Below are 47620 nucleotides of genomic sequence, written 5' to 3'. Positions count from 1 at the left end.
GACCTCCCAGTCGGAGCAGCAGCGCTACATCCTCTCCGAGGAGGACGTGCGCGGCTTGGACGACAGGAAGCAGTTCCTGTTCGTGAACAACACCAAGCCGATCCTCGCCGACAAGATTCGCTACTACGAGGAGCCGTTCTTCACGGCGCGGACGGGGGACTACTTCAACGGCGTGCCCGCGGCCTATGAGCAGCGCCCAGAGGCCGCCGACCTGCCCGGGCGGGCCTCGATCGACTGGAAGGGTGTGCGAGCCGTGGTGGCGGCTCCTGAGAGCTTTGCGGGCGTCTCGCCGCCCCGACCTCGCTCCGACGCCGGCAAGGGCGCTGCGGACGCGCCTGAGGGGCGCCTGACCGAGGACTACCTGGCGCCGCAGCCGATCGCGGCCCTGCGGCCCGGCGATGACGACGGGAGCCTGTAGTGGACCCTTCGCCCCAATCCAACCCAAGTCTGTGGAGAGCGCCATGTCGCAGCACCATCCTGTCGTAACCGACCGCAAGGTCGCGGCGCTGCGCCAGGCGATGGGCCCGGTCATCGCCGGCGCCCTTGCCGAGCGACTGGTCGTCGAGGTGATGGTCAATCCCGATGGCAAGATCTGGGTCGACCGGATCGGGGAGGGGCGGTCCTGGACCGGAGAGCACCTTGCCGCGGCCGACGCCGACCGCATCCTGCGCCTGCTGGCCGATCACGCCGGCGAGGTGGTCACCCGTGATCACCCGAGGGTCAGCGCGACCTTGCCGCTGACCGGGGAGCGCTTTCAGGGGGCCTTTATGCCCGTGGTCTCCAGTCCCGCCTTCGCGATCCGCAAACGGCCGGAGGTCATCTTCACGCTGGAAGACTATGTGGCCGGCGGGATGATGCGGCCTGACCAAGCCGAGGTGATCCGCGCCGCGGCCATCGCGCGCGAAAACCTGCTGATCGTCGGGGGCACGGGATCGGGCAAGACCACGCTGGCCAACGCCATCCTGGCGGAGCCGGCCTTCGCCGCCGACCGCGTAGTGCTGATCGAGGACACCGCCGAACTGCAATGCTCGGCCGAAGACCAGATTCAGATGCTGACCAAGCGCACGGAGCCACCGGTGACCATGACCGACCTGGTGCGCGACACGCTGCGGCTGCGGCCGGACCGCATCGTGATCGGCGAGGTCCGTGATGGTTCGGCGCTGGATTTGCTGAAGGCTTGGAATACTGGCCATCCCGGCGGCCTGGCCACCTTGCACGCCAATAGCGCCGCCGAAGGCCTCAGCCGCCTGGAGGATCTGATTGGGGAGGTGACGCAGACTATTCCGCATCGCGCCATCGGTCAGGCGATCGATCTGGTGATCCACATCAGCCGAACGCCGACGGGACGGCAGGTCTCAGAAATCCTACGGGTGAGTGGCTGGGGGGAGGGAGGCTATGACGTTCGCGCGGCCTAGGTGTCGTTTCCGAGCATGTTGCTCGCACGCGGCCAGTCCAGGCCGCTGGTGTGGTCGACAGCGAGGAACTGGCTGGCGCTCATGGCAAGCTGTCGGTGTTTCTGGCCGGTCTATTCGCCTGCGCTGGCGACGGTTAAGTCCGAATCGCTTCCCGCGCCTCCCGCCGTTGGGCCTTAGTGTTTCGTGGGCGAGGCGGCGACCACGGCATGGCGCCGACGGCCGGTCGCGCCCACCGCGATCAGCCGCAGGACCGCTGCCTCCACGCGGTCGCGAAGACGGCGCTGGAGATCGAGCTTGGGGTCCGCGAGAGGGGCTTCGGCGCGGCCTGCGTCCAGCGCCCACTCCACGCGCCGCAACGGACGGAACCCGGACGGAATCGCCAAGCCCGGTTCCACGAGCACCAAGGTGTCGATCGCGCCAGGCTCGAAGCCCGCCACGGATTTCGAGACATGGCGGGTGATTTCGATCCCGATTTCGGCCATGACCTGAACCGCCCAGGGGCACACCCCGGTCGGCGTCAGTCCACCGCTCTCGACCTGTATGCCGAGCGGGCCAAGCAGCAGCACGGCGAAGGCCTCGGCCATCTGGCTGAGCGCGTCGTTGCACTGACCGAGAAACAAGATCTGTCTTCGACGGGAGATCGGGGACGGCATGAATGATGCTTGCGAAGCGAACGACTGGCGGCGAATCGTCATGGCTTCAGGCGGCCAAGCCGCCCACGCGCTGGATATTGCATCGGGTCCAGAGCGTTTCGAGTGCGCAGGCCAAATCTTCGATCATGCTGTCGGTATGATTTGGCGACGGCGTGAACCGCAGCCGTTCGGTCCCGCGCGGCACGGTCGGATAGTTGACCGGCTGGACGTAGATCCCGTGCTCGCAGAGCAGGATGTCGGAGATCAGTTTGCAGTGGCCAGCGTCGCCCACGAGCACGGGCACGATATGGCTGGCGGACGGCATGACCGGCAAACCAACGCGCAGCAGCCTGTCTCGAAGGGTCGCGGCGCGCGCCTGGTGGGCGCGGCGGATGTCGGGACGATCTTTCAGAAACCGGATCGAGGCCGTGGCGCCCGCGGCGAGAGCAGGCGGCGTCGAAGTGGTGAAGATGAACCCGTCGGCGTAGCTGCGGATTGCGTCCACGATCAACGCGTCGGCGGCGATGTAGCCACCCATGACGCCGAAGGCCTTCCCGAGGGTGCCTTCGATGATGTCGATGTCCGCCATGACGCCGTCGCGCTCAGCGATCCCGCCACCCCGAGCGCCATACATGCCGACAGCGTGAACCTCATCGAGATAGGTCATTGCGCCGTAGCGTTTGGCGAGCGCCACCGTCCCCGGCAGGTCGGCGATATCGCCGTCCATTGAGTAGACGCTCTCAAGGGCAATCAGCTTGGGAAGCCCGGAGGCCGACCTGGCCAGCAATGCCTCCAGATGGCTGAGGTCGTTGTGCCGGAACACGTGTCGCTCACCGGCACCGGCGCGGATGCCGGCGATCATCGAGTTGTGGTTCAGGGCGTCGGAGAACACGACGAGGCCAGGCAGGATCTTGTAGAGAGCCGACAGGGACGCCTGGTTGGAAACATAGCCAGAGGTGAACAAGAGCGCCGCCTCCTTCTGGTGAAGGTCGGCCAGCTCGGTCTCGAGTTGCACATGGTAGCGGGTCGTCCCGGAGATGTTGCGGGTGCCGCCCGAGCCCGCGCCGGCGGCGTCCAAGGCCGCCTTCATTGCCGCGATGACCAGGGGGTTCTCCCCCTGGCCGAGATAATCGTTGGAGCACCAGACCACGACGTCGCGGCTCGCGCCGTCTGGTCGACGCCAGGTCGCCATGGGAAACGCCCCTCGATGGCGCTTTAGGTCGGCGAAAACCCGATAGCGGCCTTCGACGACCAATTGATCGAGGGCTGCGCGGACTTGGGATTTATAGGGCATATGACATAGATCCGTACGAAGGTTAGGACGTCCGCATCACCCGCCGAATATCTCTGGCATGATGTGTTAAGCATCACTAAGCACAATTGACATATCTTGCGCAATGTCTAGTGTGTGATCCAAGGGAGAGCGGGCGAAGATCCGGGCTTCGGGGAGGAAGCGCTCCCGGCTGCGACCCGTCGCGGGCAACCGCGACGGGTCGCAGCTTGTCTGGGCCGCTGATCAGATTGGGCTCCAAATCGTCCAGCATGGCCTACTCAGACTTCTGCGGCGGGGCGACCTCGGCCCATGGCATTTCGCTGGAGGTCCGCTGCGATGCGCTCTGTTTAGCTACGGATCTCGACTTCAATCTGCGAAGATCAACTTCAGTGGCGAGCTGTCGGCCTTTGCCAACCTCGGGGTAGGCAGGCCCCCCCGGATCCAAGCATCGTTTGCAGCGCGAACCGAAACGGCCCGGCGCCTACAAGGGGCGGGCGACTTTCTGTGTCGATGGCGGCTGGGCGCTGCGATGTGCGGCGAAGACCCTTAGCGCTGCACGGTTCTCCAAGAGCGCGAAGGCCGTCACTGCGATGCTGACTGCCCCGAGGAACAGCCACAAGAGTAACCATCCCTTGTTGCTCAGGAGGCGGTTGAGCCCCCGCCGCCGCCCGCGCCCGCGCTGAAATCGACGCTCGGCCATGGCCTATAGCGCCGCCGCGCGCACAGCGCCGAAGGCGGCGAGGGTCGCCATGGTGATGATGCGCGTGGGCGAATCTCCCAGGCCGCAGACCTGGACGGACCGCGACAGGCCGACCAGGATCGGCCCAACAACTGCCACCTCGCCCAAGGCTTGCACCAACTTCGTGGAGATGGCGGCGGAGTGGATGGCGGGCATGATCAGCACATTGGCCGGTTCGCGGAGCCTCTGGAACGGGTAGTTCTCCCAGAGCGACGGGTCGAGCGCCACGTCCGGGGGCATCTCACCCTCATACTCGAAATCGACGCCGCGCCCGTCCATCAGTTCGACCGCGTCGCGCACACGGCGGGGCTGGTCGGCGAGCGGATGGCCGAAGGTCGAGTAGGACAGGAAGGCGACGCGCGGTGTGTGCCCCAGGCGGCGCACGGCGTCTGCGGCCGCGCAGGCGATCTCCACTAAGTCCTGAGAGGTTGGCAACTCGCAGACCGAGGTGTCCGCAACGAAGATGGTGCGCCCGCGGGCAAGCAGGGCGGAAAGCCCAATAACCCGGTCGCCTGGCTCGGGATCGATCACCCTCGAAACCTCTTCAACACACTGGTCGAAGGCGCGGGTGACGCCGGTGACCATGGCGTCGGCGTCGCCCAGGGCTAGCATCGAGCCCGCGAAGGTATTGCGATCTTGGTTGATCAGGCGCTGCACATCACGCTTCAAGTAGCCGTCACGCTGCAGGCGGCCATAGAGGTGGTCGACGTAGGCTCGGTTGCGATGCGACAGGCGGGCGTTGACGATCTCGACGCTGAACTCATCAGGGTCGAGGCCGATTTCGAGCACGTTTGCGCGAATCTGCTCTTCGCGCCCGACCAGCACCGGGATTCCGAGACCTTGGTTCCCGAAGGCGTAGGCGGCGCGGATGACCGCGGGCTCCTCCCCCTCGGTGAACACGACGCGCTGTTGCGGCCCCGAGCGCACGGCGTCGGTGATAGTCTGAAGGAAGCCGGCGGAGGGTTCGAGGCGGCGGCGCAACTGGGCGCGATAGGCGTCCATGTCGGCGATGGGCTTGCGCGCAACGCCGGTCCGCATGGCCGCCTCGGCGATGAACGGCGGCACATACCAGATCAGCCGGGGGTCGAACGGGGAGGGGATGATGTAGTCACGGCCGAACTTCAGCTTGCGGCCCTGATAGGCGATCGCGACCTCGTCGGGGACGTCCTCGCGGGCCAGCATGGCCAGGGCCCGCGCCGCGGCCACCTTCATCTCGTGATTGATCGAGCGGGCCTGCACGTCGAGGGCGCCGCGGAAGATGTACGGGAAGCCGAGGATGTTGTTGACCTGGTTTGGGTAGTCCGAGCGGCCGGTGGCGACGATCGCGTCCTGGCGGACCTCCAGCACTTCCTCTGGAGTTATCTCGGGGTCGGGGTTGGCCATCGCGAAGATCACCGGGTTGGGGGCCATGCTCGCCACCATGGCCTGGGTGAGGACGCCTTTGGCCGAAACCCCGATGAAGACATCGGCCCCGACCAGAGCCTCCGCGAGGGTCCGGTGCGCGGTTTCGGTGGCGTGAACCGACTTCCACTGATCCATGCCGACGGTGCGCCCGCGATAGACCACTCCGTCAATGTCCACGAGGGTGGTATTCTCTGGCCGTACCCCGAGCGCCTTCATCAGCGTGATCGAGCCCAGCCCGGCGGCGCCCGCGCCGCAGAGCACCAGGCGCACGTCCTCGATCCGGCGGCCGGTGACTTCGCAGGCGTTGATCAGGCCGGCCGAGCAGATGATCGCCGTGCCATGCTGGTCATCATGGAAGACCGGCACGTCGAGCAGGTCCTGCAGCTCGGCTTCAATCCGGAAGCAGTCGGGGCTGGAGATGTCTTCAAGATTGACGCCGCCGAAGGTCGCGCCGATGTGGCGGACGACCTCGATGAAGGCGTCGGCGTCGGCGGTGGCCACCTCGATGTCGAACGAATCCAGATCCGCGAACCGCTTGAACAGAACCGACTTGCCTTCCATCACCGGCTTGGAGGCGAGCGATCCAAGGTTGCCAAGGCCCAGGATGGCGGTGCCGTTGGAGATGACCCCAACGAGGTTACCCTTCGAGGTGTAGTCATAGGCCGCGTCCGGATTCTCGGCGATCTTGCGGACGGGCGCGGCGACCCCCGGCGAGTAGGCGAGGCTGAGGTCGCGCTGGGTCGCCATTGGCTTGGTGGCGGCGATCGCGATCTTGCCAGGCTGCGGGTAACGATGAAAATCGAGCGCTTCCTTGTCTGCGCGCGCGCGGCGTTCCTGAATTGTCATGGCGCGGTCCTCTCGGTGCGGTGTGGCTTGGCAAGCGCCCACAGCACGCCGACAACCGCGCCCTTGACGACGGGCAGCAGGGTCAAGGCAAGCACGGTGAGAGCCGGCATCAGGATCGCGAGCACAAGCCCGACCGGCCAGGTCCAGATAAAGCGAAAGATCAGCAGAGGGCCGATCACAAAGTGGCCCAGGATCAAGATCGTGAAATAGGGCGGTGCGTCGTCGGCGGGGTATTGGCCGTTGTCATGGCTGCAGACCGGACAGACCGGCTGGACCTTGAGGTAGGCGCGAAAGAGCTTTCCGCGACCGCAGTTAGGACAGCGACCCGCCGCCCCGCGCCTGAGGCCGACAAGCACCGGGCGAGCGCCATCAGCTCCGTCCGCGATGGGTTGGGTCGCGCTCACGGGTGGTGCAGGGAAAAAAGAAGTCGGTCGCCGCCAGGAAAGGGTTCGCGCAGGGCCACAGAGTCGAGCCCGACGCTCGCGCGGACACGACGAAAGACGTCCCAGTCGGGTCCCAGGCACAGGGCGCTGGCGACGTGAACGACCGTAATGGCGGGGGGACGCAAGAGGGTGACGATGTCTTTCCAGAACGGCGCCGCGAGGTAGGCCGCCGGCGTGGCCGCAGAGTCCTGGAAATCGATCAGCACAGCGTCGAAAGACAGGGGGGTGGCCGTGGCCACATAGTCCGCCGCATCAGCGATGATCACGGGCAGATTGGGCGGCGCCCGGAAAAACAGGCGTCCCAGGCCCTCGGCGCAGGCATCGCTGTCGACGGACACGACGTCGATGCCGTTCTTGTAAAGCAGGCTTGAGGCGGCGCCCCCGCCGTGACCAAGCACCAGGACCCGTCGAACGCCCTCCTGCTTCAAAAGCTTCACGGCCTTGGCGACGAACGGCGACAGGTTGTGGCCTTTGCCGTCGACTTCGGTCTGGACGATCCCGGCTTTGCGGTAGCAGACGACGCTGGTGGCCTGATCCAGCGTGACGCTCACCTCGCCGCGGGGCGTCTGGGTGCGATGCAGGCAGATCATGCCGGCGCCTGGATCGCGGCGCGGGCGTCCTCAAAGTTGGCGACGAAGGCGATCTTTGCCAGGACGCCCGCCGCGATGGAGCGGTTCAGATTCGTCCGGACGCCTTCGCGCACGCCACAGAGGGTCACGCTGGCCTGGTCGTCAGCCGCCCGCTTCAGGAACGACGCCAGCGCCGCAGCTCCAGTGGGGTCGATCAGCGGCACGTCCTCAAAGCGTAGGATGTAGCGCTTGCTGCGCGCCCCGATCTGATCGAGCGCATCCTTCAGAACGCTGGTGCTGCCGAAGAACAGTGGGCCTCTGAAGGTGATCACCGAGGTGTCGTGGGGCAGTCCCTCATAAGGCTGGTAGGCCAGCTCACCCTTGCGGGCAAAATCATCTTGGTCCTCATCGATCAGCGGCGCGCCGCCGTTTTGGACGCTGGAGAGCTGGCTCATGCGGTGCATGAAGACGAATGCGGCCAGCACCATGCCAACCTCTATCGCCAGCGTCAGATCGACGACCACGGTCAGGCCGAAGGTCAGCAGCAGCACGGCGCGATCGCCGTTCGCGGCCCCCAGCAGCGTTTTGAAGCGGTGCAGCTCAGCCATGTTGAGGGCGACGACGACCAGGATCGCCGCTAGAGCCGCCAGGGGTACGAACTTGGCCAGCGGCGCCAGAACCAGCATGAACAGCAGCAGGAAGGCTGCGTGCAGCATGCCCGCCAAGGGCGACCTGGCCCCTGACCGAATGCTCGTGGCCGTGCGGGCGATCGCGCCGGTTGCCGGCAGGCCGCCGACGGCGGCGGAGGCGATATTGGCGATGCCTTGGGCGACGAGCTCGATATTGGAGCGATGCCGTCGTCCCGTCATCTGGTCGGCGACAACTGCGGAAAGCAAGGATTCCACGCCGGCCAACAGGGCGATGGTGAACGCGCTCGGCAGGACGTCGCGGACCTTGGACCAAGACCAGAAGGCGAAACTGGGCAGAGGAATGCTCGATGGGACCCCGCCAAATTTCGAGCCGATAGTTTCGACCGGCATGACCAGGAAGAAAGCGGCAGCCGAGGCGGCGATTGTCACCACCAGGAAGCCGGGCGCCTTGGGGAGATAGCGCCGCAAAAGCATGATGGCGGCAAAGCAGCTAACCGCCATCGCCAGCGTAGGCAGGCTCAGGGTGGCCCGAGCGGCCCAAAGAGCCTGCAGCTTCGGGATGAAGTCGGCTGGGACGTGGTCGGCGTGGAGACCAAATATGTCCTTCAACTGGCTGGCCAGGATGATGGTGGCGATGCCCGTGGTGAAGCCGGTGGTCACGGGGTCGGGGATATACTTAATCAGAGTGCCGACGCGCAGAAGTCCGGCGGCGACCAAGATGACCCCGGCGATCGTAGTGGCGATCAGCAGACCGTCGTAGCCGTGCTTGGCGATGACCCCGTAGACGACAACGACAAAGGCACCTGTGGGTCCGCCAATCTGGAACCGGCTACCGCCAAAAAGCGAAATGGCAAAGCCCGCGACAACTGCGGTGATCAAGCCTTGGGCCGGCGTCGCCCCGCTGGCGATCGCCAGCGCCATCGCCAAGGGCATGGCGACGATCGCCACTGTGAGCCCAGCGATCACGTCGCCGCGGAAGTCGCCCAACCCATAGCCCTGCCGAAGGACCGTGACGGACTTGGGGATGAACAGTTTCCAGTCACGCCACATCGGCCGTCACCCTGCGTCCGCTGCGCTGAAGGAGCCGGACCCCGAAGCCCAAGCCGGCGCTGGGCGCGCCGTCCGCGATGAGCTCGACGCCGCCGGCGGCGAAGGCCTCAAGAACGCGCTCAAGACTATCGACGACCGCGCGCACCGAGCCTGGGGAGGTCTCCATCCGTTGGATGGTCGGCAGGGACAACCCGGCGAGCCTGGCCAGTTCGCGCTGGTCGAGCCCCAGTAGAGCGCGCGCCGCGCGCATTTGGGCGCCCACGATCACGTCAGCCCCCAGCGCCCGCGAAGCGGCGCCAAGCGAATGCCGGAGGTCCCGCGACTAGCGCGTGCGCTGGTCGTCATTTCGCGCCTCCGAAGCATGGTTGCGGAATTGAAGGGCAATGAGAACGCCCTTGAAGGGCCGCAATGCGCCCAACGTCAGAGCCGTAATCAGCGGGAGCCAGATCACCAGTTCCAGCCAGACAGGTGGATGGAAGGTCAGTTCCGTGAACAGCAGCCCGCCGCAGCCGATGGCCCCGACGATCAGCAGAATGAAGACCACGGGCCCATCGCCGGAATCGGCGGTTGAGAGATCCTGGCCGCAAGCTTCGCACCGCGGCCTCACGGTCAGGTAGCCCGCGAAAAGCGGCGCCTCGCCACAACTTGGGCAGCGACATTTCACGCCGGCCAGGAGCGCTTTAAGAATGGTCACGACGGAACCTCGGCGCCGATCCGGCACGGTTCTGGGGAGCTGCCTGCGCGCGGATGGGCGTCGCGATAGAGCGACTGCAGGGTGCTGCGAAAGGCCGGCCGGCCCCCGACCAGGCGGATGAACCGCGACAGCTTCGCGCTGTCGAGCGGGTGGACAAGCGTATGGGCGCCCGGACGCGCACGCGCCGGATCGGTCTGTCGCGGGGTGAAGATCACCGCGGCGCGGGGCGAGAGCGTCTTGGCCTGCTCGGCGAATTCGCGGTCGGTGAGCGGGCCGTCAAGCGGCGCGACGACCAGCACCGCGGGCCGTTCGCCGCGGTTCAGCGCCTCTAGCGCCGGTCCGATAGAGTCGAAGCCCGACACGGTCATGCCGTCAAGGCGCAGGCCTTCGGCAAGCGTCTTGCGCAGCTCTGCATCGGGCTGGATCAGCCAGATGGCCGGCAGGGGCAGGGGCCTGGGCATGGCTGGAGCTTCCATTAGGCCGCCGACAAACCGGCTGCCTGGTCCTATGTCACCTACATATGATGACAGATTAAACATCACAAACGATAATAATAATTGCAATGAATTGGTCTGATGATGTCATATTCGCGCGTGAAACGTGAGTATGCATTGTTTTTCTTGGATCCCGACCCACGAGGAAGCTGGCCACGAGGGTCGGTCCCGGATAAGGAATGTGAATTGTGATATTTTGGACCTCATTGATGAGGCTTTGACGTGGCTTCGCCACTCAGGAGGCCACGTGGAAGATGCTCGCGCGCTTGCTCGCCTGCGGGTGACGGTCGACCTGATTGGTGATGAGCGGACGATCGAGGGTTGGGCGGCTCTTGGCGCTCAGTCCGGCGTCCCGGTGCTGGGGTTGATCCTGGTGACCGATCTGCGGCTGATCTTCGTTGATACGGCCGGTGGCATGATGGCGTTTCCGATCCACAAGATCTCTGCGGCGGAAGTGACCGCGCCTTGCAAGATCACCTTCACCGCCTGGTACGGTCGCATGTCCTTGGATTTCGATACGCCCGCGACCCTCAGCTCGATGCTGAACCTGGTCCGGCAGGATCCAGCCTGGTGCGCGGTTGAAATTAATTTGACCCGAGCCGCCGCGGCTATTCGCCTGATCGATGGCTTCGAAGCTCCGGGTCTTGCCGTCGGCGCACCACTTTGCATTGTGGATCGGGTCGGTGCGATCACTGAACCTCTCGAGGCCGCCTAGCTTAGACTCAGGGTCCAGGCGCCTCTTGATGATGTCATAAACATCACTATGGATAGGGGAATGATCACCGGTTCGCAGATGAAAGCCGCTCGCGCCCTCCTTGGGATTGACCAGAAGGAATTGGCGCGGCTGTCGGGGGTCTCCCTTCCGACGGTCCAGCGGATGGAAGCCAGCGACGGCATCGTTCGCGCCGTGGTCGACAGCCTTGAGAAGGTGGCGAACGCCATTAACGAGGCCGGCGTGGAGTTGATCGGCAGCGGCGCCCGGAGCGAAGGCTCGGGTCGCGGTGTCAGGCTGATTGAGGGAAAGCGGCCCTAGATCGTTCCTCCTTGGGATGTCTTGGACATCAGAAGCGACATTTAGGTCATCGTTTTAGATGCCTCAGGCGTGATAAGCCTTGAGGATGCTGTTCATGCGCACCTCCACCTTTGCCTCCCTCACACTCCAATCCAGCTGTGCCTTGGCGTGTGATTGCTCCTGCGTCGGACTGAGGTCTCGCCCGTCCCGGAGCCGCTTGGAGGATCTGATCGGGGAGGTGACGCAGACCATTCCGCATCGGGCCATCGGTCAGGCCATTGATCTCGTCATTCACATCGCGCGCACGCCGACCGGGCGGCACGTTTCGTAGATCATGCGGGTGAGCGGCTGGGGGAGGGGGGATACGAGTTGCGGGCCGCCTAGCCCCGAGGGGCGGGGAAATCCCTTCCCCAGCGGCCGAGCGTTGAGGTCTCGGCCGCCCCCTTCAGCAGGGACACCCCGCAATGCCCCCGGATACGGGGAGCGGCCGGCGGGCGTGCTCCGTCCTGACGCGAGCCGCGGCTCCTACGGGTCCGCCCCTGGCGGGCGCCTTCAGGCGCCGCCGGCCGCTCGACGGCGCGTCCCGCCCGCTGGCGCGGGCTCCTTGCAGCCTTACATGGGGATTTTAGTGTCAAGCTAGGCAGCATGCCGGGAAGCGGACGTTCTCTAGGGGCTCAGTTGGGTGGGGCGGCCCGAGCCCTCCGAAAATCGGACACAAACGGGTATGTCACGCCGTGGGAACAATAAGTGGAGGTGAACGTGCTTCGACGCGAACTCATGGTCGGCGGTCTAGGGATCAGTCTGGGAACAACAGCGTCAGCGTCGAGCCGTCCGGTACCGTCAACGCGACGAACGGACGGCGCCGCCCCTGCAAGCCAAGTGATCTTTCAAGAAGCAGACGGCGAACATCTCGTCAGACGCGCGGGCCCGATGGGTGGACTGCCGTTCGTGATCAAGCTGGATGGAAAGGTTGGCGGATCACGGGATCTATTTGTCTTCACGGAGACGTTGGCTCCAGGTCAGACCATACCATGGCACCGGCACGACGGGTGTGAGGAAGTTATGTTGATCGAGGAAGGTGGCGTCACAGTCACTGTCGGGATGGAAAGAAAAGAAGTCGCCGCGCGCGCGATGGCCTTCATGCCACAAGGTGTTTGGCACTCGGCCATCAACACAAGTGCACACCCCGTCCATGTGACCTCGATCTATTCGGGGCATGATTTCGACTATTACATGCGCGCCATCAGCGTTGCACCTGGTGACCCCATTATTCCAATTGATCCAAAGGTACTTCCGAGACTGCGCGCGATGGGGCATGCGACATACTGGGATCTCAAAATGGGTCCGTATCCCCCAGGCGTCGCTCGACCCTAAACGCCCGCAACGGCGTCCGAAGGGGTCGCTGACCGCATGGCCAGAACCGTAATTTCACCCTCTGATCCAGAAAGCGCGTCCGTGCCGCAGATTCGGTTCGGCTGACCAGCTGGGTACTGTTCGGAATCCAAGGTCTGAGCCCGCTGCCCGATTCGGCCATCGAGGCCAGATCAACCTGACATTCGGTGGTCGCGTTGCGGGGGCCGAACCAACTTCCCGCATTGGATGGCGTTGCGCTCAGGCGGGCGGGCTGTGGTGGGCAGGTTTGGCGTATTGGCGGGCAAACAGGCCGATCCCGCGTTTGGCCAGTCAATCTTTCACGCCCGACATGTCTGTTGTTGGCGACCTCGCCAGTGCAAGCTCCCTCTCAGAACGGCGCAGTATGCGTCGCCTCGAAGGGGCAGCCTTGGTCATCCGTTTCGTCCATACGTCCGACTGGCAGCTCGGCAAGCCCTTTGGGAAGGCGCCGGACGACGCGCGCGCGGCGCTTCAGGAGGCGCGTCTCGACGCCATCGGCGCGCTCGCGGCGGCGGCGCGCACCCATGGCGCGGCCTTTGTCCTCGTTGCCGGCGACGTCTTCGACTCCGCCGAGCCTGGCGACAGGGTTTTTCGCCAGGCGCTGTCGCGTATGGGCGGCGCTGCGGACCTGCGCTGGATTCTACTGCCCGGCAACCACGACCCGGCGCGCGCTGATGGATTGTGGTCCAGGCTTGCGGCCGAGGCTCCGCCGAACGTCGTCGCCGCAACTGAGCCGACGCCGCTCGCGGTTCTAGAAGACGTCTATCTTCTGCCGGCGCCCCTCGCCTTCAAGCGCACCGTGCAGGATCCCACCGCCTGGTTCGACGGGGCGGAAACGCCGACTGGCGCTCGGCGGCTCGGCCTGGCGCATGGGTCTATCCAGGATTTCGGCGTCGGGGAGACTGCAACTAACCAGATCGCCCCGGATCGGGCCCGGCGCGCAGGACTGGACTATCTGGCGCTGGGAGACTGGCACAGCCGCCGTCAGATCGACGCGCGGACGGCCTACTGCGGCACGCCCGAGCCTGACGACTTTGGGCGGGAGGCTAGCGGCGAGGCGCTGGTCGTTGAGCTGGCGTCGCCGGGCGAGGCGCCGCGCATCACACCCGTGCCGATTGGCCGTTACCAGTGGGTCACCGACACCTGGACGCTGTCGGCGGCGGCAGATCTCGACGCGCCCTTGGCGGCCTTGAGCGCCGGGCAGGATCTCAAGCACCTTGTCGCCCGTATCAAACTCGCCGGGTTGCTCACGCTTGGAGAGCGGGTCGCCGTCCGCGAGCGGCTGGAAGCCGGATTGGCGCATGAGGTTCGTTGGCTCGACCTGTCCCTTGCCGACCTCTTCGCCCGGCCAACCGACAATGATCTCGCCGAGATCGACGCCCAAGGAGTTTTGCGCGAAGCGGCAGAGCGGCTTCGTGCCTTGGCGGGTGAGCCAGGCGAACAGGGCCTACGGGCCATGGCCGCCCTCGAACGCCTCTACGTCGAGCATCAGAAGGCCCAGCGGATAGGAGCCACCTGATGCTGATCCGCGAGGTAACGGTCGAGAATTTCCGAAAGTTTCGTGCGCCCGTGCGGATCGCGGGCTTCAGCCGTGGCCTCAATCTGGTCTGCGAAGCCAATGAGACCGGAAAGTCGACCGTTCTCGAGGCCGTCCGGGCGGCGTTCTTCGAGCGTCACGGCGCTAAGAGCGAGCGGATCAAGTCGTTCAGGCCACACGGCGACGAGGTGGCGCCGACGGTTACCGTTGTCTTCGAGGTCGCTGGCGAGACCTGGACGGTCATCAAGCAATTCCTCCAGCATCCCAGCGTCAGCCTCACTGGCCCCGTGTCCCGCCATCAGAGTGATGAGGCCGAAGAGAAGCTTCAGTCGCTTCTGGGCTTCACCCGCGCGGGAAATCGCGGGGCCGACGATGACAGCCGCGGCGCCCTCGGCCTGCTGTGGGTGGAGCAGGGTCAGTCTTTCGTCCTGGGGACACCGGGCCAAACGGCGCGCCGCACCTTGGAAGATGTCTTGGCGGGCGAAGTCGGGGCGGTGACGGGCGGCCGTCGCACTCTGGCGGTCGTGCAGGCGGTCGAGCGCGCCCTAACGGAATTCTTGACGCCCACTGGCAAGCCGACGCGCCGCCTTCTCGAGGCGCAACAGATAACCGTTCACGCCGAGCAGGCGTTCAACGAAGCCCAGGCGGAACTTCGTCAGTTCGAGGAGGTCCTGGGCCAGCTCGAGGCAAAGCGAGGCGAACTTCGCCGTGTTGTGCGCGATCTCGGCGACGCCGAGGTCACAGAGGCTGCGAATGTCCTGCGCGCGGATCTGGACCGCGCTCGGCTGGCCGCGGAACGCCTGCATAATGCCCAACTCCTGTTCGAGCGGGCAGCTGGCGAGCGGGCCCGGGCCCAGACCCAGGTCGAGACCAGGGTCGAGGAGCGGGCACGTCTGGAGTTGGCCGCGACCAGCTTGGCGCGAGCGCAGGCAAAGGCCAACGAACACGGCGAGGTTCTGAGCGCTGCGAAGTCCGCCGAGACGTCCCACGCAAAGGCGCTCGAACAGGCGCGGAAGGATTTGGCCAAGGCCGAATTGGCGCGGGAATTGGCAGTTCGCGCGCAGCTCGCCGCCGATCGCACCCGGGCCCTGCAGGCGGCCTTCGCTAGGCTCGATCGCTGTAAGGCTATCGCCGATGCGCTGGTCGCCCAAGAGACAATCATTAAGGCCGAGGCGATTGGTCCGGAGCAGGTTGAGCGCCTCGATCAGCTCGACCGCGCGGTGCTCGATGCGCGATCGGCCTGCGAAGCCGGGGCGGCCGTGATTGAGGTTAGTCTTGAGCCCGGCACGGTCGGTGTCCGCGTCGATGGTGCGGTGCTCCGAGGTGACCTTCGGCGCGCCGTGGCACACCCGTTGTCGCTCGTCATCGATGGCGTCGGGCGTATCGATGTCACCCCGCCGGCCACGGGAGAGGCGGCGGCCGTCCGTTTGCGCACGGCGGAGCAGGACCTCGCCGCCTTGCTTGCCCAGATCGATTATGCGGATGTTGCCGCCGCCCGGGCAGGCGCCCGTCGTCGCCGCGAGGCGGAGGCGGAGCATAAGGCCCTCGAAGCGCGTCTCAGTGGCGAGAGCCCGGCCGATTCTGCGCTCGGCCTCGCGGCGGGGCTCCCAGCCCTGCGCGCCGGTTTGGCGGATATCGCCCTGCCGTCGCCTGACGACGCCGACGACGCCGCGCTCAAGGTGGCGGCGCTGGCCGCTGACACCGATTTGCAGGCGGCGCGCGGGGCCGAGAAGACGGCGCTTGGGCGCCGCGATGGCTCGGCCGAAGCGTTGCAGGCGGCGCAACTGACTGAAGTCCGGTTGGCCGGCGTGCTGGACGCGGCCAAAGCTGACCATGATCGAACTGCGGCAGAACTCACGACGGCCGAACAGCAGGTGAGCGACGAAGCCCTAGGCGAAGCGCTCCGTCATGTCTCCGCGGCCGAGACCTTGGCCAATGACGCATTGACGGTGGCGCAGAGGGCTGCGGAGGGGCTGGACCCGACCGTATTGGCGCGGCGCCTCGAAATCACGGAGCGACGCCGTCAAAGCCTCTTCGATGCACAGCTTGAGCTTGCCCAGACGCTTGCGCGACTTGAGGAGCAGGCCAAGACTTTGGGTGCCGCTGGCCCAGCGGCGCGGGCCCAGGCAGCTGAAGAGGCTTTGGATCTGGCGCGGTCGGACGCAGCGCGTCTCGCGGGGGAAGCGGCCGTGCTCCAGTTGCTCAAGACGACCATCGACACCGCGCAGGCCGAGGCGTCACGACGGTATCTTGCGCCGATCACCGAGCGCGTTGCGCCCTACATACGACGCCTACTTCCGACCGCTTCCCTGGCCTTTGGCGAGGATCTTCGGCCAAGCCGGCTGATCCGTGGCGGGGTTGAAGAGGCGGCCGACGATCTCAGTAAGGGAACTCAGGAGCAGATTGCGGTCCTGACTCGCCTGGCCTTCGCCGATCTGCTGCTCGCCCGAGGCAAGCCCGCCTCCCTGGTGCTCGACGACGCCTTGGTGTTCGCGGACGACGACCGGTTCGAGACGATGACGGAGATCCTCACGGAGGCCGCGTCGCGCATGCAGGTCATCATTCTCAGTTGCCGCACTTCCGCTTACCGGCACGTCGTCGAGGCCACGCGCCTCACCCTGGAGCGCTGAATTCGTCATGTATCTGGCTCAACTGCGGATCGTGAACTTCCGCAAGCTTGTCGATACGACTCTGGAATTCCGGCCCGGGCTCAATGTGCTCGTTGGCCCCAACAATGTCGGCAAGACGGCGGTGGTCGATGCCATGCGGGCACTTTTGGCCGGCCACGACGAACCCTATCCTCGCCTGTCCATGGACGACGTCCACCACCCCAAGGACGGCAAGCCGGAAGGAGCTATCCGGTTCGACTACGTCTTCCGGGAGCTGGATCCCGACGACGAGGCAGACTTCATGTCCGCGCTGAAGCCAGATGAGGGCGGCAAGCTCGAAGCGCACATCACCGTGCGCTACTCCGAAGCGGACAAGGCCGGGCGGCTTCGCGTCAAACGCTGGTGCGGCGACCACGAGGAAAACGGCCTTACCAGCGACATGATCGAGAACCTGCGCGGGGTGTATCTGCCGCCTCTGCGGGACGCCTCGCAGGGACTGAAGCCGAGCCGTGGCAGCCAGCTCGCGCGCCTGTTGCAGTTGCTCGCCGATGAGGCTGGCCGGGACACCATCAACGCGGCCCTCAAGACAGTCGACGACGCGCTCAAGGCGCACAAGCCGATCATCGACACCCAAGCCGCCATCGCCGGCCGGCACAGCGACATGCTAGGAGCGCAACTGGCCCAAGCGCTTGAGGTGGGTCTGAGTGCGAGCGATTTTCAGCGGCTGTCCGCCAGGCTCTCGCTCATCGTCGATAGGTTCGAAATAGAGCAGAACGGTCTCGGGTTTAACAACCTGATCTACATGGCCGTTGTGCTGAGCGAGCTGGCGAAAAATCCGGACGCTGCCTATCGCGGCCTGATTGTCGAAGAGCCCGAGGCCCACCTCCACCCGCAACTCCAGTCCGTCTTGTTGCGGTATCTCCACGACATCCAGACCGTGGTCGACGGTGAGAAAGCGGTTCAGGTTTTCGTCACCAGCCACTCCCCCAACTTCGCCAGCATTGCCAAGCTCGACACCCTCGCTTGCCTTGTCGATGCCGGCGGGGAGATCGAGGCCTTCTTCCCTCGCACGATCGCCTTCGAGAAGGGCAAGGGCGAGAAGCTGGAGCGGTACTTGGATGTCACCCGGGCCGAGCTCTTCTTCGCGCGCCGCGTCATCTTCGTGGAGGGCGCCGCCGAACTCATGTTGGTGAGCGTTCTGGCCGAGAAGGCCGGTTTCAAGCTGCGCGATCACGGGGTGAGTTTAATCAGCGTCGAGGGTTTGAACTTCGATTCCTTCCTGCCGCTCTTCGGCGAGAAGGCTCTCAAGATTCCCGTGGCGGTGATCACCGACGCCGATCCGGAAGGGGAGGCGAGCGAGGGCGGCAAAACCGCGCCGCTCTATCCCGCGCTCGGCGATGTGGTCGCCGTCTCGGCCAACACCGCGAAAATGAAGAAGCAGGAAGACAGCTTGGTGGGCGTCTTCCACGGGGTGAAGACGTTCGAGTACGATTTGGCGCTGCGGGCAAAGAACCGCACGGCGATGATTGCGGCGCTCAAAGAGCTTCACCCTCAGATCGGGCTGACGGTCGAAGCCGACGTCGCCAAGGCCGCTGACGATGCGGGCGCCGCCCGGGCGCTTTTCAGCGGCATGTTCGAGCGCGAGCAGAACAACGTGCAGAAGGGGCGTTACGGCCAGGCTCTCGCGCAGGCTTTCCTGGCCGTGGGCGCGGAATGCGAGGTGCCCGACTACATCCGCGACGCCGTCGCGCATGTTTGTAAACCCATGACCGCCAAATGATGGAGCTGTCCGCCGAGCAGCAGGATGTCGTGGCGGCGCCGTTGGCACCGCTCTGCGTCATCGCCTGCGCCGGTAGCGGCAAGACCCGGACGGCGGTTCATCGTCTGGCTGAGCTGCGTCGCCGTCTCGACGCCGATCGCGGTCGTGTCGCACTGCTGTCGTTCTCCAACGTGGCTGTCGATACCTTCCGGGCCAGCTATGCAGCGCTCGCCAGCCGTCTGCCCACTACGACGGCGCGCAGCCGCGTCGAGATCGACACCGTCGACGGTTTCATCACCAGCCATGTGTTGCGCCCTCATGCACACCGCATCATGGGCGCCACGAAGGCCGCCTATCTGGTGTCGGGCGAAGAGCCCTTCCTGCAGGGCTTTACGATCATCAAGAAGCCCGTTCCGAAATCGATCTCGTCGCTCCGGGTGGGATTGAGGAACGGGGCCTACTATTTCTTCTACGCCTACTTCGACGCCGTGACCGAGCTCGACGGACCGGCATCCCTCAAGCTGATCCAACGGTTGGCCCAAACGGGCGCTTACACCCACGAGCTTGGCCGATACTGGTGCTTGCGGACGTTGCAGGAGCAACCCGAGCTTCTTCGGGTCCTGGCCCATCGCTATCCACACATTCTGGTGGATGAATCCCAGGACATTGGAGCGCTGCACCGTGCCATCCTCGATCTTCTTGCAGTGGCCGGCTCGCAGATCACGCTGATCGGAGACCCCAACCAGGGCATCTATGAGTTCGCGGGGGCGGACGGCGACTACCTCACGAGCCATGCGAAGCAGCCCAACGTCAAAGTCTACGGGCTCACCCGCAACTATCGTTCGATCCCGGCTATCACGGCCATTGCGAACCGGCTTTCGGTGCGCAGCGACGAAACCGAGCGTGCGTCTCGCGCCGCGCCGCACGGCGCCTATGTCGTCCCCTATGTCAGCGGCAAGCAGAACGAGCTGCTAAGCCGCTTCGGCGCGGCTCTGACGGCGGCGGGTTTGCGTCCGGCAAACTCGGCCGTGGTCTGCCGTGCGATCAAGATGGCGGGAGAACTGTCGGGCGTTGGAACGCCTGTGGGCGTCGGCGCCATCAAGGGCTTGGCGAAGGCCGCGATTCTCCGGGATGAACGCCAGGATTATCTCAGGGCTTTTCAACAGGTCGCCGGTGTAGTGGCGACCTTGCTCGCGAAACCGCCCGCGGGGTTTGTGACCCAGGTCTCGCAGCCCGAACGGTATCCGGAGATGATTGTCGCCCGGAGACTGATCTGGGCGTTCACGCGGAGCCCGGAATCAGGACTCCCTTCCGCCGCGCTCCCCGCCGACAGCGAATGGCATCCCCAGCTCTGCCTCCGCCTTCGGGCGCTTCTTGACGCTTTGGTGTCGTCTGCGGGATTGGCGCCCGGCGACAACCTGGGCCAGCGCTTGGCGAAGAGGGGCTTGGACTCCAATTCCGTCTTCACCCTTACCGAAGGGCAAGCCGGCGACGCGCCACTGCGGATCGACACCGTGCATCAGGTCAAAGGGGAGAGCCTCGATGGCGTCCTCTACATCGCCACGAAGCCACAGATCGAAGCCATGCTGGCCGGCGTCGGCACGGAAGAGGGCCGTATCGGCTATGTCGCGGTGACCCGGGCCACAGACCTGCTCTGGCTCGGTGTGCCGGAGGAGGCATTCAAAGCACTTAGCCCCAGGCTTCTGGAACGGGGCTTTGCAGAATTGCCCGAGTAGGGCGACCGCACAGATGCGGTACGCTGAACATGCCATCATGGAAAAATAACAAGTGAATTCACTGTGTTAAAATGTGCGCCTAATGTATCTTATCGGAAATCCAAAGTTATATCGCATTGATAACGAACGAGTTTGACCGTTTTCGGATTCGACGATGATCAAGTGTGAGGCCAAGATGTGCTCGAGCGCGTCAAGGCGCGCCTGATCGTATTGCGCGCATACGTTCCCACCCATGGCTGACGTTTGGAATAGAGATCCAATTTCCGGCTTTCAGGTCACTGGCGTCGGCGCGCGCCCGATCGCGCAGGCACTGAGAAGGGCATGCAGTTACACAGTTTTTTAGGTCACTCAGGTGATCTTAAATCAGATTGCGGCCAACGCACGACGGCGGTTGCGCAGCGCGGCGCCGACACCGCCGAAGCCCATGATCATCAGCGCCCAGACGCCAGGTTCCGGCACTGCAGCCGCGCCGACGGACGAAAGCGTGACGCTCGTTGGCGTGAAGTAGAGCTCGGCGCGCTGGGTTTCCTCGTAAACGCCCCCAGCGTAGCTATGCCCGCTGATGCCCACGTACGCATAGGACGGGATCAACGACGGGCCGATGGTCAGCGACGCATCAGAGGCGAAGGATGCCGGGGTATCGGATGAGTAGACCCATGCCTGCACCACGTACTGACGAACAAGATCCGGCACCGCAGGATAGAAGTAGAAGGGCGCGTAGTCCTCGCGAGTGGAATATCCGAAGGTTTGCCCGACACCGGTCCCATTGGCGGCGGCATCGCTCGTGGAGACTCGCTGGACAGCATCTCCGGATAAGTCGCGGGTGACATCGTTAAACGTTACGAGCGTCTGAAGGCCGAATGCCGGACCCCCATAGCCCGGACCATAGCCAGGACCTTCGATCGCTTGGGTGTGAGCTGTTGTCACTTGCTGGCCAGCGCCGTCGTCGAAGCGGAAGGTGATGCTGATCGCCCGGTTTGCGAGATCGAACGTCGGCTGGGCAAAGCCGAACTCCCCCGTCCGGTCGTAGCCGCTGCTGGTGAGTCCGCTGAAGGTCAGTTCCCGCACGGCGGCCTCCGCGCTCGCGGCCCCCATCGCCAAAGCAACCGCGGCCGTGGCCGCGCAGATCAAAACACGCATTTTTGTTCACCCAAAAAATGACGACAGGACTTCTAACGCCAGGTTAGAGCCAGCTAGGGTCTGGCTGGGACAGCGCCAATAGTGCGAATGCACTATGCCCGTGGCGAGCGAGCCACTTGTCAGGCGTTGGGTTGAGTACAGTTTGTAGTGCGTGCGGAACGATGACAGCCCGAGCAGATGACCAATATCTCTCTAGTATCCTCGATGCCTTGTACCGCGTGGCCTCCGATCCGGACCGGTGGGAGGAGCTCATTGACGCCCTGCCGCTGGAGGGGATGGAGTCCGCCGACCACATGGCGCCTGACCTTCGCCGGAGTATCGAAATTTCCGACCGTCTCGCGTCGGCGGTCCAACCGGCGAAAGCCCGGCCGCGCGGCCAAGCCCGGCTAAGCCCCCGGTTGAGCGTCTTAGAGAGCGATATGCCCTTCCGGCGCATGGTGGGCCTCGCGCTCGATGGGTTGGATACGACGATCAGGTTCGCTGATGCAGACTGCGAGGCGGCTCTGGAGCGAGCGGCGGGCCGTGCAATCAGCACAGATGGGCCGGCCTTCGTGGTCCTTCGCTTCGCAAACTCGCCGGATCGTCTCGTCGGTCGTATCAAGGTCTATGGCGGTGGGTTTCAACTTCGGCTTAGCGCCCTCCCGCGCTCCGCCTCGGGCCTGGGCGCTGCTTTGGGGCTCTCTCCATCAGAAGCGCGACTTGTAGATCAGCTTCGGAGCGCCGGTAGTATTCGGGAGGCGGCCGGCGACCTGGAAATCAGCGTCAACACGGCTCGCAATCAACTCGCTTCGGTGTTCGACAAGCTTGGTATCCGCCGCCAGAGCGATCTCATCGACGTGCTGAGCGAGGCGGAGCGATATGTCGAGACGTCCGCCCCATCCGACAGGCATCACCCGCCAATCCAGAGCTTCACCCTGCCCGACGGTCGGCAGTTGGCGTTTCGCACCTATGGTAACCCGATCGGGCGCCACGTCATGGCCTTTCACGAAGGGCTCGGTTCAAGCCTCCTGCCGTCATCGAGTGATGACATGGCGCATGCCCTCGGCCTCTATATTGTGGCGGCAGACCGCCCCGGATTCGGCGGATCCGACGCGCTGGCGTCTTACAGCTTCGCCGCTGTCGCCGCGGATATGGAAGCCCTCTGCGACCATCTGAAGTTGGCAGACTTAACCCTCATGGGCCTGCTGTCCGGGGTCGTGCCGATGTTGGAGACGGCCGCCAGGCTCGGCCATCGAGCCAACCGCGCAGTACTTCTTTCTGGCCGACCGCCGGGTGACCCCGGTAGCACGACCGATTTGCTTGCGCTCTTCCGAACGCGCCTCACCCGGAATGCATGGGCGACGCGCACTATCCTGCTGCTGCTAAAGCATCGCAATACGCCCGAGAGCGTCGCTCGAATGCTCCAGAAGGCCACGAAGTACTCGCCCGGCGACGCGGAGTTTCTGCAGCGCAGCCCAGATGTGTCCGGTTACCTAAGCTTTTGCGTTGCTGAGGCGCTTGCGCAGAAAGCTGAAGGCCCGGCGGCCGAACTAGCTGCTATGCTGACATCTGACAGAGGCGTCCTGTCGCGAATCTCCGCCCCATTACAAATTTTCCATGGTCAGGAGGACCGTCTGGCCCCGATGGGCGCCCTGGAACGCTTTCTGGGCGAAAGGCCATACGACCTGCGGTGCTTTACAAACATCGGTCAGTTGATGGCGCTCAAGCATTGGCATGAAATCCTTCAGCTCATCTGACGTAAGCCTCGCAAACCGGCCACTATGCGCAGCGGAAGGCTTGAACGAGGCATTTCGCAAAGCGGACCCGCCGAATGTCGCCTTCCAGTCAAAGGCGACTATCGCGGGTGACCGTGTTCAACCTCGCTGCAAATAAGCATTATCGGAAATAATGCGCCGCTAACCCTTGCAAGTATGCGGGCTTTATCGATCGCTCTGACGATGTGTTTTCGGAAATCACCGCATCACAATACTTCGCTGTTCATTCGGAAATTGAAGTTCCACCAGGAGGCCCGGGCTATTGTCGCGTAGCCGTAGTTCCGCCCCGTGCAGCTCAGCTATGGCCGCGACAAGCGACAGCCCAAGCCCAGAGCCGGCGGTACTTCGACTGGCATCCAACCGATAAAACCGCTGGACCACCCGCCCGTGCTCCGCGTCGGGAATGCCCGGCCCGTTGTCAGCCACGGTAGCGGTTACGGCGCCATCGACACTGGCAAGGCGCATGGAGATTTCGGCCCCTTCGCCGGCGTGCCGCAGGGCGTTCTCGATAAGGTTGGCGAACAATTGCGTCAGGAGCTGGGGATCCCCACGGACCTCAAGATCGGGCGCAATCTCCGCGTCGAAGCTTTTCCCAGCGTCCTCCGCTGCTGTCTCGTAGGCGAGATGCACGCGTTCCATCACCGCAGAGAGATTGACGGCCTCGAACCTGGCCCGACCCGCGCCACCTTCAATTTGCCCAATCCGCAGCAAGGCGTGGAAGGTCGCCAAAACCTCGTCCACTTGCGCCAGCGCGTCGTCTATCGCGCATTCCAATGCCTCCGGGTCGCTGAGGTCGCGCATCGACTCCAGATGCTGCCGCAGCCGACCCAGGGGTGTCCGCAGGTCGTGTGCGATATCGGTGGACACCTGCCGCAGCCCGTCCATCAGGGCCTGAGTGCGGTCCAACATGAGGTTCATGTTGCGGGTGAGACGACTGAACTCCGCTCCCATACCGATGGGGGGGACCCGATCATCCTGAGCGCCGTCCATGATGCGCTGGAGCGCCTGGTTCACGCGGTCCATCCGGCGCAGGAAGATCCCGCCTATCAACAGCCCCCCACCGAGCGCCAAGATGGTGATGCCCAGGCCGCTCCAGAGCGTCACAAGCCGCAGCCAGTCCGACAATTCGGTCAGGTCCGAGGTATCGCGGCCAACGACTAGGACTGACCCGTCAGCCAATCGAACACCGTAGGTCCGCACGGTCACCTGCCCGTCCGATGGTTCGTTGGGCTCCGTAAATTCGGCCACGCTGAGTTCGCCCCACCCAGCCCTGGCCGCCGTCGCCGGAAGGTCTCCAGCGACCCGTCGGCCCAGCGGGTCAAGCAGCAGGTAAAGATACGGCCGCGCGTGCACGATCCGCTGGCGCTTGAGGATCAGTTGACCCAGGGTGTCGGGCCCGTGGGCCCGGGCCTCCCCGCGCAGGAGCTGGCTCTCGTCAACCAGCGCCGCGTCCGTCGCATGGCCAGCATAACGGCTCACCGCGACGTTGACGGCCGCAACCAACGCAGTCGCGCCGACCGCGAAAATCACCGCGAAAATGAGCGCGAGCCGAAAGGCCCCGCTCTGGAAGGCGCTAAGTCGGCGCATCGATCATGTAGCCGGCGCCACGAACCGTCTTGATCATGTCCGAGTCAAATCCGCGGTCGATCTTGGCGCGAAGCCGGCTCACATGGCCTTCGATGATGTTGGTCTGCGGGTCGAAGTGAAACGACCAGACGTTCTCCAGTAGCATGGTGCGCGTGACGACCTGACCGGCATGGCGCATCAGGTATTCCAGAAGCTTGAACTCCTGGGCCTGAAGCTCGATCGCCCGCCCCGCCCGCGTTGCGTTGCGCTTGAGTAGGTCGATCTCCAGGTCGCCCACACGGATGATTGTGGGCGCCTGGGCGAGATGCGGACGACGCGCCAACGCGGCGATCCGGGCCAACAGTTCAGACATGGAGAAGGGTTTGACGAGGTAGTCGTCTGCGCCGGCCTCGAGACCCTCGACCCGATCTTCCACCCCATCCATGGCGGTGAGGAAGATCGCGGGCGTCTTGACGCCTGTGATCCGCAACGCCTTGAGCACCGCCAACCCGTCGACGGACGGGACCATGCGGTCGATTATCAGAACGGCGTAGGCGCCGTCCGTCGCGTGGAAGATCGCATCGCGCCCCGTTGCGCAGGCGTCGACCACATGGCCAGCCGCCCGCAATCCCTTCTCGATGAAGGCCGAGGTCTGCTGATCGTCTTCGAGCAGAAGTATCTTCAACGCCATCTCGTTGTGAACGCGTCACGGGCCGTGTGGAGCGACCAAGGGCACGCCTGTCGCTCCCCGCCGCAAGTTCGCAATTCCGAATGTTCGGGCCATCACCTCAGTACATGAGAACGCGCAAGGTCAGTCCGTGGAGGCACTGTCGCCTCCGAACGGAGTTCCAGTCATGAAATATGCTCTCGCACTCACAGCCGGCTTGGCTCTCGCCGTTGGGGGCCTTGCCGCCTCGCAAGCCGCCACACCCGCGCACGCCGCCTATGCCGGCGCACAGTTGGCATCGAACGCCAAAGTCACCATGGACCAGGCCAGGGCCATCGCCCTGAAGGCCCGCCCCGGTCAGATCACCGACCAGGAGCTTGAGAAGGAAGGCGGCGGCAGCGGGCTTCGCTACTCCTTCGACATCAAGAGCGGCGGCAAAATCCACGAGGTTGGGGTCGATGCCCAAACCGGTCGCGTTCTCGAGAACAAGGCGGAAGGCCCGAACCCTGACTGATCTTCTTGGCGGCGGAGTGGGTACTGCTCCGCCGCCATCCGTCTCCTCCAGAAGGCGAGGATTTGATGCCAGCCTCCGGCCGGTTTGCGCTGCACCATGTAGTCCGTGTCGCCCGAACAATGTCTCCAGCCATATCTGTTAGGCCCGCACGAGTGGCGTCTCCCAGAAGTTGGCCTACTACCATTGAACCAGCCAGTGGCGCGTTCACCCTGGCGCGATGAAAAAGAACGCCAAGGCAAGCAGCACATAGACACCGATCAGCAGCAGCCCCTCGAACCAGCTGCTGTCCCCGTCAGCGGTGATGGCTCGAACGATGAAGGCCGCGCCGGTGATCGCAAACAGATCGAGGGAGTTCGGGAACACCAAGGTCATGGGCGTTCCCATCGCCCATGAGATCAGGACGAGAAGCGGCGCGATGACCAAGCCGACCTGGATCGCCGAGCCGATCGAAATCGCCAGGACAAGATCCATCCGGTTCTGGCGCGCAAAGCTCATGCTGGCGAAAAGGTCGGCCGCCGTTCCCACCAGCGCCAACGGAACGACACCCAGAAACAGCAGCGGCAGATGGAGCGTCTCGGCTGACCCCTCCAGGGCGCCCGAGACGATACTGGCGCACACCGCGATGGCCGCCGTCGCGCCGACCAGTACCGCAACCGACGTCACCAGGCCCCACGACGCGTCATCGGGATGCGCTTCTTTCGGATTGGCGCCGGCGAAGACGTCGCGATGCGTAATTAGGGTGTAGACGAGATTGCCGGCATAGAGCAGCAGCAGAACGACTGCGACACCGACGCTCAAGGCCCGCTCACTCACTAGCCGTTGCTGGACAGTGAAGCCCCGCCCAAGATCGGCGTCGTGGAACACGGCGGGCAGCATCAGGGCGAAGACGACGATCAGGAAAAGGCTGGCCAACAGACCTGTACGTCGCTGGGAAAACGGCTGCTGGTCGCGGGTGAGGCCGCCCACCAGACAGGCGAGACCAAGACCCAGCAAACTCGTCCCGATGATCGATCCGGTGATCTGGGCGCGGACGACTTCGGGGTGGCCGGACATGACGACAAACAGCATGAGGATAAGTTCGGCGGCGCTCCCGAAGCTGACATTGAGCAGGCCGCCGATCGCCGAGCCGGCCCGTTTGGCGATCTGATCGGTCGCGCGTCGCATCCAGACGGCCAGAACCGCGACGGCGAGCCCACCCAGGATGAACGCCGCAAGGGGTGGCAGTGGGCTCAGATATCTAAGCCCGACGGCAAGCGGGACGATTGAGGTCAACCAAGCCAGTCGGATTACAGAAGAGGTCATCGCCAAGCCTAGCACGACGGGTGTTCGCCGAAGGGCAGACGAAATTGCCTCAGCCGCGCGCGATCACTTCGTACAATCGAATGATCGGCCAACGACCCCGAGCTCTTGGCGGCCGGCTCCACTCCGAACCTGCGCCTCCCACGGTCGCAGGCTGGCCAACGCCGCGGAGCCGCTTCGCGCCGCGTCGACCTGGGACATCAGACGCCTGCACCCGAGCCGACGCCCTGTTGGAGGACCAGCATCTGCCGCCGAAGATCATAGAGCTGGTCGAGCAGCAGCAGCACTACCGGCAGGGCCGCCTCGTTGACCTCCAGCTCGTCCCTGAGCTCCAGGATGAGGCGAACCCGCGCGACGTCGATCTCCTGGAAGATGTAGCGCCCGGGGACGCCATCGGCGCGTACCCATTCAAAGGCGATCCAGCGTTCGAGATCCTGCTGCGGCAAGCGAGGCAACTGGGCGAGCAGGCCCTGCTGGCTGATCATGGCAGCGTCTCCATCGCACTGCGGGGATTGAACGGGGTTTCGCGGGTCCAGCTCTTCATGAAGGCGTCAAGCGCCGGATCCGGCGGTCCCAGCCGGACGCGCAAGGTCGCAAGGAGATCGCCGGCGGGCTGGGAGCCATGCTTGGGCACGCCTCGGCCGCGCAGCCTAAGCTCCGAGCCGGTGTCCGAATGCGGTGGGACCCTGACCCGCACCGGACCGCCCGGGGTCGGCGTCTCGACGAATCCCCCCAGTACGGCCTCGGCCACCGTTATCGGCAGATCGAGACGAATGTTCTGGCCCACCCGGGAGAAGAAGGCATGCGGCGTGACACGGATTTCAATCAAGGCGTCGCCGGCGGGGCCTCCGTTCCACCCCTCGCCGCCTTGGCCGCGAAGGCGCAGCACCTGGCCGTCCAATGTCCCCGGCGGGATCTTTGCGTTCAACGCCCGCCCGTCCGGCAAGGTCAGGCGTCGAGTCGCGCCATTCACCGCGGATAGAAAATCGGTTTCAAGGCTGTAGTGTTCGTCGCCGCCGCGCGCCCGCGCCTCGGCCCCGCGATTGCGCGCACCGCGGAAGACCGAACCGAACATGTCGGCGAACCCTTCGTCGCTCCAACCGCCGAAGTGTTCGCTCTCGCGGCTATAGCGCCGTCCCGCCTCGCCGTCAGCGTGGTCGTGATAAGAGCCTTGCGGGGCGCTCGGCTGCCCTGCCGCATCGATCTCACCTCGATCGAAGCGGGCCCGCTTGCCTGGATCCGACAGCAGATCGTTGGCGGCTGACACCGCCTTGAACACGTCCTCGGCCTTGGCGTTGCCGGGGTTCAGATCGGGGTGGTGCGTCTTGGCCAGCTTGCGGTAGGCGCGGCGGACATCGTCCGCGCTTGCGGACCTCGCAACGCCCAGGATTTTGTAGGGATCATCCAAGACTAGACCCTATGGCTCAGACGTGACGTCTTCGCCAGATCGCGGAGCGCGAGGCTCGGTCTCCTCATGATCGGGCGTCGGCGTGCGCATCTTGAGGCGCACTCTTCCGAGCCTCAGTTGCGCGCGCGAAGGCCCCGGACAAGGTCAGGATTCGGAGATGATCGACGCCGCTCTCGGACACCGGCATAACCTCAGCGCTGGGCACCGCCACCCCCAGTGTGTTCGATATCAACTCGACACCCTTGACCCGCCGCACGGCGGCGCCGGCCACATCCCTTTGCACGTTGCTGGTCACGTACCCGGCTAGCGTAACGACGCCGCCCCGGACCGAAACGCCGATGTGCCGGGTCGTGAGGCAGGGCTCGGAGATGAGACTGACAAGGACAGCGCGCCGCAGGTCCGCGTCGCGGGCTTCGACAGACGTCAGCGTCTCGTGGTCGCGCGCAGACAAGTGCGCGCCCTTTTGGGAGACCATGGTGGAGCTTCGATTCGGCCGGCCGCGATGGCCGCCTTGGCCAGACGGGGAACTCGCGTGCGTCATAGGAGAGTACTCCTGGCGTCGGTTGCGTGGGGAGCGGGGCTTCCGGCATACAGCCGGTCCGGAGATCTCGTCAGGAGATGATCAGGTGGTTCTCGACGTCGGTAGCCCCGGGCGCGGCCCAGGCCGTCGATCCCGCAAGAGCTCGGTCGTTCCACGAATCCACATAGCCCGTCAGAGTCACGCGGCCGCCATCGGCTGTCACCTTGACGCCTTTGGGGTCCAGCCACGATCGGTGTAGGGCACGAATGATGTCGCTGGTCAGGTTGAAGGTGTTCACCCGCGCCTTGACCTTGATGTTGTTGGTGACCCCGACGACGCCCCAGAGCCGGCGCACATCTTGCGCGGCGGCGTCGTGCTCGAAGCCCCACCCAACCTCGCCGCTCAATGTGATCCAGCCATTCTGGACGGTGATATCGATCGCATCTCTCGGAAGCGTTGAGTTCCAGTCGAGGCGGGCCCTCGCCGCCTGGGCGATGTCATCGTCGCCCCGATGGATGCCGTCGGGCAGCTTGACCACGATCTCTTCGGCGACCGCCTTAACGCCCTTCACCCGGCGGACAGCCGCCTCAGCGGCCTGCTTTTCAGCGAACCGTTGGACGTGCCCGGAGAGCATGACCACCCCGTCCCGAGCGGTGACGCCGATATGCGCGGCCGTGACACTCGGGTCCCAGGCCAGTTCAGCCAGAACATCATCTCGCAATTCGTTGTCACTAGACACAGCAGTCTCCTGGTCCGCGGATGCAGGAGAAGAAGCTCTTCTCCTGGCTCGTCCGAAGTGTCGATGGGCCTCAAGGATGCGCAGGACGTGTCGGGAGGCTTGCACCGAACTTGAGGCTAGGGAGGGCCCGGGGCTGGAAACAGGGTCGGAAACTACTCAATCGCCGGGCCCAATCCCGCTTTTTGGTGAGATCTCGCGTTTCAGTCGATCCCGCGGCGCCATCGCGTCCCACCAAGCATTGTGTTCGACCGCACCCACCAGTGCGGTCGGATAGTGCTCGACGCGATGGATCTCGAACCGCAAAGCGCTGGATGGGCGCCGGCCGCCCCGGTGCGATCATCAAAGCCTGGCAACACAGGCGCACGTCATCGGGCCAGTCCGCGATGAGTTGGGGATCGGGATCGCCGCGCAGGAAGACTCCGATCGCACGGCGGCCATTCGCCTGGTTAAAGCGGCGGACCGCGATATCGGCGGGCAGAGCTGTTTCGGCTGAACGGGGTCGCTGATGACAAAGCTGTCTGCGGCAGACAATACGCCATAGACCAGATAGGCGCGCGCCTCGCTCACCAACGCCAGCGAGATAAGCGCGCCGCCAAACCCATTGGATTCCGCATCGAGGACAAAACGCGATGGCGAACCTCGCCCCTGCCGGGGCGCATCGCCGCTAGAGGTTAGTTTGCGAGTGGATCAGTGGCGATCGACGATTTCGGCGACCCGGCGTTCGACGGCTTGGCCGGCGACGCTCGCGACGACGTTTGCGTCGGCCTTCCCGATCCAGCGGGCGGCCTCGTCCTCGTGACCCGGGTCGAACACCTTCACCTCGGGATCAAGAAACACCTTTACCGCGCCGACCAGCCAGTGTTGCCAGTCGCGCCGCGCGATCACTGCGATCCGGGCGACCCTCTTCTGGTGAGCCTTTATGAACCCGGCATGTTTCTCAAGGGTCGTCAGGCTGTCCCAACCCTCAAGGTGCGACGCATCGATGAGGACTCGGATTTCGCCGAAATCCTTGATGATCGCGTCCACCTGCGGCGACACCGCGAGGAAGTCGTCGGCGTGCAAGGTCTCCGGCGCGACGATCTTCAGGACGCCAGGGGCGAGGATCTCGGTCTTCAGCATAGGATGCCTCGTTGGGTCAGGATTGAAGGACGACATTATTGAAACGCTCGCGTGGCGACGAATAGCGCGCGGGACAGGTTCATGGTCCGGTTGAGACCTTAGGGTTCGACGCAAGGCTGCGGCAGGTTCGGTATCTACTCACGACGGCGCTTCGCGCCCGCAAGGCGTCGGCCCCCATGTCCAAGCCGCGCGTAGTTTCCAGGTCTGCGGCCTACTCTGGTCGCGTGGAAACCTAAGCGACGTCATACGGCGGGCGGGGGTACCGACGGCGGGGAGACACGAGCCCGCAAGTTCGCTCCGGGGCCGCCAGCCGCTGCCACACGCCAGAATCGGAATCGCCGCCATGACCCCGGAAATCCTTGAACAGACCAGTACGCGGCTACCTTGAAGGTCGAGCGGCTGCGAATCCGGCTGGCCGCCCCATCCGAGCCGAAGCCTCGCTAGAGCACGGCGAAACGCGCGATCGCTTCCCTTCGCGACCCGCAGACGGCTCCCGTATTCCTTCGGCCTGCGTAGTTTCCGACCCTGAGGCTGTGGTTCGCCGCGACCTAGACTGAACGCTTAGAGGGTTAGGCGGTCTGGAGACATGTGGCGACCGCATGTTCGCTGCACCGCCGGTCGGGCGCCGCGATGGCTATCCGAGCGCAGATCGCCTGACCCGCGTCGTCAACCTTCAGCAAGGCTATCGCATCATGGGCAAGATCATCGGCATCGACCTCGGCACCACGAACTCGTGCGTCGCGGTGATGGACGGCAAGACTCCCAAGGTCGTCGAGAACGCCGAGGGCGCGCGCACCACGCCGTCCGTGGTGGCGATCCAGGACGACGGCGAGCGCCTCGTCGGACAGTCGGCAAAGCGCCAGTCGGTGACCAATCCGGCCAACACCTTCTACGCGATCAAGCGGCTGATCGGCCGCCAGTTCGACGACCCTATGGTGACGAAGGACAAGGGGATGGTCCCCTACGAGATCGTCAAGGGCCCCAATGGCGACGCCTGGGTCCGTGCAAACGGCAAGGACTATTCTCCGCAGCAGATCTCCGCCTTCATCCTGCAGAAGATGAAGGAGGCCGCCGAAGCCCATCTTGGCGAGAGCGTCGACCAGGCGGTGATCACCGTCCCAGCCTATTTCAACGACGCTCAGCGTCAGGCCACCAAGGACGCCGGCAAGATCGCAGGCCTTGAGGTGCTGCGGATCATCAACGAGCCGACCGCCGCGGCGCTCGCCTATGGCCTTGGCCTGAGCGAAGGCAAGAAGATTGCCGTCTACGACCTGGGCGGCGGCACCTTCGACGTCTCGATCATGGAGATCGAGGACGGCGTCTTCGACGTGAAGGCCACCAATGGCGACACGTTCCTGGGCGGTGAAGACTTCGATCTGCGGGTGGTCGACTACCTGATCGAGGAATTCAAGCGCGAGACCAGCCTCGACCTCGGCAAGGACAAGCTCGCGCTACAGCGGCTGCGGGAAGAGGCCGAGAAGGCCAAGAAGGAGCTGAGCTCCGTCCTGCAATACACGGTCAACCTGCCCTTCATCTCGATGAACGCCTCAGGCCCCGTCCATCTCAACGTCAAACTCACGCGCGCCAAGTTGGAAGGCCTGGTCGAGGACCTAATCACCAAGACCATCGGGCCCTGCGAGCAGGCGCTGAAGGACTCCGGCTACAAGGTCTCCGACATCGACGAACTGGTGCTGGTCGGCGGTATGACGCGCATGCCGCGCGTGCAGGCGGCGGTCCAGGCGTTCTTCGGCCGAGAGCCTCACCAGGGTGTAAACCCCGACGAGGTGGTGGCGCTCGGCGCAGCCATTCAGGGCGGCGTGCTGCAAGGCGACGTCAAGGATGTGCTGCTTCTGGATGTGGCCCCGCTGACCCTCGGCATCGAGACCTTGGGCGGTGTGCTGACCGCGCTAATCGAGCGCAACACCACCATCCCGACCAAGCGCAGCCAGACCTTCTCGACGGCCGCGGACAACCAGTCCGCGGTGACCATCCGCGTCTTTCAGGGCGAGCGGCCGATGGCCGCGGACAACAAGCTCCTGGGCCAGTTCGATCTGGTAGGCATCCCCCCTGCCCCGCGCGGCGCACCGCAGGTCGAGGTCACTTTCGACATCGACGCCAACGGCATCGTCAACGTCGGCGCCAAGGACAAGGCGACCAACAAGGAACAGTCGATCCGCATCCAGGCCAACGGCGGCCTCTCCGATGCCGACATCGACAAGATGGTCCGGGAGGCCGAGGCCCACAAAGCCGATGACGTCTTGCGCCGGGAGATCGTCGATGCCCGCAACCACGCCGACGCCTCAGCAGACTCCGCCGAGAAGGCGCTAGCGGAACACGGCGACAAGGTTCCGGCGGGAGACCGCGCGGCCGTCGAGACCGCGCTGGCCGACCTCAAGGCGACCAAGGACAGCGACGATCTCGACGCCATCAAGACGAAGACCCAGACCTTGATCCAGGCGTCCATGAAGCTTGGCGAGGCGGTCTACGCCGCCCAGTCCGGCACCCCGGACGGCGGTGCGGATAGGCCCGCCGACGATAATGTGGTCGACGCCGAGTTCGAGGAAGCCCGGCCCTAGCCAAGGGGAATCTGACGGCGCCGCCGACATCGACGCGCCGCAGGTCAGGCGGCTTGGATTAGACGGCCGCAACCGCAAGCCGCGCCAGTTCCGGCAGGGATTTCACACCCGTGCGCTTCATGACCGCTGCCCGGTGATTCTCGACTGTCCGCTGGCTGATTCCGAGATCAGCAGCGATGTTCTTGCTCGGATGACCGGCAAGCACGAGGTCCATGATCTCGCGCTGGCGACCTGTGAGAGAGGCGATCTGGATGATGGCATTGGCATGCCAGGCCGACGTGCTGGTTGCATCCCGCGCGTGGTCAAGCGCTCGCGTGACAGCCGCCAACAAATCCTCGCGGGCGATCGGCTTTTCGATGAACTCCATCGCCCCGGCCTTCATCGCTTCGACGGCGATCGCGATGTCGCCATTGCCGGTGATCATCGTCGTCGGCAGCGAATGCCCAGCCTCGGCCAAGGCCTGAAGCAGCTCAAGGCCGCCCATTCCGGGCAGGTAGGCGTCGAGGAGCAGGCAGGCCGAGCCGCCGGGACGATAGGCTTTCAGGAATGCCTCGGCAGAGCTGAACGCCGCCGTCGCCCAGCCGGCGTCTTCCAGCACACTGCAGATCGCCTCGCGGACACCGTCATCGTCGTCGACAACGAAAACTCGAGGGTCGACTTTCGCTTCGACCCCGTCCTCGAGCGCCGCGACCGGCGTCCGGTCGTGCGAAAGGAGCCCCTGGATCACTCTGTTGAGCTCAATCAGCTTCACCGGCTTGCTCAGATGGACGCAGCTGTCGCGCGCGATATCGTGAAGGGTGCCTGAGGAAATGTCGCCTGTAAGGATCGCGACAGGAATCTGACGGCGCAGGGCGCCTCTGACCTTTGCGGCCAGTTCGAGCCCGTTCATATCGCCCGGCAGATTGAAGTCCGCCAGCAAGATGTCGGGCCGGATCGATCCCGTCGCCAAGAGGTCAAGGGCTGACGTTCCATCGGCGGTCGCGGCGACGGTATGGCCTTCCGCCCCCAACAGTTGTTCGAGAAGTTCGCGGATGTCGGGATCGTCCTCGACCAGGAGGATCGCGCCGGCCTTTGCCTCCCGCCGCTCGACGGTCGCGGCGGATCTGGCGGCGGCAGGGCCCGGTCGGTCCTTGGGCCTTGCGACCTCAATGCAGAACACCGAGCCCTTTCCCGGCTGCGACGAAACGTGAACCTGGTGTTGGAGCAGTTCCGCGAGGCGCTGGACGATCGAAAGCCCCAACCCCAGCCCCTGGCTTCGCTCGCGCGCCGGATTGTCGATCTGATGGTACTCTTCGAAGATTGCCTGCAACTGGCCCTTGGCGATGCCGACGCCGGAATCCAGGATCTCAATCCGAATAAATTCTCCGCGGCGACGACAGCCCAACAGGACTTTGCCGTCTTTGGTGTACTTGAGGGCGTTGGCCAGCAGGTTGCGGATCATCTGCTCCAGCAGCAGCGGATCGCTGTCGACCCAAAGGCTGGAGCGGACCTTGCGCAATTCCAGTCCCTTGGCCTGCGCCGGATGGGAGAATTCCGCTTTCAGCCGTTCGAGGATCTCGTTGACACGAAAGACGGTCCGATGAACTTCCAAGGCTCCGGACTCGATCTGGTTGATGTCCAGCAGGGTGTTGAGCATGCCCGACATCGAGCCGAGCGTTTCGGCCAACCGGGACACCAGGGCCTGGGCGCGATCCCCCTGAACGATTTTGGCGAGCAGGCCCTGTAGAAGGGCCAGCGCCTGCAGTGGTTGTCGAAGGTCGTGGCTCGCCACGGCCAGGAAGCGAGATTTTGCGAGGTTCGCCTGATCGGCCTCCTGCTTGGCGGCTTCGAGCGCCTTCGCCACGCGCTTGCGCTCGGTGATATCAGTGAAGGTGACAACCACCCCCTCCACCCCGCCGTCGTGGGCTCGGTACGGTAGGATGCGACGCACGAACCATCCCCCACTTTCGGTCTCGATCTCCTTTTCAACGGGGACCAGCCCCTTCAGCACCACCCGTGCGTCATGGGACAAGGTGTTGTCGGACCAAAAGGGCTTGAGATCCGACAATGGTCTGCCGACATCACCGGGGATGATGTTGAAGAGCAATTTGGTTGCCGGCGTGAAAAACCGGATCTTGAGATCGCCATCGAGGAACATTGTCGCGAGGTCGGTGCTGTAGAGAACATTTTGCAGATCGTCCGAGGTCGTTCGCTGCCGTTCCAGCGTTTCCTGAAGCTGCCCGTTGAGCGCCGTCAGCTCTTCGTTGAGCGACTGCAATTCCTCTTTCGAGGTCAGCAATTCCTCGTTTGCCGACTGGAACTCCTCATTGACCGAGAGCGCGTCCTCATTGATCGCCTTCTGCTCCTCGCTGGAAAGCTCCAGATCGAGGATGGCGCCGCGCAATTCGGTCTTGGTGGCCTCTAGCTCATGCTTGAGCGCGGTGACGCGACCGGTGTCAGCTTTTCCCTTCGGCTGACCTGCCAGTTCGGTGACGCCGTTCTGCTCAACGAAGCAGACCAGAAAGAGCGTCTCGCCCCCACTTTTGACGGGCTGGACTTCGATGCTGAAGCGCAGGGAATGACCGTCGTGTTCGACGCGGCCGCCGTCCACGCTGACACGTGCCAAGGTCTCACTGGCTCGATGAATGGCCGAGCGGAGCTTGGCCCGAACGCCGGCCGGCGCCATCGCCAGAACATCGTGGGTGGCATGGCCAGGGGGGACCCGGAGGTAGCGCTCGGCGGGGCCTGCCATGTAAAGGCATTCGTGCCTGATTGTGACCAATGCCGCAGCCGGCGTAAAGTTGGCCAGGATTTGCTGGCGGCAGAGATCGGCCAACGCCGATTGGCGCGAGGGCGGGCGTACGTCGCGCCCAGCTGCGTCCCGCAAACCGCGCTCGCGGCCGGCAAACAGCTGGCCAAACTCGCCAGGGCGGCTAAGCCCGACTTGGCGATAGAGCCTTTCCGCCTTGGCGACCGCCTCAAATTGTCCCTTGGCGCGGCCTGCCGTCTCGGCCTTGCCCAGCAGCAGGATGCCGCCGGGGCGCAACGCAAAATGGAAGAGCGAAATCACCTTCGCTTGCGCCGTGGCGCTGAGGTAGATCAGCAGGTTGCGGCAGGAGACCATGTCCAACCGCGAAAAGGGCGCATCGGCCAGCACATCGTGAACTGTGAACACCAGTGTGGCGCGGAGCTCTGGAGAGACGCGATAGCCGCCTTCCTCCTTGACGAAAAAGCCGGCCAGGCGCTTGGACGAGACGTCCTTCAGGGCAGACTCCGGGTAGTAGCCCTCGCGGGCGATCGCCACGGCGTCAGCATCAACGTCTGAAGCAAAAATCTGCAGCCTTACGCCTCGCTTGGCCGCAGCCACGGCCTCCAACAGCAGAATGGCCACAGAGAAGGCTTCCTCCCCGGTGCTACATCCGGCGATCCAAACCCTTACCGGCTGGTCTGGGGCATGGTTTGCGATGAGCTCGGGAATGGTCTTGGTCGCGAGATATTCAAACACCTGAGGATCGCGGAAAAAGCTGGTGACATTGATCAGCAGATCCTTTGCGAGAGTCTCCAGCTCTCCAGCGTCGCGCTCCAGCAGGTCCCGGTAGAGCGCCACATCGTTGGGTTTGATCGCGGCGAGGCCCATGCGCCGCTCGATGCGACGGTCAAGCGTGCCCGACTTGTAGGGCCTGAAGTCATGGCTGGTCTTGTGGCGCAGAAGATCAAGGATGGCGTCAAAGGGGTCGGCAGTATCGGCGGTGGTGACCGCGCCCCTGACCGGGACACGAGCGGTATCGCGGCGCTTCACCAGGGCCGCCATCATACCCGCCAGCGGAATGACAAGGTCGACCACCCCGGTCGACACAGCGCTCTGGGGCATGCCGTCGTAGGCAGCTTCCAAGGGGTCCTGAACGATTACAAATCCGCCGGCCTGTTTGATGGCTTGTAACCCGATCGTCCCGTCCGTGCCCGTGCCGGAGAGCACGACGCAGACAGCTCGGTCACCACACTCACTAGCGACCGAGCGCAGGAGAAAATCGAAGGGCAGCCGCACAGCCCGAGGCGCTTTGGGCTCCGAGGTTTGAAACACGCTGCCTGCGAGCGCCAGGTAAGCGCCGGGCGGGATGACGTAGATCTCTCCAGGTTCGATAGGCATCCCGTGGCAGGCCTCACGCACCGGCATCGACGTGCAGTTGGCCAGGAGTTCAACGAGCAGGCTGTCGTGGTTGGGATCCAGGTGCTGGACCAGAATGAAGGCCATGTCCCCGTTCGCCGGCAGGGTTCGCACCAGAGCGCTGAAGGCGTCGAGGCCGCCCGCGGAGGCGCCCACCGCGACCACGAACACGCCAGCGGGCGGCGCGGCCCGAGTCGGGGGCGCCGAAGCGCCAAACTTCGCCCGCACCTTTACCGTGCCAGCGTGCTGGGGTTGGCGAACCGCCATAAAATTATCTCGGTGGGGTGGTGCTTGAGGAAGCACCGGCTATGTCTAACAAAGAATGCGCCAGCCTGACCGGCTGAGATAAGCGTCTTGCTAGTCGGAGAAAATAGCGCGTCGGCGGAACTTTCGTTCCGGCCTCAAAGCAGAAAACGCAATCAGACTCGGCTCTGAGTAGTTTCCGACGCTGCTGCGTGGACCATCGCGCCGATAGGGTTTGGTGTGAAGGGGACGTCAGCGATGAAACTCGCGAGTTCGGGCGCTCTTGACGCCATCGCAGCCTTGAACATCGCCGCGAAAGCGCCGTCGGTGCCACGGGCCAGTCTTCGCGCGAGAGGATCGCAGTTGGCGTCGGATACACCTTCGGCTCCGGCGCCGAGAAGAATAGGGACCGCAGCGAGGCCGGCCAATCCCCCCACTGATTCCGTGTAGAGCGGCAGACGCCATATTCGACGAGGAGACAATGACCAAGCCTGGCCCCAAAGCTCCGCGCGATGCGCTCCTGGAGTCTGGCGCCGACGACCTCCTCGCCGACGGTGCGCGGAACGCAGTCGCGCGCTCCGTCCAGGCGGCGGAGGCCGGTTCCGAACAACATGTCCTCGCGCAAGCCTGGCTGAACGAGGGCGGGGCGGTGGGCTCCCCTGAAGGGCTCAATCCCCTGCGCATCCTGGTGGTTGAAAATGATGCCATGATCGCGACCCTGATCGCTGAAACGCTCGAAGCGATGGGGCACGAAATCTGCGCCATAGCGGCCACTCAGGCAGACGCGGTGGCGGCCGCGGCGCGCTATCGGCCAGATCTTTTGCTGGTTGATGTCCATCTGGGCGCTGGGAGCGGGACCGGGGCCGTGGCAGAGATCCTGCTCGCAGGCCCGGTGCCCCACATCTTCATGACCGGCGACGTGCTAACTGGCGACCGGTCCGATCCTGGCGTGATCACGCTGCGCAAGCCGTTTCAGGACCATCACCTGGCACGCGCGATAGAGGTTACCTTCGCCAGCAATCCGACCACCTGACCGGACTCGGCGCGAACGTTTGCTACCGAGATGATCCAGCAGACTTGGCCCCGCGACGCGGACGGCATGGCGACGACGTTTGAGACCCAACCGCGCCGCTTCGGCGACAACCTGGGCTTCCTATTCAACTCACTTTCGGTGAGGCGCTTGCAGCGCTTGCTCCCAGCATCTGGTTGCGCGGCTAAGTCTCGGCGTGCCGACGCGTGGGTAGATTCCGACCCTGTCGTCTGGTCCCGCGACCCGCGCTCATGCCGGGGAATGCCCGCGCCGGGCAATTTCGCCATGGCGCGAGCCGGGGACATCCGATGAGTCGCCCTATGATCGCCGCCAGGGCCAACCCAGGCGGCCTCCAGAAGCAGGATGCTTTCCGATGATCCGCAGCCATACGCAATTCGAACTCAAACTCGATGAAGCCACGCGCCTTCTTGATATCCCGCTCGTGGAGGGGACGCCTGGTCATGAGAAACTCATGAGCCTGATGCGCGAGATCGCCGCCTATCGGCCCGCGGTCCTGGTGGAGACGTCCAAGGCGGTACCTGAGACCGAAAGGCTGGCCCGGCGGCTTGATGCGTTTGAAGCGCGTCTGGCGCCGCATTACGCTCCTCACTGGCACGCGATGATCGGCGGCGATCTGCGTCCCACTCCGACCCCATCGGAGTGAGATGAGACCGTCGCTCTGAGTAGATTCCGTCGCTGACGCGCGTATTCGCTTCGGGCCTAGGCTCTCCGCACATCCGATAGTTGAGGGTTCACGTCATGTTGCGGCCGATATCCGAGATCGCGGGCTACGCGGTTGGGGCGACGGATGGGCCGATCGGTTCGATCGTCGATTATCTGTTCGACGACGCCACATGGCGTGTGCGTTGGCTGGTGGCTGATACGGGTTCCTGGCTGTTCGGCCGCCACGTTCTGTTGCCCCCGTCGATCCTTGGCCACGTCAATCACATAGGGCATCAATTCGCGGTCCGGCTAACCCAGCAACAGGTCCGCGAAAGTCCCAACATCAATACCGATGAGCCCGTCTCGCGGCTCATGGAACACAACCTCTACGACCACTACGGGTGGACGCCTTACTGGTCTTCAGGATTTTACCTGAGCGGCTATGGCTACACGGGCGCACAGACACCGCCTGGCGATCCCAGTTCGGCGCCGCGGGAAACGGAAGACCAGGTGGCGCAACGCCTCGGAAGCGATCCCCACCTGCGCAGTGCTCGAGAATTGGCCGGCTACCACATCCACGCCCGCGACGGCGACATCGGGCACGTCGCCGACTTCATCATCGAAGACGGCGATTGGAGCCTTCGCTACCTGGTCGTGGAGACGGGCCACTGGTGGCCGGGAAAGCGTGTGCTGATCTCGCCCCGGTCGATACTAACGGTGGACTGGGCCGGAAGGTCGATTGACCTCAGCGTGGACCGGCGTGGCGTGAGTCAAAGTCCGGCCTATACGGGAGCCGAGCTCATCAACAGGGCCTATGAGCGTGATTTTCATCAATACTACGACCGGTTGACCCTGGCCGAGGTCGCCTGATCGGCGGCCGGGATACCCCTGCTCGGCGCCGCGGGGCGATCATTGCGGACGGAGCCGCGTGGTGTGAACCCTCATGTCAAACGCGAACTCAAGCCGCGCATTTGGGGCGGCCTAAGGCGCGTTGAACTCTGCGAGGCGGGAATGTCTGCGTCGATCTCGCAACATTCAAACTGACGGCCGACCTGGCCTTGCCGGGTCAAGGCGTCAGAACGGCCGCGCCCTCGAACCGCCCGGCGCGGAGATCGGCGAGCGCCTCGTTGGCCCGTTGTAACGGATAGGTCGTCGTCTTGGTGACGATGCCAATCTCCGGGACCTTGGCCAGGAAATCGAGGCCGTCCTGCCGGGTCAGGTTGGCGACCGAGAGCAGTTGTCGCTCCTCCCAGAGAAACCGATACGGGAAACCGGGAATATCGCTCATGTGGATTCCCGCGCACACCACCCGCCCGCCCTTGCGGACCGCCTTCAGCGCCAGGGGCACGAGATCGCCGACAGTGGCGTAGATGATCGCCGCATCGAGTTGCTCGGGTGGTGCTTCATCCGAGCCACCCGCCCAAACAGCGCCCAGGCTCTTCGCGAAGGCCTGGCCAGCCAGGTCGCCTGGCCGGGTGAAGGCGAAGACCGAGCGGCCCTGCCATCTGGCGATCTGGGCCACGATATGCCCGGCCGCGCCGAACCCATAGATTCCCAGGGTCGCGCCCGCCCCTGCGATCGTCAGCGAACGCCAGCCGATCAGGCCGGCGCACAGCAAGGGCGCCAGGGAAACGTCGCTGCCGGCGTCGCCAAGCGGGAAAGCGTATCGCGCGTCGACGATCGTGGCCGTCGCGAACCCACCGTCCCGTGTGTAGCCAGTGAACAGCGGGTGATCGCAGAGGTTTTCGCGATGCATGACGCAGTAGGGGCAAGTCCCGCAGGTGTAGCCAAGCCAGGGAACGCCCACACGCTGACCCACCTGGAGTCCGGCGACGCCTTCCCCGACCGCGTCAATCCGGCCGACGACCTCGTGGCCTGGAATGATCGGCGTCTGCGGATGCGGAAGCTCGCCGTCGACGACGTGCAGGTCCGTTCGGCACACCCCGCAGGCGGCGATCTTGACGCGGACCTGTCCTGCACTCGGCATTCGATCGGGGAGCTCGGTCCATTGAAGCAGCGAGCCGATCTTGTTCAGCACCATGGCCTGCATGTCAGCTCACACGCCTCGCAAGGTCCTGCAGGACGCCGGGCAAGACGTTGGCCAGGTCTTCAGCGACCAGCCCGAGCCCGAAGGCTGACCCGGCCGCGCCGTGGAGCCAGACCGCCGCGGCGGCAGCTTCAAAGGCAGGCAAACCCTGGGCGATCAGGCCCGCCACAAATCCGGTCAGCACATCACCGCTGCCGCCCGTGGCGAGTTGCGGCGGGGCGTTGGCATTGATGATCGCGCGGCCATCCGGGGCAGCTATCACGGTGTCTGGGCCTTTGAGCACCACGACCGCGCCGCTTTGCGCCGCCGCCTGTCGGGTTCGCGAAAGCTTGTCGGCTGCCTTGGCCAGCTTGCCGAACAACCGGGCGAACTCGCCGGCATGCGGGGTCAGCACGCACGGCCCCGAGATGGCGTCAAAGAGCGTCTTTGACCTTGCCTCGAAGGCGGTAATCGCATCGGCGTCGAGCACCACGGAACGTTTGGTCGCCAGGGCTGACAACACGTAGCGCCGCGTCGACTTGCCGACGCCAGCGCCGGGGCCGATCGCGATCGCGTTGCGCCGCGGGTCTGCCAGAAGTCTACTCAAGCCGTCGGCCCCGCGGAACTCGGAGACAATGACGCCCGCCAGGGCCGCCGCATCGATCGCCCAGGTCGCCGTCGGGGCCGCCAAGGTAACCAGGCCCGCGCCAATGCGCATAGCGGCTCGCGCTGTCATGCGCGTGGCGCCCGCGATATGCGGGCCGCCCAGGACCAAGACCTCGCCGCGTTGATACTTGTGTCCCTCGGCCTGCGGCCAGGGGTACCGATCCAACCAGAGCAATGGCCCGTTTTCAAAAGTCTTCGGGTCGATTGCTTCCAACACGCTGTCGGGAACGCCGATATCCGCAAGCACCAAATCCCCGCACAGCCGGCGGCCTGGAAACAGCAAATGGCCGGGTTTCTTCCTGAAGAAGGTGACGGTCATGTCGGCGGCGACCGCTATTCCGCGCAGCTGTCCGGTAGCGCCGTCGAGACCGCTGGGGACATCAATCGCGCAAACCGGCACACCTGCAGCGCCCAGGGCCTCCAGGATCGCCCGAGCCGGACCGTTGACCGGTCGCGACAGGCCTGCGCCGAAGATCGCGTCAATGACCAACGCAGCCCCGTCGAGACATTCGGGGGCGAGCGCCGCAGGCGTGTCTGGCCAGAGGGCCGCGTGGTGGGCGGCGGGGCCGGACAGCTGATCCCGCTCGCCAAGCAGCGCCACCCTCACCGCCCAGCCCGCGGCTGCGAGGTGGCGCGCTGTGACAAAGCCGTCCCCGCCGTTGTTGCCTGGCCCGCAGAGCACCGTGGTCGCCCGAGGTGACCACCGGGCGATGACGGCTGCCGCGACAGCGCGGCCGGCAGCTTCCATCAGATCGACCCCGCTCACGCCGCCTGCCGCCGCCTGGCGATCAGCGCACGCCATCTGTCTGGGGGTCAGAAGGGTCAGATTGTACGGCCGCCGCGCTATTGAATTGTCCATGATCACCTAGTCTGAGGTGGACATAGGCCGTCCGCCGCGGGCCCCTGAGGCTCGGAATCTACGCAACCCGGCGCGGTCTGCGGCGCGCCCCGATCTCGACTATCGCGGTTGAGTAGTTTCCGACCCTCGCCGCCGCCGGCCGCGGCACTCAGTCTTGGGGTCACGAATGAAGCGGGTCTTCGGCTCGCCCCACAAGTTCAGGCCACAAGGTGTCATCGATGAACGCTATCACCCAGATCTCGATGATGAAGGCCCTCGTCTATCACGGCCCGGGCAAGAAGGCCTTCGAAGACCATCCCAAGCCCACGATTATCAATCCGACCGATGCGGTCGTGAAGATCACCAAGACCACCATCTGCGGCACCGACCTCCACATTCTCAAGGGCGATCTGCCGAGTTGTAAACCGGGTCGGATTCTCGGCCACGAAGGCGTGGGCGTCATCGACAGTGTCGGCGCGGCCGTCACGACCTTCAAGCCCGGCGACCGCGTGCTGATCTCCTGCGTCAGCGCCTGCGGCATATGCGAATTTTGCCGCAAGGGGATGTTCTCCCACTGCACGACCGGCGGCTGGATCCTCGGCAACACCATCGACGGGACCCAGGCCGAGTTCGTCCGCACGCCGCATGCCGACACCAGCCTCTATCCGATCCCCAAAGGCGCCGACGAGGAAGCCCTGGTGATGCTGAGCGACATCCTACCGACGGGCTTCGAGTGCGGCGTGCTCAACGGCAAGGTCCAGCCTGGCTCATCCCTGGCGATCGTCGGGTCTGGGCCGATCGGGCTGGCCGCGCTGCTGACAGCCCAGTTCTATTCGCCGGGCGAGATCATCATGATCGACCTCGATGACAATCGCCTTGAGGTCGCCAAGCGCTTCGGCGCGACCCAGACCATCAACAGCTCTGACGGCAAAGCCGTTGAGGCCCTGATGAAGCTGACCGACAATCGCGGCGTCGACACCGCCATCGAGGCGGTCGGCGTGCCCGCGACCTTCGAGCTCTGCGAGCAGATCATCGCGCCCGGCGGGGTCATCGCCAACATCGGCGTACACGGCGTGCCGGTGGCGCTCCACCTCGAACGGCTGTGGGACCGCAACATCAGCCTGACGACGCGCCTCGTCGACACCTTCTGCACGCCGATGCTGCTCAAGGTGCTGAAGGCCGGGAAGATCGACCCGAAGCAATTGATCACACACCGCTTCAAGCTTGCGGACATCGTCGAGGCCTACGAAACCTTCGGAAACGCTGCAAAGACCAAGGCGCTGAAGGTGATCCTCGAGGCGTAGCGCGCGTGGCGCAGGTGGACGCGCCGTCTCGTGTCGTCCTCGCCTTCGCGGACAGGGTTCCGAAGGTCGTGGCGGGGGAGCGGGAGCTGGAGGCCACATGAACAGGCTTCTTCCAACAGCCTCACCCGGACACAGATGAAGGTCGAGCGCCAAGGGCTCAGGGTAAGGGGATGACGGTCGGTCCCGGAAGATCGACACGCCATGCCTGATGGAACCTCCACCACGAACCAGTTGAGGCCGAAGCTCGCGACGATCCTGCGAGAGGGCTACAGCCTCGCCTTCTTGCGCAAGGACGCCACGGCAGCGGTCACGGTAGCGATCGTCGCCCTGCCGCTCTCAATGGCGATTGCCGTCGCTTCCGGAGTCGGACCCGAGCGCGGGCTGTACACGGCCATCGTCGGTGGCTTCGTGGTCTCCGCCTTCAGCGGCAGCCGATTCCAGATTGGGGGGCCGGCTGGTGCGTTCATCGTGCTGGTGGCCGCCACAGTCGCGCGGTTTGGTGTCGAGGGCCTGTTCCTGACCGTGCTGATGTCCGGATTGATGCTCACCCTGTTGGGCGCATTGAGACTGGGCTCGCTCATCCGCCATATTCCCCACGCAGTGACGGTTGGATTCACCTGCGGCATCGCGGTTACCATCGGGGCCAGCCAACTGAAGGATCTGGGCGGCCTGCGTCTCATCGCCCCCGAACCGGTCCCGCTGCTCCCCAAGCTCGCCGCGCTGACTTCCGCCCTGCCGTCGTTGGCGCCGGCGGCGCTCGCGCTCGGTGTCAGCTCAGCGGCGTTGATCTTTGTGCTTCGGCGCTATCGGCCAGCGTGGCCGGGGATGCTGATCGCCGTTGCCCTGGCATCCGCCGCCGCCGCCGTTTTCCAACTGCCGGCGGCGACTATCGGCAGCCGCTTCGGCGGCCTGCCCCATGAACTGCCTATCCCGCGGCTACCGGTGATGAACCTTCACCTGGCGCTGCAGCTCCTGCCAACAGCTCTGTCGTTCACCCTGCTCGGCGGCATCGAAAGCCTGCTGTCAGCGAAGGTCGCCGATGGCATGACCGGCCGTAAGCATCGCTCGAACATGGAACTCATCGCTCAGGGGCTCGCCAACGTGGTCTCAGCGCTGTTCGGCGGCATCAGCGTGACAGGAACCATCGCCCGGACCGCCACCAACATCCGGGCGGGCGGCGTCACCCCGATCTCCGGCATGTTGCATTCGGCGTTCCTGCTTTTCTTCATCCTGATTGCCGCGCCTCTGGCCAGCTTCGTACCCCTGGCCGCCCTCGCTGGCGTTCTAGTGGTGGTGTCCTGGAACATGGCCGAGAAAGCCGAATTCGCCCGCCTGCTGCGCAATTGGCGGACCGCCGCCGTGCTGCTCGCGACCTTCGTGCTCACACTCGTCAGAGACCTCACCTCCGGCATTGTCGCGGGCTGTGTGCTCGCGGCGCTGTTCGCCATGCTGAAGCGCCCGGTTCCTGAAGAGGGCGATGGCAGGCCATGTACAAGGTTAGGCCCCAGGGCGAGTGGACGTTCCCACAGGAGGCGGTGATGGTCGCTCGAGCCGGATGCCTGCCCGGAATGGCTTGGTGTCGATTTTCATGGCCGTTCTACAGGGGCCTGCTACGCCCCGACGAGCGCTTCGAAGCCTGAGATGACGTCGAACAGTTCTTCATCTATGTCGCTCTGACGCAGCTGGTTGGATGTGGCGTGGAGCTGTTCCAACAGGTCGCTGATGTTCTTGTCGGCCCGTTGCATCGCCGCCAGGCGGCTGGCGTTCTCGCTGGCAAGGGACTCGGCGCAGGCGCGGAACAGCGAAATGAACAGGTACTCGCGGACCAGGGCGTGCAGGCTGGCGACTGGGTCGCCCACGATCTCGGCGAGATTGGCGGTGGGCCAAGGAATGTCTGCCAGGCGCTGGCTCCACTGACGATCGAGCGGCAATAGCCGCTGGCTGGCCGGTGCGTAGAGCGCGCCGGCTTGCGGACGATTGTGAAACACCCAAAGGCTGTCGCTCCCAGTCGCCGCCCGATGGGTTTCGCTTTCGATCTGAATCCGACCGACGAGAGACGAGATGGCTTCGATTGAGTTTGGCACGGTAAAGAGTCCGAGCAATTCGATCCCCGCGTCGGCAAGGCGCGCACGAACCCGTTCGCCGACCGCCCAGACCTGCGGCTTCCCGGGCAGGTCCGCCAGCGCCTTGATCGCATGCTCGGCCACGACGTCGTTGAATTGACCGACCAGTCCCTGATCAGATCCAAATACGATCGCGCTGATCGCCGCGTGGCGGGTAGGCAGGCCGGGCTTCATGAGGGGGGCCGACAGGTGCATCGCCCTCAGGCAGGCGCCCAGGCCTAGTTCAACGGTCCGGTCGTAATCGGCCAGCGCCAGCACGGACTTTTCGTATTGCCCGATGCTTGAGGCCGCCAGCGCCTTCATGGTGCGGACCACGGACTGGAGCTCGCCGGCGCTGCCGATCTTTCGGCGCAGGCTTTCGGCGGTGTCAATCACGGTGCAGCAGCGCTCTTCGCGGGCTGGGAATCTGAGGGATTACCGCCAGCGGCGTCGACCGGTTTGGTTTTGGCCTCGGTTTCCGCCTTCGGTTGGAAGGGCTCGAGGGCCTGGCGGGCGATCTCGACAAGGCTCTTGCGGTCCTCGTCGCTCAGCTTGCCTGCGCTGTCGAAGCGAGCGCGCACCTCGGCCGGGATTTGGTCTGCCGCGACCTGGACGGCCTGTTCGGCCGCCGTCATCTGGTCGAGCGGCACGGGGTCGAACAGGCCCGCGGTCAGCGCCAACAGAACCACGATCTGCGCAGCCTCCGGCACCGGGGCGGCTTCCCCTTGCTTGAGGCACGCGCGGATGCGTCGCCCGTGCTCTATCGTCTTGCGGGTGTCGTCATCCAGGCGGGCGCCGAACCTGGCGAAGGTTTCGAGTTCCTCGAACTGGGCATAGGCGAGCTTCAGATCACCTGCGATGGCGCGATAGGCGGCATGCTGGGCCTTGCCGCCGACGCGCGACACGGACTTGCCCACATCAATCGCCGGCAGGACGCCCAGCTCGAACAAGGAGGGCGATAGATAGATCTGGCCATCGGTGATCGAGATCAGATTGGTCGGGATGTAGGCCGAGATGTCCTCGGCCTCGGTCTCGATGATCGGCAGCG

General features: G+C 64.7%; 39 protein-coding genes and 1 pseudogene. 17 read left to right on the top strand and 23 right to left on the bottom strand.

Translation table 11 applies throughout. The annotated features are described in order from the left end of the window. Together ACESMY_RS19705 and trbB are read left to right on the top strand one after the other, a co-directional pair. Positions 1 to 418 (top strand): type IV secretory system conjugative DNA transfer family protein (locus ACESMY_RS19705; protein WP_372786325.1); only part of this gene is annotated, 418 nt, incomplete at its 5' end. Between the two features lie 43 nt (positions 419 to 461). Next, positions 462 to 1415: a P-type conjugative transfer ATPase TrbB gene (gene trbB / locus ACESMY_RS19700; protein ID WP_372786324.1), complete on the top strand. Its 954-nt coding sequence runs from the start codon at positions 462 to 464 to the stop codon at positions 1413 to 1415. A gap of 173 nt (positions 1416 to 1588) precedes the next feature. Here the strand turns inward: trbB and ACESMY_RS19695 are convergent, their stop codons facing one another. The 9 genes from ACESMY_RS19695 to ACESMY_RS19655 all read right to left on the bottom strand — a co-directional run bounded on the left by ACESMY_RS19695 (position 1589) and on the right by ACESMY_RS19655 (position 10176). Next, the gene (locus ACESMY_RS19695; protein ID WP_372786323.1) at positions 1589 to 2068 is read right to left on the bottom strand and encodes a hypothetical protein; all 480 of its coding nucleotides are present in this window, start codon (positions 2066 to 2068) and stop codon (positions 1589 to 1591) included. A 46-nt stretch (positions 2069 to 2114) separates the two neighbouring features. After that, on the bottom strand, positions 2115 to 3341 hold the full coding sequence (gene hemA, locus ACESMY_RS19690; RefSeq protein WP_372786322.1) for a 5-aminolevulinate synthase: 1227 nt from the start codon (positions 3339 to 3341) through the stop codon (positions 2115 to 2117). Between the two features lie 682 nt (positions 3342 to 4023). Then, the gene (locus tag ACESMY_RS19685) at positions 4024 to 6309 is read right to left on the bottom strand and encodes an NADP-dependent malic enzyme (RefSeq protein ID WP_372786321.1); all 2286 of its coding nucleotides are present in this window, start codon (positions 6307 to 6309) and stop codon (positions 4024 to 4026) included. Further along, positions 6306 to 6665 carry a DUF983 domain-containing protein gene (locus ACESMY_RS19680; RefSeq protein ID WP_372786320.1) on the bottom strand — a complete coding sequence of 120 codons (360 nt, stop codon included), beginning with the start codon at positions 6663 to 6665 and terminating at the stop codon, positions 6306 to 6308. The genes ACESMY_RS19685 and ACESMY_RS19680 overlap by 4 nt, the downstream gene beginning before the upstream one ends. 44 nt (positions 6666 to 6709) lie before the next feature. Further along, positions 6710 to 7342 (bottom strand): hypothetical protein, encoded by a 633-nt coding sequence (locus ACESMY_RS19675; protein WP_372786319.1) that lies wholly within the window; start codon positions 7340 to 7342, stop codon positions 6710 to 6712. Beyond that, positions 7339 to 9021, bottom strand: coding sequence for a SulP family inorganic anion transporter (locus tag ACESMY_RS19670; protein ID WP_372786318.1), 1683 nt, complete (start codon positions 9019 to 9021; stop codon positions 7339 to 7341). The genes ACESMY_RS19675 and ACESMY_RS19670 overlap by 4 nt, the downstream gene beginning before the upstream one ends. After that, entirely contained in the window at positions 9011 to 9271 is a 261-nt protein-coding gene (locus ACESMY_RS19665) for a helix-turn-helix domain-containing protein (protein ID WP_372786317.1), read from the bottom strand. Before ACESMY_RS19665 ends, ACESMY_RS19670 begins: the two co-directional genes overlap by 11 nt. A gap of 72 nt (positions 9272 to 9343) precedes the next feature. Next, the gene (locus ACESMY_RS19660) at positions 9344 to 9715 is read right to left on the bottom strand and encodes a DUF983 domain-containing protein (RefSeq protein ID WP_372786316.1); all 372 of its coding nucleotides are present in this window, start codon (positions 9713 to 9715) and stop codon (positions 9344 to 9346) included. Beyond that, positions 9712 to 10176: a hypothetical protein gene (locus tag ACESMY_RS19655; RefSeq protein ID WP_372786315.1), complete on the bottom strand. Its 465-nt coding sequence runs from the start codon at positions 10174 to 10176 to the stop codon at positions 9712 to 9714. The genes ACESMY_RS19660 and ACESMY_RS19655 overlap by 4 nt, the downstream gene beginning before the upstream one ends. Before the next feature lie 280 nt (positions 10177 to 10456). Here ACESMY_RS19655 and ACESMY_RS19650 point away from each other — a divergent pair, with 280 nt between their 5' ends. From ACESMY_RS19650 to ACESMY_RS19620, 7 genes are all read left to right on the top strand, one after another. Next, positions 10457 to 10924 carry a hypothetical protein gene (locus ACESMY_RS19650; protein ID WP_372786314.1) on the top strand — a complete coding sequence of 156 codons (468 nt, stop codon included), beginning with the start codon at positions 10457 to 10459 and terminating at the stop codon, positions 10922 to 10924. 60 nt (positions 10925 to 10984) lie between these two features. Continuing rightward, positions 10985 to 11242, top strand: a complete 258-nt coding sequence (locus tag ACESMY_RS19645; protein ID WP_372786313.1) for a helix-turn-helix domain-containing protein — start codon at positions 10985 to 10987, stop codon at positions 11240 to 11242. Between the two features lie 927 nt (positions 11243 to 12169). After that, the gene (locus tag ACESMY_RS19640) at positions 12170 to 12595 is read left to right on the top strand and encodes a cupin domain-containing protein (protein WP_372786312.1); all 426 of its coding nucleotides are present in this window, start codon (positions 12170 to 12172) and stop codon (positions 12593 to 12595) included. A gap of 406 nt (positions 12596 to 13001) precedes the next feature. Then, a complete protein-coding gene (locus tag ACESMY_RS19635; protein WP_372786311.1) occupies positions 13002 to 14132 on the top strand; it encodes an exonuclease SbcCD subunit D in 1131 nt (376 codons plus the stop codon). Continuing rightward, positions 14132 to 16780, top strand: a complete 2649-nt coding sequence (locus ACESMY_RS19630; RefSeq protein WP_372786310.1) for an AAA family ATPase — start codon at positions 14132 to 14134, stop codon at positions 16778 to 16780. Before ACESMY_RS19635 ends, ACESMY_RS19630 begins: the two co-directional genes overlap by 1 nt. Positions 16781 to 16787: 7 nt before the next feature. After that, a complete protein-coding gene (locus ACESMY_RS19625; protein ID WP_372786309.1) occupies positions 16788 to 18539 on the top strand; it encodes an ATP-dependent endonuclease in 1752 nt (583 codons plus the stop codon). Next, entirely contained in the window at positions 18536 to 20254 is a 1719-nt protein-coding gene (locus ACESMY_RS19620) for a UvrD-helicase domain-containing protein (protein WP_372786308.1), read from the top strand. The genes ACESMY_RS19625 and ACESMY_RS19620 overlap by 4 nt, the downstream gene beginning before the upstream one ends. A 363-nt stretch (positions 20255 to 20617) precedes the next feature. On the opposite strand, the gene ACESMY_RS19615 is transcribed toward ACESMY_RS19620, so the two are convergent. Next, positions 20618 to 21394 carry a PEPxxWA-CTERM sorting domain-containing protein gene (locus tag ACESMY_RS19615; RefSeq protein ID WP_372786307.1) on the bottom strand — a complete coding sequence of 259 codons (777 nt, stop codon included), beginning with the start codon at positions 21392 to 21394 and terminating at the stop codon, positions 20618 to 20620. 419 nt (positions 21395 to 21813) lie between these two features. Between ACESMY_RS19615 and ACESMY_RS19610 the strand changes: the two genes are divergently transcribed. Next, positions 21814 to 23130: an alpha/beta fold hydrolase gene (locus tag ACESMY_RS19610; protein WP_372786306.1), complete on the top strand. Its 1317-nt coding sequence runs from the start codon at positions 21814 to 21816 to the stop codon at positions 23128 to 23130. 216 nt (positions 23131 to 23346) lie between these two features. On the opposite strand, the gene ACESMY_RS19605 is transcribed toward ACESMY_RS19610, so the two are convergent. After that, positions 23347 to 24735: a sensor histidine kinase gene (locus ACESMY_RS19605; protein WP_372786305.1), complete on the bottom strand. Its 1389-nt coding sequence runs from the start codon at positions 24733 to 24735 to the stop codon at positions 23347 to 23349. After that, positions 24722 to 25399: a winged helix-turn-helix domain-containing protein gene (locus ACESMY_RS19600; protein ID WP_372786304.1), complete on the bottom strand. Its 678-nt coding sequence runs from the start codon at positions 25397 to 25399 to the stop codon at positions 24722 to 24724. The genes ACESMY_RS19605 and ACESMY_RS19600 overlap by 14 nt, the downstream gene beginning before the upstream one ends. A 169-nt stretch (positions 25400 to 25568) precedes the next feature. Between ACESMY_RS19600 and ACESMY_RS19595 the strand changes: the two genes are divergently transcribed. Beyond that, positions 25569 to 25895 carry a PepSY domain-containing protein gene (locus ACESMY_RS19595; protein ID WP_372786303.1) on the top strand — a complete coding sequence of 109 codons (327 nt, stop codon included), beginning with the start codon at positions 25569 to 25571 and terminating at the stop codon, positions 25893 to 25895. Positions 25896 to 26099: 204 nt separating this feature from the next. On the opposite strand, the gene cax is transcribed toward ACESMY_RS19595, so the two are convergent. The 6 genes from cax to ACESMY_RS19565 all read right to left on the bottom strand — a co-directional run bounded on the left by cax (position 26100) and on the right by ACESMY_RS19565 (position 30980). Next, positions 26100 to 27167: a calcium/proton exchanger gene (gene cax / locus ACESMY_RS19590; RefSeq protein WP_372786302.1), complete on the bottom strand. Its 1068-nt coding sequence runs from the start codon at positions 27165 to 27167 to the stop codon at positions 26100 to 26102. Positions 27168 to 27394: 227 nt separating this feature from the next. Beyond that, entirely contained in the window at positions 27395 to 27679 is a 285-nt protein-coding gene (locus ACESMY_RS19585; protein ID WP_372786301.1) for a hypothetical protein, read from the bottom strand. Further along, positions 27676 to 28602 carry a DnaJ C-terminal domain-containing protein gene (locus ACESMY_RS19580; RefSeq protein ID WP_372786300.1) on the bottom strand — a complete coding sequence of 309 codons (927 nt, stop codon included), beginning with the start codon at positions 28600 to 28602 and terminating at the stop codon, positions 27676 to 27678. Before ACESMY_RS19580 ends, ACESMY_RS19585 begins: the two co-directional genes overlap by 4 nt. A 64-nt stretch (positions 28603 to 28666) precedes the next feature. Further along, positions 28667 to 29077, bottom strand: a complete 411-nt coding sequence (locus tag ACESMY_RS19575) for a BON domain-containing protein (RefSeq protein ID WP_372786299.1) — start codon at positions 29075 to 29077, stop codon at positions 28667 to 28669. A 136-nt stretch (positions 29078 to 29213) separates the two neighbouring features. Further along, positions 29214 to 29861, bottom strand: a complete 648-nt coding sequence (locus ACESMY_RS19570; protein WP_372786298.1) for a BON domain-containing protein — start codon at positions 29859 to 29861, stop codon at positions 29214 to 29216. Positions 29862 to 30548: 687 nt separating this feature from the next. Then, complete coding sequence (locus tag ACESMY_RS19565) at positions 30549 to 30980, bottom strand: STAS/SEC14 domain-containing protein (protein WP_372786297.1); 432 nt, start codon at positions 30978 to 30980, stop codon at positions 30549 to 30551. A gap of 692 nt (positions 30981 to 31672) precedes the next feature. On the opposite strand from ACESMY_RS19565, the gene dnaK reads away from it, so the two are divergent. Continuing rightward, entirely contained in the window at positions 31673 to 33556 is a 1884-nt protein-coding gene (dnaK, locus tag ACESMY_RS19560; RefSeq protein WP_372786326.1) for a molecular chaperone DnaK, read from the top strand. 58 nt (positions 33557 to 33614) lie between these two features. Here the strand turns inward: dnaK and ACESMY_RS19555 are convergent, their stop codons facing one another. Beyond that, complete coding sequence (locus ACESMY_RS19555; RefSeq protein ID WP_372786296.1) at positions 33615 to 37967, bottom strand: chemotaxis protein CheB; 4353 nt, start codon at positions 37965 to 37967, stop codon at positions 33615 to 33617. A gap of 457 nt (positions 37968 to 38424) precedes the next feature. Between ACESMY_RS19555 and ACESMY_RS19550 the strand changes: the two genes are divergently transcribed. The 3 genes from ACESMY_RS19550 to ACESMY_RS19540 all read left to right on the top strand — a co-directional run bounded on the left by ACESMY_RS19550 (position 38425) and on the right by ACESMY_RS19540 (position 40506). After that, positions 38425 to 38976 carry a response regulator gene (locus tag ACESMY_RS19550; protein ID WP_372786295.1) on the top strand — a complete coding sequence of 184 codons (552 nt, stop codon included), beginning with the start codon at positions 38425 to 38427 and terminating at the stop codon, positions 38974 to 38976. A gap of 370 nt (positions 38977 to 39346) precedes the next feature. Further along, the gene (locus ACESMY_RS19545) at positions 39347 to 39637 is read left to right on the top strand and encodes a hypothetical protein (protein WP_372786294.1); all 291 of its coding nucleotides are present in this window, start codon (positions 39347 to 39349) and stop codon (positions 39635 to 39637) included. A 95-nt stretch (positions 39638 to 39732) separates the two neighbouring features. Continuing rightward, positions 39733 to 40506 (top strand): PRC-barrel domain-containing protein, encoded by a 774-nt coding sequence (locus tag ACESMY_RS19540; protein WP_372786293.1) that lies wholly within the window; start codon positions 39733 to 39735, stop codon positions 40504 to 40506. Positions 40507 to 40702: 196 nt separating this feature from the next. Here ACESMY_RS19540 and ACESMY_RS19535 read toward each other — a convergent pair whose 3' ends face one another. Then, positions 40703 to 41686 (bottom strand): zinc-dependent alcohol dehydrogenase family protein, encoded by a 984-nt coding sequence (locus ACESMY_RS19535; RefSeq protein ID WP_372786292.1) that lies wholly within the window; start codon positions 41684 to 41686, stop codon positions 40703 to 40705. A gap of 1 nt (position 41687) precedes the next feature. Continuing rightward, positions 41688 to 43187, bottom strand: a complete 1500-nt coding sequence (locus tag ACESMY_RS19530; RefSeq protein ID WP_372786291.1) for an NAD(P)H-hydrate dehydratase — start codon at positions 43185 to 43187, stop codon at positions 41688 to 41690. A gap of 218 nt (positions 43188 to 43405) precedes the next feature. Between ACESMY_RS19530 and ACESMY_RS19525 the strand changes: the two genes are divergently transcribed. Next, positions 43406 to 44470, top strand: coding sequence for a zinc-dependent alcohol dehydrogenase family protein (locus ACESMY_RS19525; RefSeq protein ID WP_372786290.1), 1065 nt, complete (start codon positions 43406 to 43408; stop codon positions 44468 to 44470). A 201-nt stretch (positions 44471 to 44671) separates the two neighbouring features. Continuing rightward, complete coding sequence (locus tag ACESMY_RS19520; RefSeq protein ID WP_372786289.1) at positions 44672 to 46009, top strand: SulP family inorganic anion transporter; 1338 nt, start codon at positions 44672 to 44674, stop codon at positions 46007 to 46009. A gap of 71 nt (positions 46010 to 46080) precedes the next feature. Here ACESMY_RS19520 and ACESMY_RS19515 read toward each other — a convergent pair whose 3' ends face one another. Further along, complete coding sequence (locus tag ACESMY_RS19515) at positions 46081 to 46968, bottom strand: F0F1 ATP synthase subunit gamma (RefSeq protein WP_372786288.1); 888 nt, start codon at positions 46966 to 46968, stop codon at positions 46081 to 46083. Beyond that, a pseudogene (locus ACESMY_RS19510) lies at positions 46965 to 47620 on the bottom strand (hypothetical protein); the annotation flags it as partial. The gene ACESMY_RS19515 and the pseudogene ACESMY_RS19510, both read right to left, overlap by 4 nt.

The organism is Phenylobacterium sp., assembly GCF_041691455.1.
GTDB lineage: Bacteria > Pseudomonadota > Alphaproteobacteria > Caulobacterales > Caulobacteraceae > Phenylobacterium.
Note: the sequence above shows the minus strand (reverse complement) of the source record. Positions and strands in the feature narration are given on the sequence as shown.

Coding starts and splice junctions, on each gene's coding strand:
- trbB (WP_372786324.1), top strand. CDS start 462: ATGTCGCAGCACCATCCTGTCGTAACCGACCGCAAGGTCGCGGCGCTG.
- ACESMY_RS19695 (WP_372786323.1), bottom strand. CDS start 2,068: ATGCCGTCCCCGATCTCCCGTCGAAGACAGATCTTGTTTCTCGGTCAG.
- hemA (WP_372786322.1), bottom strand. CDS start 3,341: ATGCCCTATAAATCCCAAGTCCGCGCAGCCCTCGATCAATTGGTCGTC.
- ACESMY_RS19685 (WP_372786321.1), bottom strand. CDS start 6,309: ATGACAATTCAGGAACGCCGCGCGCGCGCAGACAAGGAAGCGCTCGAT.
- ACESMY_RS19675 (WP_372786319.1), bottom strand. CDS start 7,342: ATGATCTGCCTGCATCGCACCCAGACGCCCCGCGGCGAGGTGAGCGTC.
- ACESMY_RS19670 (WP_372786318.1), bottom strand. CDS start 9,021: ATGTGGCGTGACTGGAAACTGTTCATCCCCAAGTCCGTCACGGTCCTT.
- ACESMY_RS19665 (WP_372786317.1), bottom strand. CDS start 9,271: ATGCGCGCGGCGCGCGCTCTACTGGGGCTCGACCAGCGCGAACTGGCC.
- ACESMY_RS19655 (WP_372786315.1), bottom strand. CDS start 10,176: ATGCCCAGGCCCCTGCCCCTGCCGGCCATCTGGCTGATCCAGCCCGAT.
- ACESMY_RS19645 (WP_372786313.1), top strand. CDS start 10,985: ATGATCACCGGTTCGCAGATGAAAGCCGCTCGCGCCCTCCTTGGGATT.
- ACESMY_RS19630 (WP_372786310.1), top strand. CDS start 14,132: ATGCTGATCCGCGAGGTAACGGTCGAGAATTTCCGAAAGTTTCGTGCG.
- ACESMY_RS19625 (WP_372786309.1), top strand. CDS start 16,788: ATGTATCTGGCTCAACTGCGGATCGTGAACTTCCGCAAGCTTGTCGAT.
- ACESMY_RS19620 (WP_372786308.1), top strand. CDS start 18,536: ATGATGGAGCTGTCCGCCGAGCAGCAGGATGTCGTGGCGGCGCCGTTG.
- ACESMY_RS19615 (WP_372786307.1), bottom strand. CDS start 21,394: ATGCGTGTTTTGATCTGCGCGGCCACGGCCGCGGTTGCTTTGGCGATG.
- ACESMY_RS19610 (WP_372786306.1), top strand. CDS start 21,814: ATGCCCTTCCGGCGCATGGTGGGCCTCGCGCTCGATGGGTTGGATACG.
- ACESMY_RS19605 (WP_372786305.1), bottom strand. CDS start 24,735: ATGCGCCGACTTAGCGCCTTCCAGAGCGGGGCCTTTCGGCTCGCGCTC.
- ACESMY_RS19595 (WP_372786303.1), top strand. CDS start 25,569: ATGAAATATGCTCTCGCACTCACAGCCGGCTTGGCTCTCGCCGTTGGG.
- ACESMY_RS19585 (WP_372786301.1), bottom strand. CDS start 27,679: ATGATCAGCCAGCAGGGCCTGCTCGCCCAGTTGCCTCGCTTGCCGCAG.
- ACESMY_RS19575 (WP_372786299.1), bottom strand. CDS start 29,077: ATGGTCTCCCAAAAGGGCGCGCACTTGTCTGCGCGCGACCACGAGACG.
- ACESMY_RS19565 (WP_372786297.1), bottom strand. CDS start 30,980: ATGCTGAAGACCGAGATCCTCGCCCCTGGCGTCCTGAAGATCGTCGCG.
- dnaK (WP_372786326.1), top strand. CDS start 31,673: ATGGGCAAGATCATCGGCATCGACCTCGGCACCACGAACTCGTGCGTC.
- ACESMY_RS19555 (WP_372786296.1), bottom strand. CDS start 37,967: ATGGCGGTTCGCCAACCCCAGCACGCTGGCACGGTAAAGGTGCGGGCG.
- ACESMY_RS19550 (WP_372786295.1), top strand. CDS start 38,425: ATGACCAAGCCTGGCCCCAAAGCTCCGCGCGATGCGCTCCTGGAGTCT.
- ACESMY_RS19545 (WP_372786294.1), top strand. CDS start 39,347: ATGATCCGCAGCCATACGCAATTCGAACTCAAACTCGATGAAGCCACG.
- ACESMY_RS19540 (WP_372786293.1), top strand. CDS start 39,733: ATGTTGCGGCCGATATCCGAGATCGCGGGCTACGCGGTTGGGGCGACG.
- ACESMY_RS19535 (WP_372786292.1), bottom strand. CDS start 41,686: ATGCAGGCCATGGTGCTGAACAAGATCGGCTCGCTGCTTCAATGGACC.
- ACESMY_RS19530 (WP_372786291.1), bottom strand. CDS start 43,187: ATGGACAATTCAATAGCGCGGCGGCCGTACAATCTGACCCTTCTGACC.
- ACESMY_RS19525 (WP_372786290.1), top strand. CDS start 43,406: ATGAACGCTATCACCCAGATCTCGATGATGAAGGCCCTCGTCTATCAC.
- ACESMY_RS19520 (WP_372786289.1), top strand. CDS start 44,672: ATGCCTGATGGAACCTCCACCACGAACCAGTTGAGGCCGAAGCTCGCG.